Consider the following 57671-nt stretch of genomic DNA (forward strand, 5'->3'; position numbering starts at 1 on the left):
TCAGGTCTCCGCCCAGACGCTGGCCTTCGTCGCGCGCCGAGTTCTGGCGGAGCGGGTGGCGTTGGTGTTCGCGCTGCGTACGCCGACGCCTGCTGTGGCCGATGGTGTGTTCGAGGGGCTGCGCGAGATGGTGGTCCGGGGGTTGCGCGATGACGACGCGCGGGCGCTGCTGAAATCCGTGGTCCCGGGGCGGTTGGACGAAGGCGTCCGGGACCGGATCGTCGCCGAGACCCGCGGCAACCCGCTGGCTCTGCTGGAACTGACGCGAGGGTTGACCGCGGCAGAGCTCGCCGGCGGGTTCGGGCGGCCGGACGCGCGCCCGCTGGCGAGCCAGATCGAGGAGAGCTACTTGCGGCGCATCGGGGCGTTGCCGGCTGCGGCGCAACGGTTGCTTCTGGCGGCGGCGGCGGAGCCGGTGGGGGATGTGCCGTTGCTGAGGCGGGTGGCCGAACGGCTCGACATCGACGCGGACGCGGCGGGGGCGGTGGAGGCGGCCGGTCTCATCGAGTTCGGTACGAGGGTGCGGTTCCATCATCCGCTGGTGCGCTCGGCGGCCTATCGCGCCGCCGACCCGACAGTGCGCCGGGACGTGCACCGTGCGTTGGCCGAGGCGACCGATCCCGACTTCGACTCGGACCGTCAGGCGTGGCACCGGGCCCATGCGGCGCTCGAACCCGACGAGGCCCTGGCGGGTGAATTGGAGCGGTCGGCCGGCCGGGCCCAGGCCCGCGGCGGGATCGCGGCGGCGGCCGCGTTCCTGAGACGTGCGACCGAGTTGACGCCCGATTCGGCCCGCCGCGGAACGCGGGCCGTGGCCGCCGCGCAGGCAGCGTTCGATGCCGGGTCCCCCGAAGCGGCGCTCGAACTCCTCGCTGCTGCGCAGCTGAGCCCGCTGGACGAGGCGCAGCAGGCTCGACTGACCTGGCTCCGTGCCCAGATCGTATTCGCGCGCAGACGCGGCGGAGAAGCGCTGCCCCTGCTGCTAGACGCGGCCGGCCGACTGACGCGGGTCGACGAGGCACAGGCGCGTGAGGCCTACCTGGATGCCATCGGATCGGCAGTCTTCGCCGGGCGCATTCATGAACGTACAGGCGTGCGGGTGGTCGCCGAGGCCGCCCGCACGGCCCTGCTCGGGTCACAACCTGCGCGGCCGACGGATCTTCTTCTCGACGGTCTGGTGACCTGGTTCGCGGACGGCTGCGTCGAAGGAGCACCGCTGCTGAGGTCCGCGCTGCGGGCGTTCAGGCGAGCCGCGGGACGCGACGCGGGCGACGCCACGCGCTGGCTCTGGCTGACGTGGCTGGTCGCCGGCGACTTGTGGGACGACGAGACGTGGCACGAGCTGACCACGCACGCGGTCCGGTCGGCCCGCGAGACCGGTGCCCTCAACTTCCTTCCCCTGGCGCTCGGTTATCGCGCGGCCCTGTCCGTGCACGCCGGTGACTTCGACCTCGCCTCCACGCTCATCGACGAGGCCGCCACCATCACGGAGGTGACCGGCCACTCGCCGATGGCGTACCCCTCGCTGCTGCTCATGGCATGGCGTGGCGAGGATGCGCGGGCGGCGGAGGTGATGCGGAGCGCCGCTGCGGACGCGACCTCATGGGGCGAGGGACGGGCGATCGGCCTTGGGCACTACTTGCTCGCGGTCCTCTACAACGGCCTTGGCCAGTACCAGGACGCGCTGACCCACGCCGGACAGGCCGTTGAGCATGAGGACATGTCGGTCGTCGGGTTCGCCCTCGCCGAACTCGTCGAGGCGGCCGCTCGCAGCGGCGCCCCAGATGCGGCCGCGGCAGCCCTGTGCCGACTGGAGGAGCGAGCCGGCGCGAGTGGCACGGACTGGGCGCTTGGCGTCCTGGCCCGGTCAAGAGCGCTGCTGTGCGACGGCCCGGCGGCCGACCGGCTGTACCGCGAGGCCATCGAGCACCTCGGACGCAGCCGGATAGCCGTCCACCTCGCCCGCGCCCACCTGGTGTATGGCGAGTGGCTTCGCCGCGAGAACCGGCGCGTCGACGCGCGCGAGCACCTGCGCACGGCTCACGAGATGCTGCAGGGTTTCGGAGCGAGCGCCTTCGCCGAGCGCGCCCGACGCGAACTCCTGGCCACCGGCGAGACAGTGCGGCGCCGCCACGTCGAGGTGGACGACCTGCGCGAGGCCCTCACGGCTCAGGAAGGGCAGGTCGCCCGCCTTGCCGCCGACGGAATGACGAACTCCGAGATCGGCGCCGCATTGTTCATCAGTCCTCGCACGGTCGAATGGCACTTGGGCAAGGTGTTCACCAAGCTCGACGTCAAGTCGCGGAACAAGCTCCGCACCGCGCTGGCCGGCACCTGACGGTCGGGAGACCGACCACCTCCGGGGACACCCGGGGGTGGACCGGGGGTTCCCCGGGCGCCACGTAGAGGGCCGGACGGCAGTGTGTGCACCGCGGCATCGACTGGTGCCGTGCGTGAACGGAGCACCCTTGAGCGCCGGATCGGGTTCACGCGGGGAGCGACTGCCCCCTCAGGCTGTAGGCATCGGGCTGTGGGGACCGAAGGGAAGGGTCGGCCAGCTGATGACTCAGGAGCCGGTTCTGGGGCGAAGCCGTGAATGCGAGATGTTGGACGGACTGCTTGACGCCGTGCGTGTTGGTGAGAGCCGTGTGCTGGTGCTCCGTGGTGAAGCGGGAGTGGGGAAGACCAGGCTGCTCGAGTACGTGGTGGCCAGGGCTCGCGGATTCCGGGTGGCTCGCGTCACGAGTGTGCAGTCGGAGATGGAGCTCCCGTACGCCGGGCTGCATCAGCTCTGCGCACCCATGACGGATCGGCTCGACAGGCTCCCGCCCGGACAGCGCGATGCCGTCATCGGAGCTCTGGGGCTGGGTTCGACGCATGCTCCCAACGGCTTCTTGGTCTCCCTCGGTGCCCTGGGCCTGCTGTCCGAGGTCGCTCGGGACCAGCCCTTGTTGTGTGTCGTGGACGACGCGCAGTGGATGGACCGCGCGTCGATGCAGACTTTGGCGTTCATCGCGCGGCGCCTGCTCGCCGAGTCGGTGGCCCTCGTTTTCGCGACCCGTGTGCCGGAAGAGGACCCACTCGGTGGCACTGAACCCATCGGCCTCCCGGAGCTGCTGGTCAAGGGCCTGTCCGAGCGTGACGCGCGGACCTTGTTGCGCTCCGTGCTTCCCGGTCTGTGGGATGAGCGAGTGATCAGGCGGATCATCACCGAGTCACGGGGTAATCCGCTCGCGCTGCTGGAACTTCCGAACATGGCAGCGTCGGTCGACCTGGCCGGTGGGTTCGGCCTGCCGAGTGCCCAGCCCCTTGAGGATCGCATTCAGCGGGCCTATGTGCGCAGATTCGGCGGACTGCCGAACCGGGCCCGAAAGTTCCTGCTGGCCGCGGCGGTGGAACCCACTGGTGACCCGGCGTTGCTGTGGCGCGCCGTGGACCGCCTCGGCCTCGACACCGAAGCCGCGCGGGAGGCCGTGGCAGCCGGCCTCGTCAAGGTAGGTGACCGGGTCAGGTTCTTCCACCCGATGGTCCGCTCGGCCGTCTATTGGGCGGCCTCGCCCGAAGAACGGCGCAGTACGCACCGCGCGTTGGCGGACGTGACGGATCCCGCCACCGATCCCGACCGCCGCGCATGGCACGCCGCACACGGCGCGACCGGCCCTGACGAATCCGTCGCAGCCGAGCTCGAACGCTCGGCAGGGCGGGCGGAGGCACGAGGCGGGGTCGCCGCGACGGCCGCGCTCCTGGCCCGCGCGGTGGAGTTGACTCCTGACCCCGTCCGCCGCCAGGACCGGGCGCTGGCCGCCGCACGTGCGACTCACGAATCAGGCAACCCCGATCTCGCCCTGCGGCTGCTGGCCCTCGCCGAAGACGGCTCCCACGACGAACGCCGCCGCGGCGAAGTGGATCTGGCCCGCGCCCGGATCGCCTTCACGTCGGACCGGGGCAGTGAAGCTCCCGGTCTCCTGCTCAAAGCCGGCGGCCGACTGGCCGCGTACGACGTCGCGCTGGCCCGGGACACCTACCTGGAGGTGATCAACGCGGCGATCTTCGCAGGACCACAGGCGTACGACGACGGTCAGTACGAAGCGGCCAGGGCGGCCCGAGCGAACCCCGCACCGCAACCGCCTCGTCCCACAGACCTTCTGCTCGACGGCCTTGCGGTACGGATCATCGACGGCCACGCTGCCGCAGTGCCCGCCCTGCGGCGCGCACTGCGTGCCTTCGCCGAGCCGGACCTCTCCCCGGAGGAGGGACTGCGCTGGCTGTGGCTGATCTGCGTGACCGCCGTGGGGCTGTGGGACCACGACACGATGTCCTTGCTGGGCGCCCGTCACCTCAAGCTTGCACGGGATGCCGGGCAGGCGACAGCGCTGCCATTCGCGTTGACGATGCGGTGCGTGGTGCACGTCCTCGACGGTGAACTCGCCGAGGCCGCCTCGCTGGCGGAAGAGGTGCAGACCGTCGCCGAGGCCGTCGGCACGGCCGCCCCGATCTACGGCGCGCTCTTCGTCGCCGCTTGGCGAGGCCAGGAGACAGAGTGCATCGAGCTGAGCGAACGGGCCGACGAGGGACTGGAGCTCCGCGGCGAAGGCGTGGGACCAGTGGTCAGCCGGTGGGCGCGGGCTCTGCTCTACAACGGCCTCGGGCGGTTCAAGGAAGCGGCGCAGGCGGCCGACCTGGCCACACGTGAGTACAGCCAACTGGAGATGGGCATCCCGGTGTGGGCGCTCGCCGAGTACATCGAAGCCACCGCCCGGACCGGATTCCCCGGACAAGGGGCCGACGCGCTGGACCGCCTCACCGAGCTGACCCAAGTGAGTGGTACCGACTGGGCGTTGGGCATCGAAGCCCGTTCCCGTGCCCTTCTCGGCGAGGGAGCGCGGGCCGAACGCCACTATCAGCAGGCACTCGACGCGCTCAGCCGTACCCGCCTGCGCGGGGAGTCGGCCCGTGCCCACCTCGTCTACGGTGAATGGCTGAGCAGGAGCGGACGTACCCAGGACGCCAGGGGTCAACTGCGCATCGCTCACGATCTGTTCGACATCATGGACATGCAGGGCTTCGCGCAGCGCGCCGCGCTCGGCCTGACGGCCCTCGGGGAAAAGGTCACTAAGAACTCCGGCGGCACAAGGAGTGACCTGACCCCAAAAGAACTGCAGATCGTCAGGCTGGCACGTGAAGGGCTCACCAACCCCGAGATCGGCGCGCGGCTCTTCCTCAGTCCGCGCACCGTCGAGTGGCACCTACGGAAGATCTTCAGCAAGCTCGGCGTCACGTCCCGCAAGCACCTGTGAACAGGCCGGGCCGAGAAGCCGGTTGGTCCGGAACGCGGCACCGGCAACCTTTGCCATCCGGAAATCGGCAGTCAATGGACAGAACAATCGACGAGGCGGTTCCCATGGCAAGCGGAAGGCCCGGGGCGCACCTGCGCGGGCGCCAGGCCGAATGCGAGACGCTGGACCAGTTCGTGGCGACGGTACAGGCAGGTCACAGCTCGGTCCTGGTCGTGCGCGGCGAGGTGGGTATCGGGAAGACCGCGCTGCTCGACCACGTACGCGTCGGCGCGGACGGCTGCCGGATCGCCAGGGCGGCCGGCATCGAGTCGGAGATGGAGCTGGCTTTCGGAGGCCTGCACCAGCTGTGCGCCCCGTTCCTGGACCGGCTCGGCAGCCTCCCGGCTCCGCAACGCGACGCGCTGGGCACGGCGTTCGGTCTTACCGCGGGGACACCGCCGGACCGCTTCCTCGTCGGCCTTGCCGTGCTCAGCCTGCTCGCCGACGCCGCCGAGCAGGCACCGCTGATCTGCCTGGTCGATGACGCCCAGTGGCTGGACAAGGTCTCCGCGCAGACCCTGGCTTTCGTCGCACGGCGTCTGCTGGCCGAGAGGATCGGACTGGTTCTCGCCGTGCGCGAGCCCTCACTCGAATCCGAGTTCGCAGGGCTGCCACAGCTCGAGGTGGGGCGGTTGAGCGACAGTGATGCCCGCGCCCTGCTGAACTCCGTGATCCCGGGCCGGCTCGACGAACGAGTCCGCAATCGCATCGTCGCCGAAACACAGGGCAACCCACTGGCTCTGCTCGAGCTGCCGCGCGGGCTGACCCCCGCGGAGTTGGCGGGCGGCTTCGGACGCCCCGATGCGCGGCCACTGGCCAGCCAGATCGAGCAGAGCTTCCTGCGCCGGGTCCGAGCCCTGTCGCACGAGACGCAGCAACTCCTGCTCATCGCTGCGGCCGAGCCGGTAGGGGACGTGACCTTGCTGGCCAAAGCGGCCGCCCTGCTGGGAGTCGAGGAGTCCGCCGCATCGTCGGCCGAAGCGGCCGGACTGATCACCATCGGGACCCGGGTGCGGTTCCGGCACCCCGTGGTGCGCTCGGCGGCCTATCGCATCGCGACCGCCGAGGCTCGGCAGCAGGTGCACCGGGCCCTGGCCGACGCGACCGACCCGGACGTGGACCCCGACCGTCGGGCCTGGCATCTCGCCAACGCCGCCGCCAGGCCTGACGAGACGGTGGCCGCGGAGCTGGAACGCTCTGCCGGTCGCGCGCAGGCCCGAGGCGGGGTCGCGGCGGCGGCCGCGTTCTTGGAGCGCGCGGCCGAGCTCACCCCCGACCCGGCCGTACGCGGTGCCAGGGCACTGGCGGCAGCCCGCGCCAAATACCAGGCCGGCGGGTACGACACCGCGAGCGAGCTGCTGGACGCCGCGTCCCTCAGCCCCATCGATGAACACCAACTCGCCCAGGTGGAACTGCTGCGTGGTCAGATCGTGTTCGCCTCCAAGAGCGCCAGCAGTGCCCTGCCGATGCTCGTGAGGGCGGCCAAGCGGCTGGAGCCGCTCGACGCGGGACTGGCCCAGCAGACCTATCGCGACGCGCTGAACGCCGCGCTCATCATCGATCGACTGCCGAGCGGCGTGCAGCTGCAGGACATCGCCCGGGCTGCGCTCGCCGCACCGCCCGGGCCGCCGCCGCAACGCAACGACCTGCTCCTGCGGGGCCTCGCAGTGATGACGGTTGACGGATTCCGGGCGGGGGCGCCCATGGTGCTGCGGTCACTGGAAGCCCTGTGCACCGAACAGGTCTCCAGGGAGGACGGTCTCGGCTGGTTCCCGCTCGCTGCCCGCATGGCTTTCAACGTCTGGGACTTCGACAGCAACACGGTGTTCTCTACGCGACTGGTCGAGCTGGCCCGCGAGACGGGGGCGCTGTCGGTGCTCCCGTCGGCCCTCCTGCAGCTGGTGTCGAACCGCGTACTGGCCGGGGAACTCGACTACGCGGACACACTGATCGCGGAGGCGCAGGCGATCGGCGAGGCCACCGGAAGCCGCTACCTCGCCCACTATGTGTCCATGGTGACCGAGCCGTGGAAAGGCCGGGAAGCCGAGATGCTCAAGGCGATCGACGCCATGACCCGGGACGCGGATATCCACCAGGGAGGACCGGGCAACATGCTCAGTTCGAGCGAGTGGGCGAAGGCGGTGCTCTACAACGGACTCGGCCGCTACGAGGAAGCCTGTGCCGCGGCCGAGCGGGGGGCGCAGAACCTCCAGCAGCTGGGCCTCGCGATCAGGTCGATGGTCGAACTCGTCGAGGCCGCCGCTCGCAGCGGCAGGCCCGCCCGTGCCGCCGAAGCAGCACGCCAACTCGCCGACATGGCACAGGCCAGCGGTACCGACTGGGCCCTTGGCACCTCGGCCATGGTCGGTGCCCAGGTGAACGAGGGACCGGCCGCCGAGGCCCTCTACCGGGAGGCGATCGAACGCCTGGGCCGTACCGACGTTCAGATCACGTACGCCCGCTCGCACCTGCTCTACGGTGAATGGCTGCGCCGGGAGAACCGCCGCGTCGACGCCCGGGAGCAACTGGGCATCGCCTACGAGGCCCTGAGCCGGATCGGCGTCGAGGGATTCGCGGAGCGTGCCTGGCGCGAACTGCGTGCCACCGGCGCGACAGCGCCCAAGCGGACGGCCGAGTCGCGTACCGCGCTCACCGCTCAGGAGGCGCAGATCGCGCGACTGGCCGGTGGCGGGATGACGAATCCCGAGATCGGGGCCCAGTTGTTCATCAGCCCGCACACGGTGGAATGGCATCTGCGCAAGGTGTACGCGAAGCTCGGCGTCGCGTCCCGCAAGCAGCTCAGCGGCGCCTTTCGTGAAGGGACAGCCGTCACGGCTTGAGGCCTGATGCGAGCACCTACGGGATGCCCCCTGGTGCCCCGGGCGGGGCACCAGGGGGCAGACCATGCACTTCCCGGGGCGTCACGGCGGGGGTTCCGGCGGGAGCGTGTTCACAGAGGCATCGACGGATGCCGTGTGTGAATCGGAGCCGTGGTGACCGTGTCCCTGAACGTGTCGGAATCCCGTACAGATCCCCAGCCGTCTTCCGTGGAAAGCACTCTGGATGAGGCCGTGTCCGTCTTCGAGGGGCTGCGGCCACGCCTCTTCGGCATCGCGTACCGGATGCTTGGGAGCGTGGTGGAGGCCGAGGACGTGGTCCAGGATGTGTGGCTGCGCTGGCAGAGCACCGACCGCTCGGTAGTGGTCAGCCCCGTGGCCTTCCTGTCGCGCGCCACCACCCGGCTGGCCATCAACGTGGCCCAATCCGCCCGCTCCCGCCGACAGACCTACATCGGCCCCTGGCTGCCCGAACCCATCGACACCAGCAGCGACCCCGAGGCCGACGTGCAGCAGGCGGAAGAGCTGGAGCTCGCACTGCTCCTGGTCATGGAGAAGCTGACGCCCACGGAGCGAGCCGTGTACATCCTGCGCGAGGCCTTCGAATACACCTACGCTGACATCGGCGACATGCTGCACCTCAGCATCGTCAACGTCCGCAAGATCGCGAGTCGGGCCCGCAGGCATCTCGCGGACGAGCAGCGCAAGACCGCGGACGCGGTGGAGCACCGGCAACTGCTGGAAGTCTTCGTCACGGCCGCCAGGACCGGAGACGTCGCCTCCTTGGAATCGCTCCTGGCCCCGGAGCCGACGGGGACCACTTGGCGGCCGGACGTTGACGTGATGCGCCTTGCGGGTAACGGAGGGTAATCATCGTGTCAGGTTGCCTGGAGCGCATCGGTGCCTCCAGGCAACCGACTTCCGGCTCTAGAAGAACCCAAGTTTTTTGGGGCTGTATGAAGTCAGAATGTTTTTCGTCTGCTGGTAGTGCTCCAGCATCATCTTGTGCGTCTCGCGACCGATGCCAGACTGCTTGTAACCGCCGAACGCCGCGTGTGCCGGATACGCGTGGTAGCAGTTCGTCCACACACGGCCCGCCTGGATAGCACGGCCCGCCCGGTACGCGGTGTTGAGGTCCCGCGTCCAGACCCCGGCCCCCAGCCCGTACAGCGTGTCGTTCGCGATCTTGATGGCGTCATCGAAGTCGTTGAACGACGCGACCGAGACGACCGGGCCGAAGATCTCCTCCTGGAAGATCCGCATGCGGTTGTCGCCCTCGAAGATGGTCGGCTGGACGTAGTAGCCGCCCGCCAACTCCCCGTCGTACTCGATGCGCTGCCCACCTGTCAGGACCTTGGCGCCCTCCTGCTGACCGATGTCCAGGTAGGAAAGGATCTTCTCCAACTGGTCGTTGGAGGCCTGCGCGCCGATCATGGTGTCGGTGTCGAGCGGATGCCCCGCCTTGATCTGCTCGGTGCGGGCGATCGCCGCTTCGAGGAAATCGCTGTAGTGGCCGCGCTGCACCAGCGCCCGTGAGGGGCAGGTGCAGACCTCACCCTGATTGAGCGCGAACATCGTGAAGCCTTCGAGCGCCTTGTCGCGGAAGTCGTCGTTGGCGGCCCACACGTCGTCGAAGAAGATGTTCGGCGACTTGCCGCCCAACTCCAACGTCACCGGCTTGATGTTCTCCGAGGCGTACTGCATGATCAGCCGGCCCGTGGTGGTCTCCCCGGTGAACGCGACCTTCGCGACGCGCGGACTCGACGCCAACGGCTTGCCGGCCTCGACACCGAAACCATTGACGATGTTGACCACGCCGGGCGGCAGCAGGTCGGCGACCAGGCTCATCCAGTAGTGGATGGAGGCAGGCGTCTGCTCGGCGGGCTTCAGAACGACCGCGTTTCCGGCGGCCAGCGCCGGTGCCAGCTTCCATGTCGCCATGAGGATCGGGAAGTTCCACGGGATGATCTGCGCGACGACGCCGAGCGGCTCATGGAAGTGGTACGCGATGGTGTCCTCGTCGAGTTCGCTCAGCGACCCCTCCTGCGCGCGGATGACTCCGGCGAAGTAGCGGAAGTGGTCGATGGCGAGAGGAATGTCCGCCGCCAGCGTCTCGCGGATCGGCTTGCCGTTCTCCCAGCTCTCGGCCACCGCGAGCTGTTCGAGGTTGGCCTCCATCCGGTCGGCGATCTTCCGCAGGACGTCCGCCCGCTCGGCGACGGACGCCCGGCCCCAGGCGGGCGCGGCCGCGTGCGCCGCGTCGAGGGCACGCTCGACGTCCTCGGCGGTGCCCCGGGCGATCTCGGTGAAGGTCTGCCCGTTGACCGGGCTCGGGTTCTCGAAATACTGCCCACGCGCGGGAGCCACGTACTCGCCGCCGATGAAGTGGTCGTAGCGCGACTGGAAATCGACGATCGCGCCCTCGGTGCCAGGCGCTGCGTAACGGGTCATTTTGGCTGGCCTCCCGGGGAAGGCTGCCCACCGTCGGGCAGCTCTCACCCGGAGGCTAGGACCACGGACGTTGCATGTACGTTGCGGAAGCCTCCCGCAGCATGGTCGCGGAAGCCTCCCGCAGCACGGTCGCGGAAGCCTCCCGCAGCACGGTCGTGGGAGTTCCCCCCCGGGCACGGTCGCGGGAGTTCCCCCCGGGGTCGGTTGCCGGAGCCTGCCTCAGTACCGTTGCTCGGAGCCTTGCCCGGCCACGGCCAGCTCGCTGTCGAGTGCGCTCAGGCGCGCCAGAACGGGAGGCGTGGGGCGCAGCTCGGCCAGCGCCCGCCACACCACCAGGTCGTCCTCGCCCCAGGGGGCATGCGCCCAGTCCGCCAGCAGGTCGGCGTCGCCGCGATCGACCAGCGCCGCCCGCAACTGATCGGCGAGCCTATGGCGCAGTCGCGCCAGCGCGGGCGCCTGAGACTGCGGCAACAGCGGACCGGCGTACGCGGCGGCTGCCCCCGCCACCGCACCGGCCGTCAGCCGACGCTCGACCATGTCGACATCGCACTCGACAGGCGCCGCCAAGCGGTACGGACGCGACCGCAGCAACTCCGCCCCGAGCACACGCCTGAGCCGAGCCAACTCCGCCCGCAACGTCACCTGCGGCACCGACTCGTCCTCGTACAGCGCATACAGCAATTCGTCCCCGCTCAGCCCCTCCGGGTGACGGGCGAGCAACACGACGATCTCGCTGTGCCTACGACTGAGCCGCACCTTGCGTCCGCCCACCACAAGCAGCGCTTCGTCCCTGCCCAGCGCCGATATCTCCACTGTCTCCCCGCCCCCTGCCGGCGGCGCGAGCAACGCGAGCTGGGACTCCGCGGCCCTCGCCACCGCCTGGACGAAGGCGAGGCTGTGCGGGTGCGCGAGCCCATCCCCGCCCGTGATGTCGACCGCCCCGATGAGCCTCCCGGTACGCGGATCGTGCACCGGCGCCGCCGCACACGTCCACGGTTGTACGCCCCGCATGAAGTGCTCGGTGGCGAAGACCTGAACGGGCCGGTCCACGGCGACCGCCGTCCCCGGGGCGTTGGTCCCCACGGAGGACTCCGCCCACCGTGCACCCGGTACGAAGTTCATCAGCCCCGCGCGCTGTCGCGCCGTCGCGTGACCCTCGACCCACAACAGCCTGCCCTGCGCGTCACACACGGCGAGAAGGTGCTCCCCGTCTGTCGCGAAGGTGCCCATCAACTCCCGGAACAGGGGCATCACCCGCGCCAGTGGATGCTCCGCCCGGTACGCCCGCAGGTCGCCGTCGGCCAGCTCCACCGAAGCCCCGACGCCCTCCGGGCTGACGCGGGCCCTGGCCGATCTCCGCCATGAGTCGGCGACGACCGGACGCACCGGGCGCGACACCGTCCCGGCGGCGGTGAACCTCTCGTGCGCCCGGCGCAGTACCCGCACCCGCTCGGTGGGATCTGCTCCCGGCTCAAGAGCCACCCATGGATCGGTCAACTCGGCCTCCCGGTACGGCGGTGCGGTGGTGTCATCGTCGCGCCAGGAACGGTGACCGACAAGCGTGCCGCGACGGGCGAAAACCCCTGCCTTGGGCCGCTGCGGTTGTAGCCGTGTCTCAGGCGAAGTTGACGAGGCGTATGTAGCGCGACCAGTCCCAGTACGGGCCGGGGTCCGTATGGTCCGAGCCGGGGACCTGGTGGTGCCCGATGATGTGTTCACGGTCCATGGGGATGCCGTACTTCGAGCAGATCGCCGCTGTCAGCGCTGCGGACTGCTCGTACATCGCGTTGGTGAAGTACTGCGGCTTGTCGACCCACCCTTCGTGCTCGATGCCGATGCTGCGCGTGTTGTAGGTCCAATTCCCCGCGTGCCACCCGACGTTGCGGTCACGGACACACTGGGCGATGTGGCCGTCCCTGGAACGCACCACGTAGTGGGACGAGACCTTCCTCGCCGGGTTCTGGAAGATGGCGAGCGTGTCCGCGTAGGTCTCCTGGGTGACGTGGATGATCACGTAGTCGATGGGATAGGTGCTGGGACGGTTGGCGGCCGTGTAGTTGGAAGTGCTGGCCGGGATCCACTCGGCCAAGGGGTAGTCGACCGCCTGGGCCTGGGCGGCGGTCGCGCGGTTCGCGGTCACGAGCCCCGCCGGAACGGCGGCGGCGACCGCGCCTTGGAGCAGTCGGCGCCGACTCGGGAAACGTCTCGTTCCATCCATGGCTGACCTGCCTCTCGGTGGAGGGGAATGGCTGGACTGGCGCGCTGCATTGGGGAGGGCCGCAGCCCGATGACGCCTCGTGTGAATTACGTTACGGCGCCGCCTGGTTGGGGCGGAAGGGCGCGGCTCGGATCTGTGTACGGCGGCGTGATTGTGGAAATCTCGGTCACTCGAACGGGGGAGAGGAGGGGTTGAAAAGGCCTCACTTCGGCCCGCCCGGCGCGCCGGCCCTGCGGTATTCCGCCGGGCAACGCGGCACGCGGCTCGCGTGAACTCGCCGGTCTCGGCGTGGCGTCGCCCGCACCCGCCTACCCCGCCGCGCCGACTCCCACCGGATCATCCAGGACGGCCCGCACCACCGAGTGCGCCGCGCCCAGCAAGGGCCCGTCCGGCCCGAGCCCCGATACGGTGACCCCGCAGGCCCGGCCCCCAGTCCGGCCCGTCAACTCCCGCTCCAGCGACGGCAGCAGCCAGGGCGCCAGGCGGGACAGCGCCCCGCCGAGCACCACGGCCTCGGGATCCAGGAGATTGACGGCCCCGGTGAGCGCGATGCCCATGGCAGTGCCCGCGCCGCGCAGGGCCCGGCGTACCGCCTTGTCGCCCGCGGCAGCCCGCTCGGCAAGGAGTCCGAGCCGGTCCTCGCCGGGCTCCAGCCCCGCCGCTCGGAGGACCGCCACCTCTCCCGCGTACTGCTCGAGACAGCCACGGCCCCCGCAGGGACAGGGCGGCCCTTCGGCACGCACCGGTATGTGCCCCAGCTCTCCCGCGAAGCCCCGTGTCCCGCGCAGCAGTCGGCCGTCGACGACGAGCGCGGCGCCGATGCCGATCTCCGCCGAGACGTGGAGGAAGTCCTCCGGTATGCCGTCGCCGAGCCACAGCTCGGCGAGCGCGCCGAAGTTGGCCTCGTTGTCCACCGTCAGCGGCAGCCCGGAGAGGAGCAGCGGTTCGAGGTCGAGGTCGTGCCAGCCGAGGTTGGGCGCACGCACGAGCGTGCGGGTGCCCCTGGCTACGAGGCCCGGCACGGCCACCGCGAGACCTGCCGGGGTCATGCCCGCCCCACGGGCGTCATCGCAGACCCGCCGCACCAGGGCGGCGAGTTCCCGAAGCACCGGCTCGGGCGACCGCCCACGGTTGCCGACCCGGCGGACGGCACGCGCACGGGTCTCTCCTCGCAGGTCGACCGCGCAGACGGCGAGATGGTCGACGCCGATCTCGGCGCCGATGCCCACCGGGCCGCGCGCGCTGACCGCGAGGGCGGACCCGGGGCGCCCCACCCGTCCGGGGCGCTCCGGGCCGAGCTCGTCCAGAAGCCCGGAGCGGATCAATTCGTCCACGAGGGTGGAGACGGCGGCTCGTGTCAGCCCGATCCTGGAGGCCACCGCCGCACGGGACAGCGGGCCGTGCGCGGCGACGGCGTGCATCACCCGGGAGAGGTTGCGGCGGCGCATCCCGTGCTGGGTGTCGGGCAGCCGCGCACCCGATGTTCCCGGGCGCCTGTCGTGCAGCGGTGCGGTCATGCCTCGGTCAGCCCTCACTCCCCATGGGGCGCCCTGTCCATGAGCGGCGCCGCGTCGGAGAGTACCCCGGAGATCCGCGACAGCGTCGCCTCGTCCCTCTCCACCGGGTCGAGCACCGGCCCCTGGGCCGTGCCCCAGCGCCGTGCGATGGCGCTCGGGTCCTCGCCGGTCAGGATGCCCGCCGCCTGCGCGGCGGCACCGAGCGCGACCAGTTCCTGGGCCTGGGGCACCTGGACGGCGCGGCCGGAGAGACGACGTACGGTGTGCTGCCAGGCCGCGCCACGCGCTCCGCCCCCGATCAGCAGCAGCGGGGACGACCTGTCGGCGTCGGTGTCCAGGACGAGGTCGAGAGCGCCGAGCAGAGAGTGCACGGCCCCGTCGTACGCGGCCTGCAACAACTGTCCGGGCGTCGTGTCGTGCCGCAGGCCGTGCAGCATCCCGGTGGCGTGGGGGAGGTCCGGCGTCCGCTCGCCGTCCAGGTACGGCAGGAGCGTGACCGTGCCGCCCGGGGCCACTTCCTCACGGTCCAGGCGCAGGAGCGTCGCCACCCGGTCGACGGCCAGCGTGCAGTTGAGGGTGCACGCCAGCGGCAGCCATGCGCCTCGTGCGTCGGCGAAGCCCGCCACCGTGCCGGTCGGATCCGCGGGGCGGCGCTCCGAGACCGCGTACACCGTGCCCGAGGTGCCCAGGCTCAGCACCGGAGTGCCGGGGCGCAGCCCGAGCCCCATGGCGGCCGCCGCGTTGTCGCCGGTGCCCGGGGCGACCAGCGTGCCTTTGGAAAAGGGCAGTTCAGCGCCGCCTCGCACGGTGCCGACGACTTCGCCGGGGCGTGCCACGCGGGGCAGCAGCGCCGGGTCGAGGCCGACCATGCCGAGGATCTCCTCGTCGTACGTCTCCGATGCCGACGCCCACCATCCGGTCCCCGAGACGTCACCACGATCGGTCGTGCCGAGCCCCGTGAGGCGTTCCGTGAGGTAGTCGTGGGGCAGACGAACTGCGGCAGTCGCGCGCGCGGCGTCGGGCTCGTGCTCGGCGAGCCAGGCCCACTTCGTCACGGTGAAGGAGGGCCCCGGCACACTGCCGACCCGATCGGCCCACTCCTTGGGGCCTCCGAGCCTCTCCAGGAGGCTCCGGGCCTGCGGGGCGGAACGCACGTCGTTCCACAGGAGCGCCGGCCGCACCGGCTTGCCGTCCTTGCCCAGCGTGACCAGCCCGTGCTGCTGACCGCCCACTGACACCGCGGAGGCCTCCCGCGCGAGAGGACCGCACTGCCGCAGCGCCGCGCAGAGCGCTTCCCACCACTCCTGGGGGTCGCTCTCGCGTCCCTCGCCCGTGGTGACCCGATGCGGCGCCTGGCCGCTTGCCACGACCTGCCCGGTAGCCGCGTCGACGACCAAGGCCTTGGTGGACTGCGTGGAAGTGTCCACGCCGACGACAAGGGGTCCCTGGGCTGATGGCGCTGATGACATATGGGTCTCCGTTCCTGCGGCTCTCCCCGGGTGTGCCCCGGAGTTTCCTCCCCGACCTTCCCAGCGGCGCCCTCGGATACTAATTTGTAAAGCGCCATGACGAAATAGGTGAGGGAGTCGCACATGAACTACCAGCCCACCCCTGAGGACAAGTTCAGCTTCGGCCTGTGGACCGTAGGCTGGCAGGGCCGCGACCCGTTCGGCGACGCCACCCGAGGCGCACTCGACCCCGCAGACTCGGTACGTCACCTCGCCGAACTGGGTGCCTACGGAGTGACCTTCCACGACGACGACCTGATCCCCTTCGGGGCGTCCGACACGGAGCGCGAAGGCCACATCAAGCGGTTCCGGCAGGCGCTGGACGCGACAGGCCTGGTCGTACCGATGGCGACCACGAACCTCTTCACGCACCCCGTCTTCAAGGACGGCGCGTTCACCGCCAACGACCGCGACGTACGTCGCTACGCGCTGCGCAAGACGATCCGCAACATCGACCTGGCGGTGGAGTTGGGCGCGCGCACCTACGTGGCGTGGGGTGGCAGGGAGGGAGCGGAATCCGGTGCCGCGAAGGATGTGCGCGATGCGCTCGATCGGATGAAGGAGGCCTTTGACCTCCTAGCCGAGTACGTCACCTCCCAGGGCTACGACCTGCGGTTCGCGATCGAGCCGAAGCCGAACGAGCCGCGAGGCGACATCCTGCTGCCGACCGTTGGCCACGCCCTGGCCTTCATCGAGCGCCTGGAGAAGCCCGAGCTGTTCGGCGTCAATCCCGAAGTGGGCCACGAACAGATGGCGGGGCTGAACTTCCCGCATTCCATCGCGCAGGCGCTGTGGGCGGACAAGCTCTTCCACATCGACCTCAACGGCCAGACCGGCATCAAGTACGACCAGGACCTGCGGTTCGGCGCCGGTGACCTGCGCAGCGCCTTCTGGCTGGTCGACCTCCTGGAGAGGGGCGGTTACGAGGGCCCGCGGCACTTCGACTTCAAGCCGCCCCGCACGGAGGACTACGAGGGGGTGTGGGCATCGGCCGCCGGCTGCATGCGCAATTACCTGATCCTGCGGGAGCGGGCGGCCGCTTTCCGCGCCGACCCCGAGGTGCGCGAAGCGCTGAGCGCCTCGCGCCTCGACGAACTGGCGCTCCCCACGGCCGAGGACGGTCTCAACGGACTCCTCGCTGACCGGAGCGCCTACGACGCCTTCGACGTGGAGGCGGCCGCCGCGCGCGGCATGGCCTTCGAGCGCCTCGACCAGCTCGCCATGGACCATCTCCTGGGCGCGCGCGGCTGAGCGTTCTGCGGCCGGAACGGGCCGCCTCCCGGAGGCCGGGGGGCGGCCGCCGTCCACGCGGCCAGGAGGGGCCCTCAGGGCGACGCAGCGGGATGTTCGTGCTGCTCGCGGTCCGCGTGGCCGTCGGAGTCATCACACCCGTAGCAGGCCGAACCGCACCCACGGCCCCTCCGTGTGCGCTGCGTCAGCGCTTCCGGGGCAGCCGCACGTACGTCACGGTGGTCTCGACGCCGCTGTCCACCAGCCGCCCGTTCTTATCGAATGCTTCCGCCCCGTCCCTCATCCCGAAGTCGTTGTCATTGATGAGGGCCAGCGTGCGACCGTCGACTGCGGCGACGCCTTCGATCTTGTCGGGTATGCCGTTGACAGCGCCCAGGTCGACGACAAGACGCTTGGCGAGGACGGGCACCCCGGAGGCCGCGGGGTCGTCGAGCTGCTCCAAGGAGGGCCGTGTGGTGGCCTTGTCCCACTTGCTGCCGAGGATGTCGGCCCGGCGGTTCAGTGCGACGGCCTGAAGCCTGGCGGCCTTGTCGGTGCGCTCCTGTACGAGCAGCCGGTCGCCGCCGATGGCCACCACGGAGGAGATCTTCAACTCCGAGGTGTCGTCCTCTCCGGGATCGACGACGTCCACCGCGTCGAACCGGTAGGCGTACTCGGCGGTGACCGCCTGCTTCTTCGGCGAGAAGCGCAGCAATCGCGCCGTGCGCGACGCTTCGCCCGCGTCCTCGTCGGGCAAGGACAGGGGACTCTGCACGGCCATCACCAGTTCGCCCCCGGGAAGCTGGGCGAGCCCTTCGAAGCCGCGGTTCGCCTTGCGGTGCAGCAGAACGCCGGGCAGCGCCTCGACCACCGGATAGTCGGCACCACGCAGCTTCAGCCCCTGCGGGACGTAGCGCTTGAGTACCTTCCCGCGCGCGGAGACATGGATCAGGGAGGGCCCGTACTCATCGACCAGCCAGAAGCTGCCATCGGCGGCCCGCACGATGCCCTCGGTGTCCAGCCCGTTCGCGTCGTACGTGACCGGGGTTCTCGCGTCATAGGAGTACGGCGCCTCATCGCGTCCTTCCTGGTTGGGCAGGCCCGTGACGGGCCTCCCTGAGGACGTCGTGAGAGGCAGGGCGGAGACGACCTTCACCTTGTCCCCGGAGACCCGGATCTTGACGATGGCCGGGTCGAAACGGGGGACCGGGAAGGTGCGGCGCTTCTTGCCGTCCACCTTGATCTGGCCGTTGGGCCCCCGGTCCGTGACCGTCCAGAACTCGCCCTTGCGGTGGGCCGGGTAGAGGTCACTGCCGATGCCGCCGAGATCCACTCCCCGGTCGTTGCGCACCGTCCCCGGCAGCAGGGCGTTGCTGAAAACGCCGAGAGGGATGTCTCCCAGGGCGGCCGCTGCGGTGATACGCGCCTGTTTGTGGCTCCCGCTCGCCTGACTGCCGGTCGCGGTGCCGGCAACCGCCAGCCCGGCCACGACGGCGAGCGGAATGCCGATGGCTACGGAGCGGCGGACGCGACGCCTGCGGGCGGCGTGCGGGGACATCGGGGCCTTCTGGGGCACGAGTTCGGTCACAGCGGCCAGACTTCGCCGCTGCCGAGAACAGGAAGAAGCTGTCAGATGAACGACATGAGACGCGCCGACGGCGCCTCCTGCGAGATGCAGGAGGCGCTGCCGGTGTGGCCGGCGCACGGGCGTCCGGCGCGAACATGCCGGTGAGCGGCGCATGCTCTCCAAGAACACCGCACGCCGCTGCCGGTGTGCCCGGCGCACGGGCGTCCGGCGCGAACATGCCGGTGAGCGGCGCATGCTCTCCAAGAACACCGCACGCCGCCCGCGCGGTCGAGCGAACCGCCTAGCCCGTCACCCGCAGACCGAGCACGCCCTTGTCACTCGCTGCCTCTCGCCATGGCCAGAGCCGTCGCCGGGTCATGGGCGGCCGGTCCCGCCGGGGTCCAGCGGCCGCGCTCCTTGCGGTAGGGCCACCAACGGCCGTCCCGCCCGTGGCGCAGCTGAGCGTCCGAGCCGACGACGGTCCACCGATTGCGAGCCGCCCGCAGTTGTGGGCGCTCACCCTCTTCCCAGGCCGCTTCCAGCGTGGCACGCGCGCGTGCCAGCGAGTCGTCTTTGGGTGTCCACTCCTCTTCGAGTACACGTAGCGCGGCTCGCCCCCCGTACCGCCAGGCCTGTACGGCGAGAGCGAGACCGTCGCGGCCGCGCTCCGACGCCGTCGCGAGCCGGGCCTGGACGGCGGGCCCCGGATCGGCGGCGGCCAGGCGTACGGCGTCCTCGCTCGCGGTCAACTCCTCCTCGATCGCATGCTGTTCATGACCAGGAGTGAGCGCGTCGGCCAACAGACGGTGCGCCTCGGCGGCCGCCTGCGCCGCCAGGAACTCCACGGCGGCCACGTCGAGCCCCTGCGCGGGCTCGGCCTCCGTGTCGAGCGTCGGCGGCAGTCCCGGCTCGGGTGGCAACGCGGGCAGGACGGGCAGCGGCGGCAGGATGGCGCCGTCCGCGTACGCCTGCGCGGCGCTGACGCCCTCTGGAGCGCCGTCCTCGGCCCCCTCACCGGGCTCCTGTGCCTCGGCCCGCGCAACGCTGCGCTCGTGCAGCTCGTCGAGGAGTTCACGCTCCCAGCGGCCCCGCATCAGCAGGAGCACGAAGGGGTCCTGATCGAGCAGCCGCGCCACCTGGTAGCAGAGCGCGGTCGTGTGCCCGCAGTGGTCCCACGCCTCACAGTCGCACTCGGGCTCCAGATCGCCGATGCCCGGCAGGAGCTCGATGCCTGCCGCCGCGGAGTCCTCCACCAGGTGCGGCGGCATGTCGCGGTCGAGGAGCGCCGCGATGTGCCCGGCCCGCTCAATGGCCATCGTCAAGAAGCGGTCCCACTCCTCTGGGCTCAGCTGCTGCAACAGCACATCGGAGCGGTGCGGGGTACCGTCGCGGTCCTTGACGACCGCGGTTATCCGGCCGGGCCGCACAGAGACCGCCCCCACCGCACCCGCGCGCGCGAGCCGACGGCCGGCCTTGAGCTGACCGTTGTCCAGGGCCGTGTCCTCCAGCGCCTTCAGCCAGGCCTGGCCCCACCAGGTCTGCGCGAAGCCCCGCCCGTGCGGAGGCGGCAGTGCCTCGAAAGTACGCTCGTCCGTAGCCCCCTCGGCGTGCTTGCGGCCGTCCTCGGCCTCATACACCTCGTCATGGATGTCACTCATCGCGTGCCCCCTCGCAGCTCCACCAGGTCCGACAGTTCAGCGTCGGTCAGCTCGGTGAGACCGCTCTCACCCGAACCGAGGACGGCGTCGGCCAACTCCCGCTTGCGCAACAGCATGTCCGCGATTCGATCCTCGATCGTGCCCTCGGCGATCAGCCGGTGCACCTGCACCGGCTGCGTCTGCCCGATGCGGTACGCACGGTCGGTGGCCTGTGCCTCGACGGCGGGGTTCCACCAGCGGTCGTAGTGCACGACATGCTCGGCACGAGTCAGGTTCAAGCCCGTTCCCGCCGCCTTCAAGGAGAGCAGGAAGACCGGCACCTCACCGTCCTGGAAGCGCTGCACCATCGCTTCGCGCTCCGCGACGGGTGTGCCGCCGTGCAGGAACTGCGAGGGGATACCGCGGTCCGCCAAGTGCCGCTCGATGAGCCGTGCCATCTGCACGTACTGCGTGAAGACCAGCACGCTCGCCTCCTCGGCGAGGATGGTGTCGAGCAACTCGTCGAGCAGCTCCAGCTTTCCGGAGCGGCCCGGAATCCGGGGCTTGTCCTCCTTGAGGTACTGCGCGGGGTGGTTGCAGATCTGCTTGAGACCGGTCAGGAGCTTGACGATCAGCCCGCGCCGCGCGAAACCGTCGGCTCCGGAGATCTCGGCGAGGGTCTCTCGGACCACTGCTTCGTAGAGGCCCGCCTGCTCCGCGCTGAGCGAGACGGCACGGTCGGTCTCCGTCTTCGGCGGCAGCTCGGGCGCGATCCCCGGGTCCGACTTGCGTCGGCGTAGCAGGAACGGACGTACGAGCTGCCCCAGCCGCTCGGCGGCGCCGGGATCCGCGCCGCCCTCCACCGCCTTGGCGTAGCGGGTGCGGAAGGCACCGAGTTTGCCGAGCAGGCCGGGGGTGGTCCAGTCGAGGATGGCCCACAACTCGGAAAGGTTGTTCTCCACGGGGGTGCCGGTGAGCGCCACGCGCGCGCGTGCCCCGATGGCGCGCAGCTGCTTCGCGGTCGCCGAGTACGGGTTCTTGACATGCTGCGCCTCATCGGCGACGACCATGCCCCAGGAGGTCTGGCGCAGCCGCTCGGTGTCGAGCCGCATCGTGCCGTAGGTCGTGAGCACGAACTCGCCGTCCGCCAGATCCTCCAGATTGCGCTGGGCCCCGTGGAATCGTCGTACGCGCGTGCCGGGTGCGAACTTCTCGATCTCTCGCTGCCAGTTCCCCATCAGCGACGTCGGACAGACCACCAGGGTGGGGCCAGCGGTGTCCTTCTGCGTCTGGCGGTGCAGGTGCAGCGAGATCAGCGTGATCGTCTTGCCGAGACCCATGTCGTCGGCGAGGCAGCCGCCGAGGCCGAGCGAGGTCATCCGCGCCAGCCAGTTGAGGCCGCGCAGCTGATAGTCGCGGAGCTCCGCGGCGAGGGCCTCGGGCTGGCCGACGGGCTCCATGCCCTCGGGGTCGGCGAGCCGCTCACGCAGAGTGGCGAGCCACCCCGTGGGCTCTACCTCGACGGGTCGCCCCCCGACCTCGGTGGTGCCCGTCAGGGCGGCGCTGAGGGCGTCGATCGGGGTGACCTTGCGGTCCTGCTGGTCGCGGGCGCGGCGGACCTCCTCGGGGTCGATCAGCACCCACTGGTCGCGCAGGCGCACCACGGGGCGGTTCGACTCGGCGAGGCGGTCCAGTTCGTCGCGCGTCAGCTGCTGGTCGCCCAGCGCGAAGCGCCAGTTGAAGGCGAGCAGGGCATCGGCGGAGAGAAACGACGGCGTGTCGGAGGACAGCTTGTCCGGCGTCTTCTCGTCGCCCTGCCGCTCGTCGTCCGGCGGGCCGATGACGGCGCGCGCGGTGAGACTGCGTGCCAGTTCCTTCGGCCAGTGCACGTCGACGCCTGCGGCCGCGAGCATCCGGGCTCCTTCGCCGAGGAGTTCGGTGACTTCCTCGTCGGCGAGTTCGATCGCGTCGGGCACGGTCGCCGAGAGCAGCGGGGCGAGCGGAGGCCACGCGCGCGTGGCGCGACGCAGCGCCAGGAGGGCATCCATACGAGAGCGCGACCCGAAGGCCTGCGCGGTCGAGCCGCTCCCTGCCCACACCTCGGCTGCGTCCGCGACCAGTGAGGGATCGCTGACGCTGTGCAGTTGCAGAACGGCACGGAAGGGAAGCCGCGTACCGTCCTCGGTGACCGAGACGAGGCTGGGGATCTCCACGCGCAGCGAGATCCGAACTCCGGCGTCGTGCCCCGCCGCCACGTCCGCGGCCCATGCCCGCTGCTCGGGGACGTGCTGTGGCTCCGGTGACGCGAAGACCGGCCCGCCCGCGGCCAGCACGGCGGCGGGGGAGCGGGGCAGGGTGTCGGCCACGGCATCGAGGAACTGTCGCAGCAGTCGCTCCGGCTCGGGCAGCCGCAGCGGTGTGCCGTCGTCCAGCGGCAGGGCGTGGGCGGCCGGTGGCATCGCCGCGGCGAGCTCACGCAGCCTCTGAAGATCCTGTGCCCCCAAGGGGCCGGCGCGCCAGGAGTCGTGATCAGCGGCCGATAGTCCCGGCAACAGCAGGCCGCGGGCGGCGAACTGTAGCGCGAGCACCCCCGCCGTCCCCCAGAAGGCAGCCGCCGGGTGGGTTCCCGATGCGGCACGCGCGCGCGTGAGGACCGGCAACGCGGCCCGAACCGGCAGCAGTACCGCGGACACGGCACTCAGTTCGACGTCGTCATCCCCCAAGAGGGCGACGGACAGCTCCTCGAAGGTGCCGTCGACGACCGCAGGCGGCTGCGTGCCATCCGGGCGCCAGAAGGCGACCCGGCCGCCGCGTGCAGGGTCGGCGGGCACGAAGAGAACAGAACAGCGCGACAGTTCAGAAATCTCGTCGGGGGAGACGACAGGGAGTTTGTGCACAGCGATGGCGCATTCCTCAAATTTGACTACTGAGACCGGAGCGGCCGAGAGTACATCATGTGCAAGGCTTTCCGGGTGACCGCGCGCGGTGATCCCGGTCACGTCTCGCGGAGGGGGTGTAGCCAACCCCCCTCCTCCGAAGGCGCTGTCCCCCGGTGGAACACGGGGGGTGCCGCCATGGTCGCCGCAGGTGACCGATCCGTACGTTGTGACAGGTCAAGCCCGTCGTCGCGGATACCGGAGACCCACCCATGCCCCAGGTCGCAGCAGCAGTCGCGGAACGGCCCCCAGCCACAGTCGGCAAGCAGCCCGCCGGAAGCGATTTCGCGCCCCTTCTGCGCACCGTCAAAGAGCAGGGGCTCTTGGACCGCCGAATCGGCTGGTACACACGCTCCATCGCGATCAACGCCCTGGCGCTGGTCGCCGTGGGCACCGGAATGTTTTTCGTCGGAGCTTCGTGGTGGGTGCTGCTGCTCGCCCCTGTCCTGTCCGTCCTGTGTGCCCGAACCGCCTTCATCGGCCATGACGCGGGCCATTCGCAGATCACCGGCAACCGGTCCGTCAGTCGGGTCCTCGGCCTCGTACACGGCAACCTGCTGCTCGGGATGAGCTCGGCCTGGTGGAACGACAAGCACAACCGGCATCACGCCAACCCCAACCACATCGAAAAGGACCCCGACGTCGTCGCGGACGTCCTCGTCTGGACCAGCAAGCAGGCGAAGGTCCGGGTGGGCTTTCGGCGTTGGCTCACCCGCAACCAGGCGTGGTTGTTCTTCCCGCTGACGCTCCTCCAAGGCATAGCCATGAAGATCTACGGCTTCCAGGATCTGCGCCGGCAGTCGCCGCGCGAACGCGTGGCGGAGGGGACGCTTCTTGTGGCCCACCTGGTGGGGTACGTGACACTGCTGCTCGCCACCATGCCCCTCGGTCACGCGATCGTTTTCGCCGTCATCCATCAGGCGCTGTTCGGCCTGCACCTCGGACTCGCGTTCGCCCCCAACCACAAGGGCATGGAAATGCCCGATCCGGACGGCGAGCGCTGGGGCCATCTGAGCCGTCAGGTGCTCACGTCCCGCAACATACGCGGCGGCCTGCTCACCGACTGGTTCCTCGGCGGGCTCAACTACCAGATCGAGCATCACCTCTTTCCCAGCATGCCCCGCCCTCACCTGCGGCTCGCCCAGCCGGTCGTGCGCGCCCACTGCGCCGCGCTGGGCATGTCGTACACGGAGGCTGAATTCGTCGACTCCTACCGTCAGGTGCTGCGGCACATGTACGAAGTCGGCGAGCCCCTGCGGATCGAGTAGGCCGCGGGCGGCGGCGGGCAGTTCACGTGCGACGAGCCGCCGGGTGAAGGCCAATGGCTCGGAAGTCGAGATCCAGTAGGGGACGACTCAGGGGTCTCTCAGGGTCGCGATCAGGAACCGTCTGAAGCCCGATGCCGTTTTCCCAGACAGAGAGCGGCGCCAGCCGCGAAGGAGGCGACACATGTCGAGGAACGCGAAGATCGCCGCAGGAGGTGTGGCAGCCGGGCTCATCATGCTGATCTGGCTGCCCTGGTGGGCCGCACTGCTGATCGTCCTCGGGGTCCCGGCGGCGGCCTATCTGACACTCGACCCCGGGCAGCGGCGCAGGCTGCGCCGCGTCACGCGCAAGGAGCTCGGCCGCTGAGGTCGCTGTGCGGCTTCGGTGCTCCGGTTCGCTCGCGGCCCGACAGACGTCGGTCCCGCGAGTGAACCGAACAGTACGTCGTGCCACCGAGCGTGTTCCTGCGGCCATTTCAGGTGGGGCGGACCGCCATCTTGTCGAGGGCCTCCAGGAGCGCCGGAAGCTCGGGGCCGCGACCCACCGGCAGCACTTCGCCGGGCTCCTCGTCCAGGAGTATGAACGCGATGTCGTCGGTCCGGGCGACCATGGACCAGCCGGGGCCGTCGACCCGCAGTGTGCGGGCATCACCCGTGGCGAAGGAGGACCGCACCCGGCCCAGGGGCGGAGGAGTACCGAGATAGGCACGCGCCTCGGCAAGGACGCGCCGGACGTCGGTCAGCGGCGCCTCCTCGGAGCCCGCCGGGGCCGCCTCCTGGGAGCTCTCCGGCGCGAAGTCGGCGTCATCTATCTGCTCCCGCCAGGCCGCCCACTGCAGCGCTATCTCGTCGGCGCCGAGGCGCCGTTGAGCCGGGCCCCAGGTGTCCGACCGCGGCGGTGCGAGAGGTTTCCGGTTCCCGTCCTCGGGATCCGGCTCCGGATCGTGTGGAGCGGGCACGCCGGGGGCCGCGACCGCGACGGCCAAGGGCCAGCCGGGCAGTGCGGCGACAACCGTGCGCTCGTCGGGGGACAGGTCGTACTCCATGCCGCAGTCCCACGAGGCGATCGCCACGGCCACGAGCGACACGTCGTCGACGACGACCGTCCATCGCGCGCCGTCGCCGTCCTGTCCGAGTACCAGCCCGTACCCGGCGGCAAGGGGCGCGAGGCCCAGCGCCGCACACGCCTGCGGATAGTCGTCGCCCAGCACGCTGGGGAACTTCGCGGGCGTGAGGAGAACCGCCGTCAGCACGTACAGCGCGTCGTCATCGGCGGCGACAGCGTCGTCCGTCCCGGCCATGCGAGCCTCCCATCGCTTCCTCTGTCGGCGCACCCTAACCAGTCGTCCCAGAGATCGTCGAGAGGTGGATGACCAGGAAAATCACCGAGGTCCCGCCACCGATCCGGCTTGCCCGGGGCAGACCACGGCTCAAGCGGCGGGCAGCCCCAGCAGCGCTCGAGCCACGTCCCGAGGTGACTCGTCACGTTCCCGCGCGAGGGCGATGACGGCCCGGCAGGCCAGTTCACTGACGCCGAAGGACAGCGCCTCTGGGGAGACCCAGCCCGTGGCTTCCGCCATCTCGTCCTGATCGTCCTCGGCGCAGGCCGCCACGTAGACAGCGGCCGCTTCGAAGAGATTGTGGGGGCGCTTGCGCTTCGCGGGGCCCTGCGCGCGCTCACCGTCGTCACGCCTGCCGGCACGCCATAACGTACGAAGCCTGTCAAACATGTGGTCGACCTTCCCCCGGGGTGTGGTTTACACCGCTGAGTGCTCATCTGCCGTTGCCCAAAGTAGAGTTAGCGCTTCGGTCACAGAAGGGGGAGCGCGCGGTGAAGCGTTTCGAACGGCTTGAGCAGATCAGGCGTCTTGACCCGGAGAAGGACTTCCTCGAGATCTACCGGCTCACCGCGACGTTCGAATTTCCGTGGGACTACACGCGCGCACTTGAACTCGCCCTCTACCGCACCTACGCAGTGCCCAGCATCGGCCGACTGCTCGCCGAGACGGCGGAGCTGACGGACCGTACGCAGAAGAGGTACGACGACACGGCGCTGCTCCTCGACACGATCGTCGAGCACGGATTCGAAAGCGACGAGGGCCGCACCGCCATCCGCCGCATCAACCAGATGCATCGCAGTTACGACATCAGCAATGACGACATGCGCTACGTCCTGTGCACGTTCGTCGTGGTGCCCAAACGATGGATCGACTCCTACGGCTGGCGCAGACTCTCGCGTCACGAGACGGTCGCCGCCGCCACCTATTACCGCACCCTCGGGCAGCACATGGGCATCAAGGAGATCCCGGGCTCCTACGAAGAGTTCGAGCGCTGCCTCGACGACTACGAAGAGGCCAACTTCGGCTGGAACCAAGGCGCGCGCGAGGTGTCCGACGCGACGCTCGACCTGATGGCCTCCTGGTACTCGCGCCCCCTGGCTCCCCTGCTGCGTTCCGCGACCCTCGCCCTGCTGGACGAGCCCTTGCTGCGCGCGTTCCACTACGAACCGCCGGGCGCCGTCACACGGTCGCTGGTGAGAGGCGCGGTGCGGCTGCGCGGGCGCGCCGTCCGCCTGCTGCCGCCACGCAGGGTGCCGCACTATGCGCGGCAGAACTGGGAAATCAAGGGATACCCGGACGGCTACGAGATCGCGGAACTCGGCACCTTCCCGGTGCCCGGCGCCCGCGGTTGCCCGGTGCCGCACAAGGCCAGGTCAGCGGCCGCTCCCACCGAGTGACGCCAACGTCTCGCGCAGCCAGGCCAATTCGGCCTGGCTGGTCGCGCGGGCGATCGTGAGGATGCCATGCCGGAAGGGGTCGTCGAGCTCCTCCGCGCGCAGCGGCCGCTCGCCCTCGTAGAAGAAGCTCGCCGGCTCCTCCAGGAAGGTCAGCCGCCTGCGCAGCACCGCGGCCTGGGCCGCCTCGTCGTCCAGGTGACGGAGGAACGCGAGCAACGTGAACCAGCGGTTCTCGTCGGTGATGTCGCCTCGCGCCGGTTCCGCGAGCCGCTCGCGCAGTTCCCGCTTGCCCTCCGGTGTGAGGGTCAGGACGTGGCGTGGCGCCGCGACGGCCCCCGGCTGCGTCTCACGGGCCAGCAGTCCCGCCTTCTCCAGCCGCTTGATGGCCGGGTACAGCGTGCTCTCGGCGACGGGCCGCACGTGCCCGGTCAGTGCGGTGATGCGCTTGCGCAGTTCGTAGCCGTGCAGCGGGGCGTCATAGAGGAAACCGAGGATGGCCAGTTCGAGCATGGTCCGCATTCTGCCGCACCCCTCACCGCTCCCGTTGTACCTCACGCTCGGCATACATCGGCCACGATGTATGGTGCGGGCAGTGCTCAGGAGGCCTGGCGAGCGGCGTCGCGGCGCCCGACATGACGACGAGAGGCGGGGGAAACGGCCATGAGAGAAGCACGATTCGACGCGCGCGGGAACCGCGTGCGGTGGACGGAGACCGGCGGGGACGAGCCGGCGAGGGTGTACGTGCACGGCCTCGGCGCGGCGTCGACCGTCTACCATGCGCATATCGCGGCCACACCGGAACTGGCGGGACGCCGCGCACTGTTCGTGGACCTCCCGGGGCACGGCATCAGCGACCGGCCGGCCGATTTCGGCTACACGCTCGAAGATCACGCACGGGCATTGGCCGCAGCTCTGGACGAGGCTCAGGTCGCCGACGCGGAGATCATCGGGCACAGCATGGGCGGCTCAGTCGCCATCGTGCTCGCGTACCGGCGGCCCGACCTGGTGTCGCGGCTGGTCGTCTCGGAAGCCAACCTGGACCCGAACCCTCCGCTGACGGCGGGTAGCAGCGGTATCGCCAGCTACGAGGAGGAAGACTTCGTCAAGGGCGGCGGCCACGCGCGCGTGCTGGAGAAAGTGGGCCCTACATGGGCGGCCACCATGCGGCTCACCGACCCAAGGGCCTTGCATCGAAGCGCGGTCGGTCTCATGGCGGGGACGCGGCCCACGATGCGCCGCATGCTGATGGAACTGTCCGTGGACCGCGTCTACTTGCAGGGCGCTTCGAGTGGTGAACTCCCGGGACGGGACGTGCTGAGTGCCTCCGGGGTGCGGGTGGTGACCGTGCCGGAAGCGGAACACAACGTCATGTTCGACAACGCCGACGCGTTCGCCGCCGAAGTCGCGAGGCGGCATTGAGCGTCGGCCCGAAGGCGGGGCTCGCTCAGTTCTCGCGTACGGCCAGAGCGAGGAAGCGGGCGTCCTCGTCGACGTATGACGTCATGTGCCAGCCGGAACCGGCGAGGAGCGGGCCGAGGTTGGCCTCCGCCCGCAGATCGTCCGACGTGATCCGGCGTCCCTGACGGGCCGCGAGCGCCGCCCGGCCGATCGGGTGGAAGAGGGCGAGCAGCCCACCGGGGCGCACCACTCGCCGCAGCTCCCGCAAGTTCTCCGCGGGATCCGGCAGATGCGCGATGAGTCCGGCACCGAAGACCGCGTCGAGCGACTCGGCGAGCAGCGGCAGCCGTGCCACGTCGGCGAGGAGGAGCTGACCGTCGCGATCCCTGCCCGCTTCTCTCGCGGCCTCCAGCATGGCGGGCGTCAGATCTGCGCCGAGTACGATCCCTGATGCCCCCACGGCGTCCCTGAGGGCGGGGAGGGCGCGTCCGGTGCCGCAGCCCGCGTCGAGTACCCGGGAGCCGGGGCGCAGCCGGAGCTCGGCCACGGCTGCCCGGTACGCGGGCCCGTCGGCAGGGAATCGGGAGTCCCAGTCGGCCGCGCGGGCCGTGAAGAATTCCTGGACCTTTGTGTGGTCGTCGCTCATGGGCCCCATGTTCCCGCAAGAACCGCACGCACGTTGGAGGTACTCGTTCGAGCGTGACGCGATCGTTCACGACCCTCTCTCTGTCATAGTCCGTCAGCTTTCAAAACGCGTGTACCGGTATCGCCATGGACTTCGAAGGAGGTGCTAACAGGTCTGGTCGAATACGCCGGGCGGGCGTACACCGCCCGGCCGCTCGACTCGGTGTGCTGACTCTCAGTCGGAGACAGCGGCGTACGCGAGCACCTTGTCGATCTTCACGCGGACCAGGAGTTCGCCGGGCACGCCGTTACGCTTGCCGAACTCCTCGGCTCGTTCCTCGCCCATATAACGGGCGCCGAGCCGGGCGGCCCAGTGCCGGACCTGGTCGATCTCCTCGATCAGTTCAGCGTGGCCCTGCAGGACGACGAAGGCGAACGGCGGCTGATCGTCGTCCACGCACAGCGCCACACGCCCGTCGCGTGCGAGGTTCCGTCCCTTCACCGTTTCCCTGCCGGTGTTGAACACGAGGTCGTCCCCGTCCAGCAGGAACCAGATCGGTGCGATGTGTGGGCTGCCGTCCGCCCGGACGGTCGAGAGCTTGCCGGTCCGTGTGCCGTGCGAGATGAAGGCCCGCCATTGGTCATCGGTCATCTTCTGTGCCATGTCCTCATCATGCTTGCCGGGGCGCCGGTCGTGGGGAAGGCTGGCAGGTCAGATCCTCCAGCCAGGGGGAGCGGACGCGGGGAGACGGGACCATGGGGCAGAGCACGGGGCTGGGCTGGCTGCTGGACGACCTGACGCAGCGGATGGAACACGTACGGCATGCGCTGGTGCTCTCCAACGACGGGCTGGTGACGGCTGCGAGTTCGGACCTGAAGCGTGAGGACGCGGAGCATCTCGCCGCGGTCTCGTCGGGACTTCACAGCCTTGCCAGGGGATCAGGACGCCACTTCCACGCCGGCAATGTGCGGCAGACGATGATCGAGTTCGACGACGCCGTCCTCTTCGTCACAGCGGCGGGCGACGGCAGTTGCCTCTGTGTCCTGAGCTCCGCGGAAGCCGACATCGGTCAGGTCGCCTACGAGATGACGCTGCTCGTGAACCGTGTCGGCGAGCACCTGGGCGTCGGAGCCCGGCAACCGGAACGCACGCCTGTCGTGGACCTCTGACCTGCGCTGACGCTGTCACGACAAGAGTTATCCACAGGCCCAGCGAGGATCGCGGTGGTCGGGCTACGGTTTTTCCCGAGAGCAATCACGTCTCACGGGGGAGAACCACCATGACAAGTGACACCATCACGCAGGCGGCCGATGCGGCTGCCGTCCGACCGCCGATCACGCCGAGCGGTGCCGCGAGGGAACTGGGTCTGAAGCGCGGCGAGTTCGACCTCGCGGTGATGTTGGGGCGCATCCGCACCGTCGGGGACACCCGGAGCGGTCAGCGTCGCGTGTCACGTGAGGAGATCGACCGCGTACGCGGAAGCGAAGGCTTTCCCGAGTCGTTGCGCAAGGACATCAGAGCCGTGGGTACCACGGAGGGCGCGAAGGTCATGGGCATCAGCCCGGCCCGCTTCACCCGGCTCGCCCGAGTCGGTGCGCTGACGCCGGTCAAATTCTACTTGAACCGGTACCGAGCGGTCGTCTGGCTCTATCTCGCCGAAGAGCTGCGCCAGTTCGCCGAGATCGCGGCCAACGCCGGCCTCCTCACGGGACGCACGCCGGCAGCGTTGCGCGCACGACTGGAAGAAGGCCAGGACCTGAGGGCGCGCAACTGGCGGGGCCGCTACGCGGATTGCCTGCTGCGCCAGGCCGAGGACCCTTGGGAGCGCGCCGCCGCCATGGCCTCGCTGCTCGACCCGGTGCAGATCGCGCAGATCATCAGGGATCCGTACGAACGCGCCTACCTCAACCGTCTCAAGCCCGTGCCGCGCACCCACGGAGCACCGGACTCGCCCGTGGCTCGCATCGTCGAACGGATCACCACCGCTGACGACCCGGACGAGGTGCGCTGGCTGCGCTCCAGTCTGCTGATCGGCCTCGTTCAGGCCCGCGCACAGCGCCCGGCGCCCCGACCCGCACAGCGCCCGGCGCCTCAGCCGATGCCCGAACGGGCAAGTCTTGCAGCGGAGCACGCCCTCCCGAGAGAGGTGGTGCTCGACGCCTCGGCACAGGAGCCGCGAGGTCTGCGGAGATGGCTGCGCCGCAGGCGGGCGTAGTCCGGTGGGCGCACGCCATCCATATCGGCGCTGCTACATCGTCGCGTGGAGGTCCTTGGCGTACTCCTCGATGGCAGGACGGTAGCCCGCAATCTCCGGATCTCTGCTCGTGGCGGCAAGCAGCGTCAGGAGCAACTCCATCGCGTCGTGGGTCCGGCCTGTGTTGTACAGCGCCATGGCCAGGAACGTCTTGAGCGCGCCGTCGTCGGGGAACTCGGCCGCCGCGTCGCCAAGCGTGGTGACGGCTTCCTCGTAGCGGCCAAGGCTCCTGTAGGTGCTGCCCAGGCCCAGGAGCGCTCCCCGGCGGTCGTCATCGGAAAGCCCTTCTCCGGCGAGCGCGCGCTCGTAGTAGGGAACGGCTTCGGCCTCCAGGCCCAGCGTGTCGTGGACCCACGCGGTCTGGTACGCCACCTCGGCGTCCTGCGGCCACCGCGCCGAGAGAGCGACCAGCCGCTCTCGGGCTTCCTCCCTTCGACCTGCCTCGCGCAGCCCGACCGCCTCGGCAAGGAGCCCATCCCTGTTCTCGGCACTCTCGGCGCTCCCCGCCGTGTTCTCGCTCAACTGCCCGCCCCCTCGTCGCGTTGCCCTCATCATCCCGGGTCCATCCGGGATCCGTCCCGGGCCCACTTCTGATCCACCCATGAATCCGATCTGAACGGAAGCGCAGATGCCCGACCTGACCCGCTCCAAGCCTGCTACCCCGGGTGCTTCAACCGGCCAGCTCCTCTTCGAGCCACGTGCGGCCACGCGTGCGCGCGGTGAGTCGCACCCCGCCCAGGCGCGCGGCGAGACGCTCTGCCTCACCCCGCACAGCGCTCTGCGCGTCGCTCCCGACGTCTTCCAGGAACCTGCACACGATCTCACCTCGGCTGTCCTGAGCCCACCCCCCGACGATGCGGCCGTTCCACCACAGAGACGGGCCGATGTTGCCGTTTCTGTCGAACAGACGGGGGCCGTGGTCGCCGAGGAACCAACCACGGTTCTGCCAGCCCATCGGAGTCGAGTCGAGCGCCGGGAGCAGGGCGGCCCACGGCTCAGGTGGAGGAGGCTCCTCCATGTCGTCGGGAAGCAGCAGACCGGTCACTCCGTCCAGGTCGACCTCGACAGGGCTCAGCTCCGTCAGCGCACGCTTCGTCTGGGTCTTGGTCCACCCGGTCCACCAGCGCAAATCATCCGCCGCGGCCGGACCGAACGCTCGGAGCCACCGCCGGGCGAGTTCGAGCTGGGCTTCCTGGGTGTCCCAGTCGGCGAGCCCGCCAGGGAACCAATCCGTCAGCGGGGCCCAGCGGTACTGGTGAGAGGTCCACGTGCCGCGGGGGCGTCCACGTACGACATGGCCCTCGGCGGCGAGCAGGAGAAGGAGCCTGCTGGCCAGTTTCTGCCGGCCCTCGTAGCTCTTGCCACGCGCCATCACGAGCTCCGTGCTCAGGCGTGGGTCGTCGCTCGCCAGCTCGGCCGCCGTTGCCTCGCCCCGCTCCTTGAGGGCCCGCAGAGCCGCCTCCTCGGCCTCCGCCAGCCACGCGGCGATTCCGGCCGGGTCCGCGGCGACGCCGGTCTCCGTGAGCATGCCGAGGAGGAGGCGGCGCTCCCGGGCGGCGACCGCGCGGGAACACGCGGCTCGCAGCACGGGAGCTACATCAAGGGACGTCACGAAGACCGTGCGGCGCATTCCCATCAACCGGATCACCGACCGGTCCTCGTAGAGCGCCCGCTCCACGTCCGCTACACGCCCGTCCCGCATACGGGCCCAGGCGCCCACGTACACCGACGACGGATCAGTGCCGTGCAGCGCCAGCAGAGACCGTGCCACCTCGGCCGGATCGTCCGCCCTGGTGTCGGCTGTCAGCCGATGCCGAAGTGCGAGTCGCGCCCGACGCTCGGCCACGCTTATTCGTCGCACCATGCCTCCCGCAAGGATCCTCTGCCGCTCAGGCGCCTGGCGCCGGGCTGTCCATGTGGCGCTCCCCGTATGGGCGGAACAGCCCTTCCTGGACGACCGACACCAGGAGCCGGCCGTCGGTGTCGTAGATACGGCCCCGGGCGAGGCCGCGGCCCCCCGTCACGATGGGGGACTCCTGGTCGTACAGGAACCACTCGTCCGCCCGGAAGGGGCGGTGGAACCACATGGCGTGGTCGAGCGAGGCCATGTCGAAGCCACGCGGGCCCCACAGGGGCTCCACCGGGATGCGCACGGCGTCGAGGAGCGTCATGTCGCTCGCGTAGGTGAGCGCGCAGGTGTGCACGAGCGGGTCGTCGCCCAGCGGGCCGACGGCGCGCATCCACACCGCGCTGCGCGGCTCCGCGTCCTTGATCTCCTCGGCGGTCCAGCGCAGCCGGTCCACATAACGGATGTCGAAGGGCTGGCGCCGCGCCATGCGCTCCAGCTGCTCAGGGAGCGCACCGAGGTGCTCCTTGATCTCGTCGACGACCGTCGGAAGCGACTCGGGGGCGGGAGCCTTGAGGCGCGGCGGCAGCTGGTGTTCGAACGCGCCCTGCTCGGGCTGATGGAAGGAGGCGGTGAGATTGAAGATCGTGCGGCCCTGTTGGACGGCGGTGACGCGGCGCGTGGTGAAGGAGCGCCCGTCCCTGACCCGCTCGACCTGGTACACGATGGGCACGCCCGGGCGGCCCGGACGGAGGAAGTACGCGTGCAGGGAGTGCACCGGGCGGTCGCCCTCGGTGGTGCGGCCCGCTGCCACCAAGGCCTGTCCGGCGACCTGTCCGCCGAACACCCGCTGGAGGGATTCCTGCGGGCTGCGGCCCCGGAAGATGTTGACCTCGATCTGCTCCAGGTCCAGCAGATCGACCAGCCGGTCGGCGGGATTACTCATGACAGTTCCTCGACTCCTGTCCGGGACGCGTGCTTCCTCCGGGCGGTCAGAGCTGGCCGACGTCCGTGACCCGGACGATGGCGCGGCCCTCCTCGTCGGAGGCCGCGAGATCGATCTCCGCGCTGATGCCCCAGTCATGGTCGCCGTTCGGGTCGGCGAACGTCTGCCGGACGCGCCACAGACCGTGCTCCGGATCCTCCTCGATGCGCAACAGCTTGGGGCCGCGCGCGTCGGGGCCGGTCCCGAGATCTTCGTACTCGTCCCAGTACTTGTCCATGGCCTCGCCCCAGGCGTCCGCGTCCCAGCCGGATTCGCCGTCCAGTTCGCCGAGCTCCTCGACGTGATCGAGAGCGGCGAGCTCGACCCTGCGGAACAGCGCGTTGCGCACGAGGACGCGGAAGGCGCGGGCATTCGCCGTCACCGGCTTGACCTGGTCGGCCTTCTCCTGGGCCTCCTCGGCCGTCATGACCTCGGGGTTGGCAAGCTGCTCCCACTCGTCGAGGAGGCTGGAATCGACCTGACGGACCATCTCACCGAGCCAGGCGATCAGATCCTCCAGATCCTCCGACTTCAGGTCGTCCGGGATGGTGTGCTCCAGCGCCTTGTACGCGCTCGCGAGGTAGCGCAGCACGATGCCCTCGGTGCGGGCGAGCTCGTAGAAGGAGGTGAACTCAGTGAAGGAGAGCGCCCGTTCGTACATGTCACGGATGACCGACTTCGGGGAGAGCGGATGGTCGCCGACCCACGGGTGGCTCGTGCGGTACGTGTTGTACGCGTGGAAGAGCAGCTCCTCCAGGGGCTTCGGGTACGTGATGTCCTGGAGCCGCTCCATCCGCTCCTCGTACTCGACACCGTCGGCCTTCATCAGCGCGACGGCCTCACCGCGCGCCTTGTTCTGCTGGGCCGCGAGGATCTGGCGCGGGTCGTCGAGAGTGGACTCGACGACGGACACCATGTCGAGGGCGTACGACGGGGACTCGGGATCGAGCACTTCGAAGGCGGCGAGGGCGAACGTGGACAGCGGCTGGTTGAGCGCGAAGTCCTGCTGAAGGTCGACGGTCAGCCGCACGATGCGGCCGGTGGCATCCGGCTCGGCGAGCTTCTCCACGACGCCGCCGGCGAGGAGCGAGCGGTAGATCGCGATAGCGCGGCGAATGTGCCGGAGCTGCTGCTTGCGCGGCTCGTGGTTGTCCTCGAGGAGGTGACGCATCGCCTCGAAGGCGTTGCCGGGACGGGCGATCACGGAGAGCAACATCGTGTGCGTGACCCGGAAGCGGGACGTCAGCGGTTCCGGCTCGGACGCGATGAGCTTTTCGAAGGTGTTCTCGGTCCAGCCGACGAAGCCCTCGGGAGCCTTCTTGCGAACCACCTTGCGACGCTTCTTCGCGTCGTCGCCCGCCTTGGCGAGCGCCTTCTCGTTCTCGATGACGTGCTCGGGTGCCTGGGCGACCACGAGGCCCGCGGTGTCGAAGCCCGCGCGCCCGGCCCGCCCGGCGATCTGGTGAAACTCCCGCGCGCGCAGCGTGCGGACGCGGCTGCCGTCGTACTTGGTGAGTGCGGTGAAGAGCACCGTGCGGATCGGGACATTGACGCCGACCCCGAGGGTGTCCGTGCCACAGATGACCTTGAGGAGACCCGCCTGCGCGAGCTTCTCCACCAGGCGGCGGTACTTCGGCAGCATGCCGGCGTGGTGTACGCCGATGCCGTGGCGCACGTAGCGCGAGAGGTTGCGGCCGAACTTGGTGGTGAAGCGGAAATTGCCGATCAGATCGGCGATCTTGTCCTTCTCCTCGCGCGTGCACATGTTGATGCTCATCAGCGACTGTGCTCGCTCGACGGCCTGCGCCTGCGTGAAGTGAACGATGTAGACCGGCGCCTGCTTGGTCTCGAGCAGCTCCGTGAGTGTCTCGGTGATCGGCGTCAGACGGTACTCGTAGGAGAGCGGGACGGGACGCGTCGCGGACCGCACCACCGAGGTGGGCCGACCTGTGCGGCGGGTCAGGTCCTTTTCGAACATGCTGACGTCGCCGAGCGTCGCCGACATGAGGATGAACTGCGCCTGAGGCAGTTCCAGCAGGGGGATCTGCCACGCCCAGCCGCGGTCCGGCTCGGCGTAGAAGTGGAACTCGTCCATCACGACCTGGCCGATGTCGGCGTACTTGCCGTCCCGCAGCGCGATCGAGGCGAGGACCTCGGCCGTGCAGCAGATGACGGGGGCGTCGGCGTTGACCGACGCGTCGCCGGTGAGCATGCCGACGTTCTCGGTGCCGAAGAGCTTGCAGAGGTCGAAGAACTTCTCCGAGACCAGTGCCTTGATGGGCGCCGTGTAGAAGGTCACCTTGTCCTGGGCGAGGGCCGTGAAGTGAGCGCCCGCCGCCACCAGGCTCTTGCCCGAGCCGGTCGGCGTGGACAAGATCACGTTCGCTCCGGAGACCACCTCGATCAGCGCCTCCTCCTGGGCCGGGTAGAGAGTGATCCCCTGATCCTCGGCCCACGACGAGAAGGCTTCGAAGAGGGCATCGGGGTCGGCATCCGGCGGCAGCTGATCAATAAGGGTCACACCCCCATCTTGCCTTCCTTCTCACCCGATCAGGGAACCGGAGGTCCCGACGAAGATCACGACCGCTACGCTGTGTCGCCAACGGGGCGTCAGAACAATCGAAATGGGGCGGGCGACAGCAATGATGGGACCGGCACACTCACTGTCGGGGGCGGCGGCCTGGCTCGGAGTCGGCGCGGCTGCCGCGGCCGCGGGGCACACGATGCCCTGGCCGGTCCTCCTCGTAGGAGCCCTGATCTGTGCCGGGGCGGCGCTCGCGCCCGACCTCGACCACAAGTCGGCCACCATCTCGCGCGCCTTCGGGCCGCTGTCACGCGGGCTGTGCGAGATCGTCGACAAGCTCTCCTACTCCGTCTACAAGGCGACGCGCAAGCAGGGGGACCCGCGCCGCTCGGGCGGGCACCGCACGCTGACGCACACCTGGCTGTGGGCGGTGCTGATCGGCGCGGGGGCCTCGGCCCTGGCGATATCCGGCGGGCGCTGGGCGGTCCTCGCGATCCTCTTCGTCCACATGGTGCTCGCCATCGAAGGCCTGTTGTGGCGGGCCGCACGCGGATCGAGCAGCGACGTGCTGGTGTGGCTGCTCGCCGCGACGAGCGCCTGGATCCTCGCCGGGATCCTCGACAAGCCCGGCAATGGCTCGGACTGGCTGTTCACCGCGCCGGGCCAGGAGTATCTGTGGCTCGGGCTCCCGATCGTCCTCGGAGCGCTGGTCCACGACCTCGGGGACGCCCTGACGGTCTCCGGATGCCCGGTCCTCTGGCCCATTCCCATCGGACGCAAGCGCTGGTACCCGATCGGGCCCCCGAAGGCGTTGCGTTTCCGGGCCGGCAGCTGGATCGAGCTGAAGGTGTTGATGCCGGTGTTCATGCTGCTCGGGGGAGTGGGCGGCGCCGCCGCGCTCAACGTCATCTGAGGGCCGACCCTCGCACGAGACTGGCCTGCGCCACCGGGCGGTGCGCTTCCGACCCACCGATTACCGCTGAGCCCGTGGTCGGCGCCGCGATGCCTGCGACAGGGCGGATCGGAACGGTCTCGGATGCGTCGGTGAGGCCGACGATGATCAATCCGGGCGCGGCCGCCCCCGCTCACGCGCGAATGGCCGCCCCCGCCCATGCAAGGGCCGTGGGCCCACTCACCTCGGAGCCGCTGCGCCCGCCCCCTCCTGAGCAGCCGCTATCCGTGCCAGGACCGCCACAGCGCCGCGTACGCGCCGTCGGCGGACACCAGGTCGTCGTGGCTGCCGAGCTCGCTGATCCGGCCGTTCTCCACTACCGCGATGACGTCCGCGTCGTGCGCGGTGTGCAGGCGGTGGGCGATCGCCACCACCGTGCGGCCGTCCAGGACGCGGGCGAGCGAGCGCTCCAGATGCCGCGCGGCCCGGGGGTCGAGCAGCGAGGTCGCCTCGTCCAGGACCAGTGTGTGCGGATCGGCGAGAACGAGACGTGCCAGTGCGATCTGCTGTGCCTGCGCGGGCGTGAGCGGGAACCCGCCGGAGCCGACCTCGGTGTCCAGCCCCTCGTCGAGGCCACGCGCCCAGTCGGCCGCGTCGACCGCGCCGAGTGCCGCCCACAGTTCGGCGTCCCGCGCTCCGGTCCGCGCGAGGAGGAGGTTGTCACGCAGGGAGCCGACGAACACGTGGTGCTCCTGGTTGACCAACGCCACATGGGAGCGGACCTCCTCCGCCGGCATCGCCGACAGGGCGGCGCCGCCCAGTGTGACCTGGCCAGTGCGGGGTCCGTAGATGCCGGCAAGCAGTCGGCCGAGCGTCGACTTCCCCGCGCCCGACGGTCCGACCAGGGCGACACGCGAGCCGGGCTCGACGGCGAGGGACACCTCGCGCAGCACGTCGACGCCCGCGCGGTACCCGAAGTGCACGTCGTCCGCGAGGACGTGACGCCCCTCCGGGACGACGGAGGTGTCACCCGCGTCCGGCTCGATGTCACGCACGCCGACGAGCCGGGCAAGCGACACCTGGGCCACCTGAAGCTCGTCGTACCAGCGCAGGATGATCCCCAGCGGGTCGACGAGCATCTGGGAGATGAGCACTCCAGCGGTCAGCTGCCCCACGCCGATCCAGCCCTGGAGGACGAAGACTCCGCCGATCATCAGTGTCGAACAGAGCACCGTGGTGTGGGTGAGGGTGATCGCGGGGAAGAGCACCGACCTCAAGTAGAGGGTGTAGCGCTCCCAGGCGGTCCACTCCTTGATGCGGCGTTCCGAGAGCTCGATGCGGCGTTCGCCGAGCCGGTGCGCCTCGATGGTGCGCCCCGCGTCGACGGTCTCGGCGAGCGCGGCGGCCACGGCGGCGTACCCGGCCGCCTCGGAGCGGTAGGCGGAGGGCGCCCGCTTGAAGTACCAGCGGCAGCCCACGACCAGGAGCGGCACGGCGACGAGGACCGCCGGTGCCAGCGGCGGCGCGGTCACGACGAGCCCGCCGAGCAGCAGCACCACCCACACCACACCGATCGCCAGTTGCGGCACGGCCTCACGCATGGCGTTGGCCAGGCGGTCGATGTCCGTGGTGATCCGGGAGAGCAGATCGCCGGTCCCGGCCCGTTCCAGAACACCGGGCGGCAGCCCGACGGACCGTACGAGGAAGTCCTCCCGCAGGTCGGCCAGCATCCGCTCGCCGAGCATCGCACCGCGCAGCCGCACCTCCCGTACGAAGAACGCCTGCACGGTGAGTGCGAGCGCGAACAGCCCGATGGTGCGCTCCAGATGCAGGTCCCGGGCGTCGGCCGAGACCTTCTCGACGAGGTCGCCGAGGAGGTAGGGACCGGCCATCGAGGCGACCACGGCGAGCGTGTTCACCGCGATGAGCAGGGCGAAGGCCTTGCGGTGGCGCCGGAACAGCTCGCGTACGTAGGCGCGGACGGTCGAGCTCGCGCCGACGGGCAGGGTTTCCGCGGTCGTGGGGGCCGCCGGGTCGTACTCCGGGGGCACCAGGCCGATCATGCCGTCTCCTCGATGTCGAAATTCGTAGGGGCGCCCACACTGGCGCGCTCGTCGTCGGTCTCGCGGGTCACGACCGCGCGGTACCGCGGTTCGCTGTGCATCAGTTCGCGGTGCGTGCCCACGGCCGAGACCTCGCCGTCGGCCAGGAAGACGACGTGTTCGGCACGGTCCAGGAGCAGCGGTGACGAGGTGAGCACCACGGTGGTCCGCCCGGTCCGCAGCCTGCGGATTCCGTCGCCGACCCGGGCCTCGGTGTGCGAGTCGACGGCGGACGTCGGCTCGTCGAGCACCAGGGCTTCGGGGTCGGTGACCAGGGAGCGGGCCAGGGCGAGGCGTTGGCGTTGCCCGCCGGAGAGGGAGCGGCCGCGTTCCGTGAGGTGGGCGGCCATCGGGTCGTCGTCCACCGAGGCCTGGGCCAGCGCGTCCAGGACGTCCGCGCACTGCGCCGCCGCGAGCGCTTCTTCGGCGGTGACGGCTCCGGAGGCCGGTACGTCGAGGAGCGCGCGGAGCGTCCCGGAGAGAAGGACGGGGTCCTTGTCCTGGACCAGGACCGCGGCCCGGGCCTCGGACAGGGGCAGGTCATCGAGCGCCATGGCGCCAAGGCGTACGGACGGCAGGCCCGCGGCGTCCTCGATTGCCGGGTGGCCGCCGAGACGTTCGGCGAGTCGCCCTGCCTCGTCCGGGTCGCCGCAGACCACGGCGGTCAGGCGTCCGGCCGGGGCGAGAAGCCCTGTCACGGGGTCGTACAGGTCACCGGTGAGACGAGCACCGCCCGCCCACGTCTGCCCGTCCGCCCGTGTCTGTCCGTCCGGCCGCGTCTGCCCGTCCGGCCACGCCTGTCCGGTAGTGCCCGCAGCCGCGCCCACCGAGCCTTCGGCCCCGACCTGCGGCACGGAGGCGGTGAGGCCGGGCTGCTTCTCGGTCTGTCCTGCCGTGCGCGGGCCCGGGGTCTCGGGCCGCGGCCCAGTTGTGGGCTCCGCCGTCCGCTCCAGCGAGAGGACCCGTGCGGCCCGCTTCGCGGAGGGACGTGAGAAGGAGTACGCCATGGCGATCTCCTCGAAGTGCCGCAGTGGATAGTTGAGCATCATCACCGCGCTGTAGACGGTGACCAGTTCGCCGACGGTGATCCGGCCCTCACTGGCCAGGTGCACGCCGTGCCAGACGACCGCGATGAGCAGCAGACCCGGCATCAGGACCTGGATCGCCGAGATCGCGGCCCACATCCGGGCGCTGCGTACTGCCGCCGTACGGACCTCCTGCGAGGCGCGGCGGTAGCGATCGAGGAAGAGTTCCTCGCCGCCGATGCCGCGCAGCACGCGGAGCCCGGCGACGGTGTCCGACGCCAGTTCGGTGGCCCGTCCCGCCTTCTCGCGCTGGAAGTCGGCCCGACTCGTCGCGCGGGGCAGCAGGGGAAGCACGGCGAGCGCGAGCACCGGAATGCCCACGGCGACGACGACACCGAGCGCTGGCTGGTAGGCGACGAGCCCGACGCAGACCAGGAGGACCGTGAACGCCGCCGCCGCGAACCGGGAGAGCGCCTCCACGAACCAACCGATCTTCTCGACGTCACCGGTGGAGACGGCGACGACCTCACCGGCCGCCACGCGCCGGGTGAGCGCGGAGCCGAGCATGGCGGTCTTGCGTGCGAGGAGCTGCTGCACCCGGGCCGCTGCCGTCACCCAGTTGGTGACCGCGGTGCGGTGCAGCATCGTGTCGCCCAGGGCGATGGCCACGCCCAGCAGGCCGATCAGCGCGCCCGCGAGGGCGAGCCGACTGCCGGACCGGTCGAGCACGGCCTCGACGGCGATGCCGACCATGTACGGCAGGCCCGCGATGGAGCCGAAGTGCAGCAGGCCCCAGGCGAGGGACTTGAGCTGTCCCCCGAGCTGGTTCCGTCCCAGCCAGAGAAGGAAGCGCGGCCCTGACCGGGCATCGGGGAGGCCGGGGTCGGAATACGGAAGATCGCGAATCTGCATGACGTCCCAGGACTCGGAGCGGCGGCCGTCGGCTCCGCGGATGGTCAGGAGAGGCGGCGGCGGTAACAAACCGTGAAAGGTTCACCTCGGATCGTGGTCCGAAGCAAACGGTTTTCCGTCCGGGGGTAAAGAATCGGCCCTGTCTTCCAAGGGGCCGCAGGGCTGGACAAGGGAAGTGCGGGCCGGGTGCGACCATGGACGAATGCGTATAGCCGGTGCGGTGCGAGTGGTGGTCGCGGCAGCGGCCTGCGGTGTCCTTCTCACGTCCTGCGGCAGCGGGGACGGGAGTTCGGCCAAGGGGGGCGGTGCCGACGCGGGGCACGGCAAGGGTGCGGGCGGCGCGGGGAGCGACCGCGGACGTGCCGCCGACCTCAAGCGCATCCCCGATGTGGGCGATCGGCTCCAGTCGAGGATTCCGAAGGACTCGCGGCAGGTCCTCGCGGTCTACGGCGAAGGTGAGGACTCGGCGGAGTCGAAGGTCGTGCTTTACACGAAGTCGAGTGAGACGGACACCACCTGGGAGCAGAACCGCAGCTGGCCCGCGCACAACGGCAAGAAGGGCTGGACCACCGACCACCACGAGAACGACAAGCGCAGCCCCGTCGGGGTGTTCACGCTCACCGACGCGGGCGGTGTCCTCGCGGATCCGGATGCCAAGCTCCCGTACACGGAATCGGACTCCATGCAGGCGCCGCACTACTGGCCCAAGACGCACTGGCACGACTTCGACTACGTCATCGCCATCGACTACAACCGGGCCAAGGGCACCCCGCCGAACGACCCGACGCGCCCCCAGGGCCAGGCCAAGGGCGGCAGCATCTGGCTGCACATGGACCACGGCAGCGGCACGTCGGGCTGTGTGAGCCTTTCCAAGTCGGGCATGGAGCATCTGCTGCGCACGCTGGATCCGAAGCAGCACCCGGTCGTGGTGATGGGGGACAGGGCGAACCTCAAGGCGTAGACGCAGCGTCCCCCCTCGCCGCCTCGCCGCCTCGCCGCCTCGCCGCCTCGCCCCCCTCTCCCCTCGCTGCCCTGAAGAGAGCCCATTGCGGTGATCCGCGAGGGGCCATAGAAATCCCCCATGAGAAGACACGTCATGTCCATGCTCGTGGGGGCGGCTCTCGTCGCGAGCACGCTCGTCGGCGCGGGCCAGGCCACGGCCGCCACGGCCATGCCCCGCCCCGCATCCGCGACTACGCCCCCGCCCGAGTTCGGCACCGACTGGCACGACCCGGTGACCGCCGAGCCCCCGATCGCCAAGCCGCGCACCAAGTCCTGCGAAGTGACGATCGCCGAGGCGCGGTTCAAGGACTTCACGCCGTACGAGGGTGACTACACGCCGCCCCGCGGCTGTGGCGACCGCTGGGGCAAGGTGGTGCTGCGGCTGGACGGCAAGGTGAAGGGGCGGCAGTACGACCGTCTCGGCTACCTGCGCGTCGGCGGCGTAGAAGTGTTCCGCACGTCCACCCCGCAGCCGTCCCCCGACGGCATCACCTGGTCCGTGGAGAAGGACGTCACCCGCTACCGCGAGACGCTGAGCCACGAACAGCGCGTCGAGATGCTCATCGGCAACGTCGTCAACGACACGTACACCGGCATCATCGACGTCAAGGCCACGCTGACGTTCTTCGCGCGGGAGAAAGGCGCCGACGCGCGAGCCGAGAGCGCTTCGGGGCGGGTGACACCCGACCGTGTCCTTCCGCTCGGTGACGGCACCACGCTCACCACCCCGCGCAACAGCGAACGCATCGTCGCCGAGGTCTACGCGACCGGCTCCGGGGGCGGCTGCGAGGAGTACTGGTACATGACGGTTCCCGACGCCGTGCCCTACTCCTGCGAGGCGGACAACGGCCCCTACCGTGAGGTGCAGGTCAGAGTGGACGGCCAACTGGCCGGGGTCGCCGCGCCGTTCCCGACCGTGTGGACCGGCGGCTGGTCCAACCCCTTTCTGTGGTACGTGATCCCGGGCCCCCGGGCTTTCGATGTCAAGCCCATCGAGTACGACCTGACGCCCTTCGCGGGGATCCTCAACGACGGCCGCCCACATGAGGTGGAGGTCTCCGTCGTCGGCGTCCCGAAGGCGCAGACGGGGTGGAGCACCCCGGTCAACGTCCTGGTATGGCAGGACGAGAAGAGCGAGCGCGTCACGGGCCGGCTGACCCGGCACATGGAGAACCCCCTCACGAACAAGTCGACTTACACGCCCGGTTCGGGAGAGGCCGCTCACCGGCTCGACACCAAGGGCGGCCACCGCTTGAGCGTCTCCGGGCATGTGAACACCTCGCATGGCCGTGTGACCACGACAGTGACGCGCACCCTCGCCAACACCTCCGTGCACCGATGGACCGAGGGCGAGGCGGTGGACGCGCTCAAGGCCACCTGGACCGACCGCGAGACGGTCACGACGGGCGGCCGGTCGGTGCGCACCGACCGGATGTACACGATGGACGGCACCACGACGCTCGGGGCCGGTGACCGACTCCGTACGGAGATCTCCCTCGGGGACCGCGCCGAGAGCGTCACGACGCACGGCGGCCGACGGGTCGGACGGACGGTGATCGACGACCGGTACGACGGCGACGCCTCCTACCTCACCAACGTCCCGCGCGAGGAACGGCAGGCCGTGGGCACCTCGCGTGAGCGCTACCGGCAGTTCGGCGACAGCGGCTGTCATGACCGCACCCTGGCCACCGTGCAGGGGACTCTGACGGAGGACCGGCTGCGCTGCTGAGGCGCGGACGCAGGGACAGCTTGGAGCAGGAATTGGAGCAGGAACAGGAAGGGGACGGGCCCGGCGGTGACATGAACACCGTGACATGAACACCGCGCCCGAACCCGCCCCCGAACCCGCCCCCGCGCCCCTGCTGACCGCTACGCCAGCGCCTGCGCCTGCACCTACGCCAGCGCCTGCGCCTGCACCTACGCCTTCAGCTGCGGCTTCGGTGAATCCATCCCCGGGCGCGCCTTCCGCCACAGTCCCCGAGTGAAGTCGGGGATGGCCTGCGGCGCGCCCTTCGCCTTGATCGAGAGGTGGCTCAGCGGCACGGGCGCCGTCCACGTCGCGGCGTCGTACACGTCGAAGTCCGGGACGAGACCGAGCTGCATGGTCTGCATCAGGCGGTAGATCATGATGTAGTCCATGCCGCCGTGGCCGCCCGGCGGGTTGGCGTGCTCCTTCCACAGCCAGTGGTCGAAGTCGGCGTACTTGTCGAAGTCGGCCCACTCGTCGTCCGTGTGGTCCGGCTCGATGTAGATGCGCGCGGGGTAGTCCTCGAAGACGCCCTTCGTGCCGCCGAGGCTGTTGATGCGGCTGTACGGGTGGGGGGTCGAGACGTCATGCTCCAAACGGATCACCCGCCCCTTCGCCGTCTGCACGAGGCTGATCGTGCGGTCGCTTCCGATGTACGTCTCCTTCCAGCTCGGGTCGCCCGGCGGCATGTGCGCCTTGCGGTACTCGGCGAGGCCGAGAGCGGGCGTGCCGAAGCTGGATATGTGCGTGACGCGGTCGCCGCGGTTGACGTCCATGTAGTTGGCGACCGGGCCGAAGCCGTGGTTGGGGTAGAGATCACCGCGCAGCCGCGTATGCCACAGTCGGCGCCACGGGCCCTCGTAGTAGTCGGGGTCGAACATCAGGCCACGCAGATCGTGGTTGTAGGCGCCCGCGCCGTGCAGCAGGTCGCCGAACTTGCCCGCGTGTGCCATCCGCAGGACACGCATCTCGTTCTTGCCGTAGCAGCAGTTCTCCAGCTGCATGCAGTGCCTGCGGGTCCGCTCCGAGAGGTCCACCAGCTCCCACAGCTCGTCCAGACGCATGGCGAGGGGACACTCCACGCCGACGTGCTTGCCGTTCAGCATCGCCGACTTGCAGATGGCGAAGTGGGAGTCCCAGGGCGTCGCCACGTACACGAAGTCGATGTCCCCGCGCTTGCACAGGTTCTCGTAGTCGTCCTCGCCCTTCGTGTACGTCGCCGGGGCCGGCTGGCCCGCGGTGGTGACCTTCTTCGCGGCCGCCGCGGTCTTCTCCTTGACCGGGTCGCAGAGTGCCACGACGCGCACGCCGGGGATCGCGAGGAACAGGTCGATCATGGAGCCGCCGCGATTGCCGAGGCCGACGATCCCGACCCGCACCGTGGAGCGCCGTTGGAACGGCACACCGATCATCGTCTTGCCCTTGCGGGCGGGCGCCTGGGCAGCCGTGTCCGCGGCCTCGGCGGGGAGGGCGTCCGGGGCGTCGGCGTGGGCCGTGCCGCCCGCGAAGGCGCCGAGTCCGAGCCCGGCCCCGGCGAGCCCCGCCGTGCGCAGCACCGTACGGCGCGAACGGCCGTCTCCCGGCGTGCCGGCGGTGCCTGCGTCGGGGGTGGCGCCGTCTGGGGTCGGTGTCGCGTTCTCGTCGTGCATCGGACCTCCGTAGCTGTATGTCGGGTGGTCTCTACCACTGGGGCGGAAGCCACCCTGATGGGGCTACGGCGGGGACGCAAGAGGCTGAAGTGGTCGGGAAGTTGGACTTCCTTGCGCCAGGCGTCGGTCACAACAGTGGCGGACGGTGATGAACGGAGGGTCGTCAGCGGCCGCGCGGCGCCGGCGCCGGCCCCGGCGGGCGCGTCGCGCGTTCCAGTTCGAGGAGGGCGGAGTAGTAAGCGCGGCCCGTCGCATGGTCCATGCCGACCTCGCACATGCGGTTCGCGGAGAGGTGGGCGTCATAGGGGCGGGCGGTGACCTCCGCCGCCTCCTTGCGGGTCGCCGACTCGGTCAGCTCCTTGTGGAGCATCCCGCGGTCTCCGGCGAACGCACAGCACCCTGCGTCGTCCGGCACGACCACCTCGTCCGCGCAGGCCTCCGCCACGGCACGCAACTGCGCTTCGTCGCCGAGATGCCGCATGGAACACGTGGGGTGCAGCACGGCGGAGCCGACCGTCCGGCGCACCGTCAGGTGGGGGAGCAGCTCGTCGGCGGCCCAGACGATCGAGTCGACGACCGCCAGCTCCCGGTGCAGCGTGCGGTTGTCGGCCGTCAGATACGGCACCACCTCGTGCGCGATGCCGAGCGTGCAGGAGGACGCGTCGACGACCAGCGGCAGCCGGCCGCCCGCGGTCCAGCCCCAGGCCGCCTCGACGATGCGGTTGGCCATGAGGGTGTTCCCCGCGTCGTACCCCTTGGAGTGCCAGATCGTCGCGCAGCACGTCCCCGCGACGTCGTCCGGAATCCAGACAGGCTTGCCCGCGCGCGTGGACACGGCGACGACGGCCTCGGCCAGGGAGCGGTCGCCGGGGCCGCCGAAAATGCGGTTCACACACGCCGGGTAGTAGACGGCCGAGGCTCCCGCGCGCGCGGTGCGCGGCAGCCGGCGGGCCGCGGCGCCTGGGATCTGCGGCAGCCACTCCGGTACGAGGTCGGGCCGCACGGCCTTGCGCGCCGTACGCGTCACCGTGGAAAGCAGCCGGTCGCTGATCCTGTCGGCGGCGGCCACCGCGAGTCGCGCGGACGCCTCGACGGCCTTGAAGTGCTTGGCGGCGCGCGCGGCCGTCCGTTCCTCGCGGGGCGAGTGCCGCGCGTGCCGGAAGCCCTTCATCAGGGCGCCCGTGTCGATGCCGACCGGACACGCCAGTTTGCAGGTCGAGTCGCCCGCGCAGGTGTCCACTGCGTCGTAGCCGTACGCCTCGACGAGGCCGTCCTCGACCGGGGAGCCCGGAGTCTGGCGCATCATCTCGCGGCGCAGCACGATGCGCTGGCGCGGTGTCGTGGTCAAGTCCTCGCTGGGGCAGGTCGGTTCGCAGAAGCCGCACTCGATGCACGGGTCCGCGATCAGCTCCACCTTGGGGATGGTCTTCAGGCCACGCAGATGGGCCCTTGGGTCCCGGTCGAGGACGACGCGCGGGGCAAGGACCCCGTCCGGATCGATGACCTGCTTGGTGCGCCACATCAACTCGGTGGCCCTGGGTCCCCATTCCAGCTCCAGGAAGGGCGCGATGTTGCGGCCCGTGGCGTGCTCGGCCTTCAGGGAGCCGTCGAACCGCTCCACGGTCAGCCGGCAGAACTCGTCCATGAACGCGGCGTACCGATCCACGTCCGAGAGGCGCGCCGCGTCGAAGGCGAGCAGGAAGTGCAGATTGCCGTGCGCCGCGTGGCCCGCGACGGCGGCGTCGAAGCCGTGCCGCGTCTGGAGCTCCAGCAGGGCCTCACAGGCCTCGGCCAGCCGGCCCGGAGGCACCGCGAAGTCCTCGGTGATCAGTGTCGTTCCCGAGGGGCGGGAGCCGCCGACGGCCGTGACGAACGCCTTGCGCGCCTTCCAGTAGCCGCCGATGGTCTTCGCGTCGCGCGTGAAGATGTTCGTCACCGAGGGAACCGGGGTGACCAGCTCCAGCCCGGCCAGGACCTCGGCGGCGGCGGTCTCGTACGCCTCCTGGGTGGCCCGGTCCGGCGCGCGGAACTCCACCAGGAGCGCGGTCGTCGACTTCGGGAGCCCGGCCCAGTCGGCGGGCACCCCTTGCACGCTGACCGAGGCGCGCAGGGTGTTGCCGTCCATCAGTTCGACGGCGAGCGCGCCGGCGGCGTTGAAGAGCGGGACCGCGGCGGCGGCCGCGGTCAGCGAAGGGAAGAAGAGCAGGGCCGTACTGGTGTGCCGGTCCAGCGGCAGCGTGTCGAAGACGACCTCCGAGATGAAGCCGAACGTGCCCTCGGAGCCGACCATCAGGCCGCGCAGGATCTCCACGGGCGTCACGCCGTCGAGGAAGGAGTCGAGGCGGTAGCCGTTGGTGTTCTTGATCTGGTACTTGGCGCGGATCCGGGCCACGAGACCGGCGTCCGCCTCGATCTCCCGCTTGATCGCCAGGAGCCCCTCGCACAGGGCGGGTTCCGTCTCCGCCAGCCGCTCGTCGGCGTCCGGCTCGGCGGTGTCCACGACCGTGCCCGAGGGCAGGACGAAGGTCAGCGAGGCGAGCGTGCGGTAGGAGTTGCGGGTCGTACCCGCCGTCATGCCCGAGGCGTTGTTCGCGACGACGCCGCCGAGGGTGCAGGCGATGGCGCTCGCCGGGTCGGGCCCGAGCACGCGGCCGAACCGGGCGAGCGTGGCGTTGGCGCGCACGACCGTGGTGCCGGGGCCGATGCGCGCCCGCTCGCCCTGGCCGAGCACCTCGACGCCCGCCCAGTGCTTGCGCACGTCCACCAGGATGTCCTCGCCCTGGGCCTGGCCGTTCAGTGAGGTGCCCGCGGCGCGGAAGACGACCTCGCGGCCCCTGCCGTGAGCGTACGACAGGACGGCCGAGACGTCGTCGATGTCCTCGGGGACGACCACCACCTGCGGCAGGAAACGGTAGGGGCTCGCGTCCGAGGCGTACCGCACCAGGTCGGAGACCTTGGTCAGGACCTTGTCCGCCCCGAGCAGCGCGGTCAGCTCGGACCGCAGCGGCTCCGGGGTGCCCGTGGCCCGGCCGTCCGGGACGCGGTCGGGGGCGGGTCCTTCCGTGCGTGAGGTGGGGCGCAGGGCGTCCGGCTCGGGCTCCAACAGCGGCATGGGCTCTCCTCGGCGGTGGCGGCGTACGCGCGAGGGGGCCCGCGGTGCGCCTGGGCTTCAGCAGCGGCGGTGGCCGTCCCGCGCGTCCCGCACATCGAACAGGGCGTTCAGCAGACCGCCCAGCTGCGCGCGCTGTTCGGCGTCCAACGGGGCCAGGATGTCCTCCGCGGCGGCCCGCCGCGCGCCGCGCAGCTCGCCGAGGGCCTTCAGCCCCGCGTCGGTGAGCTCGATGCGGATCACCCGGCGGTTGGTCGGGTCGGGCGCACGGCGTACGAGATCACCGGCCTCCAGGGCGTCGACCAGCGTCGTCACGGCGCGCGGGACCACTTCGAGGCGGTCGGCGAGGTCGGCCATGCGGGGCGGGGTCTCGCAGTGCGCGAGGGTGCGCAGCAGGCGGGATTGGGCGGGGGTGATGCCGATCGGCACCAGGTGGCGCTTCTGGATCCGCTGCAACCTGCGGGTCAGCCGCAGCAACTGTTCGGCGAGCAGGCCGTCGGGGTCCGGGGTGTTCATGCGGGAACATTATCAGGACCTTGTGCATTGTGAGTATAGGTAACAGTGAGCTATGCTCCCTGAGTCATCGTCGCCAAAGATCCCGGACGTCTCAGGACCCCGCAGTCGATGCGCAACCGACCTCACAGACCCAGATCCCACGGACCCCACTGATGACCCCGCAGACCCCGCAAATGCCGTAGGAGCCCATGCGTCACGATGAACCCACCTGGACACCGCCCGCCCTGGCGCCGGGCGAGGAGCCGCAGCCGCGCCAGATGCGCCGCATCCTGCGCCTCTTCCGCCCCTACCGAGGCCGCCTCGCGCTCGTGGGCCTGCTGGTCTGCGCCGCGTCCCTGGTCTCGGTCGCGACCCCCTTCCTGCTGAAGGAGATTCTCGACACCGCGATCCCGCAGGGGCGCACGGGCCTGTTGAGCCTGCTCGCGCTCGGCATGATCCTCAGCGCGGTGGTCACGAGCGTCTTCGGTGTCCTCCAGACCCTGATCAGCACCTCCGTGGGGCAGCGCGTCATGCACGACCTGCGCACGGCCGTCTACGGCCGGTTGCAGAGCATGTCCCTGGCCTTCTTCACCCGCACCCGCACGGGCGAGGTCCAGTCCCGCATCGCCAACGACATCGGCGGCATGCAGGCGACCGTCACCTCCACCGCGACATCCCTCGTCTCGAACCTCACGAGCGTGATCGCGACCGTCGTCGCCATGCTCGCTCTGGACTGGCGCCTGACCGTCGTCTCCTTGCTCCTGCTCCCGGTGTTCGTGTGGATCAGCCGCCGGGTCGGCCGCGAGCGCAAGAAGATCGCCACGCAGCGCCAGAAGCAGATGGCGGTGATGGCCGCGACCGTCACCGAATCCCTCTCCGTGAGCGGCATCGTCCTCGGCCGCACGATGGGCCGCGCCGACTCCCTCACCGCATCCTTCGCCGACGAGTCCGAGCGACTGGTCGACCTGGAGATCCGGTCGAACATGGCGGGTCGCTGGCGGATGGCCGTCATCTCGATCGTGATGGCCGCCATGCCCGCCGTCATCTACTGGAGCGCGGGCCTCGCCTTCCAGATGGGCGGCCCCACCGTCTCCATCGGCACGCTCGTCGCCTTCGTCTCGCTCCAGCAGGGCCTCTTCCGGCCGACCGTGAGCCTGCTCTCCACCGGCGTGCAGATCCAGACCTCGCTCGCACTCTTCCAGCGCATCTTCGAATACCTCGATCTGACCGTCGACATCACCGAGCCCCAGAAGCCGGTGCGCCTCGAGGCGATCAAGGGAGAGGTCCGCTTCGAGGACGTCGAGTTCCGCTACGACGAGAAGTCGGGACCGACGCTCCAGGGCATCGACATCGCGATACCTGCCGGCGGCAGTCTGGCCGTCGTCGGATCCACCGGTTCCGGCAAGTCGACCCTGAGCCACCTCGTCCCCCGGCTGTACGACGTCACGGGCGGCCGCGTCACCCTCGACGGCGTCGACGTGCGCGACCTCGACTTCGACACCCTCGCCCGCGCCGTCGGCGTCGTCTCCCAGGAGACGTACCTCTTCCACGCCTCGGTCGCCGACAACCTCCGCTTCGCCAAGCCCGACGCCACCGACGAGGAGCTCGTGGCCGCGGCCCGTACCGCCCAGATCCACGACCACATCGCTTCCCTGCCCGACGGGTACGACACCGTGGTCGGCGAGCGCGGCCACCGCTTCTCCGGAGGCGAGAAGCAGCGCCTGGCCATCGCCCGCACCATCTTGCGCGATCCGCCGGTCCTCATCCTCGACGAGGCGACCAGCGCCCTGGACACCCGCACCGAGCGGGCCGTGCAGGAAGCCATCGACGCCCTGTCCGCCGACCGGACCACCCTCACCATCGCCCACCGGCTCTCCACCGTCCGCGGCGCCGACCAGATCGTGGTCTTGGACGGCGGGCACATCGCCGAGCGCGGCACGCACGAGGAGCTCATGGCGCGCGACGGGCGTTACGCCGCCCTGGTCCGCAGAGACGCCCAACTGGAGCCGACGCCATGAAGATATGCCGGAAATAACCTTATTTACGGGTTAACGTGCCCCCATGCAGACCAAGATTCCGCGACGGGGCACGATTCGACTGACGCGGCGGGGCCGGATCGCCCTGATCGCGACCGGAGCCCTCGCGGCGGCCACCGCCGTGACGGTGCCGCTGCTGCTTCCGGACGACAATGCGCGGCCAGAGTCCTTGACGATCCCCGAGGGCTGGCGCTCGAGCCAGGTGTACGCGGCCGTGGACAAGGCCCTGAAGGTGCCGACGGGCACCACGAAGAAGGCTCTGCCCAAGGCTGACCTGAAGCTTCCCGGTGACGCCGGGGGCAACCCCGAGGGCTATCTCTTCCCGGCGACATATCCGATCAGTTCCCAGTCGACCCCGGCATCGGTCCTGTCGTACATGGTGGACACGGCGAACAAGAAGTTCAGCGGCAGCCATGTGACGGCGGGTGCCGACCGCAACGCCGTAAACGTCTACCAGACCGTCACCATCGCCAGCATGATCGAGGCGGAGGCCGGCTCCAAGGCGGAGATGGGCAAGGTGGCCCGGGTCATCTACAACCGCCTCGACAAGGGCATGCCGCTACAGATGGACTCGACCATCAACTACGCCCTCAACCGCTCCACGCTCGCCACCAGCGACCGTGACACGAAGATCGACAGCCCTTACAACACCTATGCGCGCATGGGCCTGCCGCCCACACCGATCGGCAATCCGGGCGAAGCGGCGATGCGGGCGGCGACCAGCCCGACTCCAGGGGACTGGCTGTACTTCGTGACGGTGAAGCCGGGTGACACACGCTTCACGGCGAACTTCGAAGAGCACCAGAGGAACGTCGCGGAGTTCGACAAGAACACCCGGCACAGCCAGCGGTCCTGACCGCCGCTCGGGGCGTCGGATCACACCGTGGCCGACGCCCCCGCCAGCAGCCTGCGGATGTCGCGCACGGCGGCGCGGCCCGCGCGATTGGCCCCGATCGTGCTGGCCGAAGGCCCGTACCCCACCAGGTGGACGCGGGGGTCGGCGGCCGCCCCGGTGCCCTCCATACGGATGCCGCCGCCCGGCTCGCGCAGCCGCAGCGGAGCCAGGTGGTCGATCGCGGCTCGAAAGCCCGTGGCCCACAGGATGATGTCGGCGTCGACGCGCCGCCCGTCGTCCCACTCGACGCCGGACGGCGTGATCCGGTCGAACATCGGCAGCCGGTCGAGGACCCCGTCCGCCCGTGCCCGGCGGATCGCGTCGTTCATGGGCAGGCCGGTCACCGACACCACGCTGCGCGGCGGCAGCCCCTGGCGTACGCGCTCCTCGACCATGGCGACCGCGGAGCGCCCCCAGTTCTCGTCGAACGGCCCCTCGCGGAACACCGGCGGGCGACGGGTGACCCAGGTGGTCTCCGCCGCGTAGGGAGCGATCTCCATGAGGTGCTGCGTGCCTGACGCGCCACCGCCGACGACGATCACCCGCTGCCCCGCGAAAGCCTCGGGGCCGGGGTAGATCGCCGTGTGCAGCTGCCGTCCACGGAACGTCTCCTGGCCCGGGTAGCGCGGCCAGAACGGCCGGTCCCACGTGCCCGTAGCGTTGACCAGCGCCCGTGTCGACCAAGTACCCGCCGAGGTCTCCACGAGCAGCCGCCCGCCCTCGCCCTCACGCACCTTGTGTACGTCGACGGGGCGCCGCACCCGCAGGTCGAAGCGGTCCTCGTACGCCGTGAAGTACTCCCCGATGACCTCCGACGAGGGACGCGCGGGGTCGGCGCCCGTCAGCTCCATGCCGGGGAGAGCGTGCATGCCGTGCACCTTGCCGTACGTCAGCGATGGCCAGCGGAACTGCCAGGCACCGCCGGGCCGGGGCGCGTGATCGAGGACCACGAAGTCCCGGCCCGGTTCGAAACCGGCCCGCCGCAGGTGGTAGGCGCTGGAGAGGCCCGCCTGGCCCGCGCCGATGACCACCACGTCCACGTCGTGCGCCTCTGCGGCGGCTCCGTCCCGTACCCCGATGTAGTTCACGGTTCCACTAACCGCGTCAGGGGGTGAAATCTTCCCGGCGGGCCCACGGGGCTCAGCGTCCGCCCGCCACCAGCAGCGGAGCACCGCCCGGAGCCGACGCCGGACGGCCGTTCGCCGCCGGCACCCCGGCGAGCGGTGACGCGGGGACGCGCGGCAGCAGCCCGCGCCGTGCCAGGTCCGGGATGACGCCCTCGCCGAACCAGTACGCCTCTTCGAGGTGGGGATAGCCGGACAGCACGAAGTGCTCGACACCGAGCGCGTGGTACTCCTCGATCCGGTCGGCGACGTCCGCGTGACTGCCGACGAGCGCCGTGCCCGCGCCGCCGCGCACGAGGCCGACCCCGGCCCAGAGGTTCGGCGCGATCTCCAGCTTGTCGCGGGAGCCGCCGTGCAGCGCGAGCATCCGCTGCTGACCGACCGACTCACTGCGGCCGAGCGCCTCCTGGGCCGCGGCGATCGTGTCCGGGTCGAGGTCGTCGAGCAGACGGTGCGCGGTGGCCCAGGCCTCGGCCGACGAGTCACGGGAGATGGTGTGCAGCCGGATGCCGAAGCGGACCGTACGCCCCTCCCGTTCGGCCAGCCCCCGGATCCAGTCGATCTTCTGTTTGACCTGCTCCGGCGGCTCGCCCCACGTCAGATACACGTCCGTGTGCCGCGCCGCGACCGGACCGGCCGCCGCCGAGGAACCCCCGAAGAAGATCTCCGGCAGCGGATCGGGCGGCAGCGCGGTCAGCCCGCCCTCGATTTGGTAGTGCTCACCGTCGAAGTCGTACGGACGGCCGCTCCACACCCCCCGTACGACCGAGAGGAACTCATCGGTACGGGCGTAGCGGCGATCGTGGCCCAAGTGGTCGCCGAACCGTCGCTGTTCGGTCGCGTCGCCGCCCGTGACCACGTTGAGCAGCAGCCGTCCGCGCGTGATGCGCTGGTACGTGGCCGCCATCTGCGCGGCGAGCACGGGGGAGAGGACGCCGGGCCGGAAGGCGACGAGGAACTTGAGCCGCTCCGTGTGCTGCGCGAGCGCGACCGTCGTCAGCCAGGCGTCCTCGCACCAGGTGCCGGTCGGCGTGAGCACCGCCTCGAACCCCAGCTGCTCGGCGGCCTTGGCGATCTGCGCCAGATACTCGATGTCGGGCGCGCGGATGCCGCTCACCGGGGTGACACGGGAGCGCGTGATGCCGCCGTCGGTGTACGCGTGCCGGTCGACGAGGGTGCGGCCGTCGCCGCCGGTCGGCAGGAACCAGTGCAGGTGGACGGTCATGGTCAGGACTCCTCGCCGTTCGTGTGCGCGCGGTACGTACGCGGCTTGGTGGTGGAGGGCGGCAGGCCGCCGTTGAAACGGGTGTCGACGAAATCGCCGAAGTCGATGCGGCGCGGGATCAGCTTCAGCGCGGTGAAGGTGTCCGCGATCTCCTGCTCGGAGGTCACGACGTTCTTGTCCACGGCCACTGGAATCCGCGTGCCGTTGGTGCGCTTGACCGCGTCGAGAGCCACCTCGTAGGGCAGGCCGGTGTCCTTCGCCCAGACCTTCGCCCATGCCTGAGGATGGTCGTGGACCCAGTCCTGCGCCCTGCGCAGGCGCTTGAGGTAGTCGGCGACGGCCGCGGACTTCTTCTTGTCCTTCAGCGCGCCGGGCGCCGCGACCTGGAAGTTGAGGCCGTTCACGACACCGTCACCGTCGGTCAGGACGCGGCCCGTCTTCGCCCGCAGCACTTGTGAGGTGTACGGGTCCCAGACTGCCCAGGCGTCCACCTTGCCGCTGGTGAACGCGGCGAGCGCATCAGCCGGTTGCAGGTACTTGACCTTGATGTCCTTGAAGCCGAGGCCCGCCTTCTCAAGGGAGGCGATCAGCTGGAAGTGCGCGGACGAACCCTGTGCCACGGCGACGGAGCGGCCCTTGAGGTCTCGCGGCTTCTTCAAGGGCGAGCCGTTCGGGACGAGGATCGCCTCGCCCGCCGCCGTGCCATGGCTCGCGGCGATCACGGAGATCTTCGAGCCCGCGCCCGCCGCGAACACCGGCGGGGTATTGCCCACCGCGCCGATGTCGACGGCCTTGGCGTTGACGGCCTCCAGGAGGGGCGGCCCGGAGGTGAAGGTCGACCAGCGGATCTTGTATGTGAGGTCGTCGAGCTCCCCGGCCGCGCGCAGCACGGCTTCGGAACCGCCGCGTTGGTCACCGACGTTGAGGGTGAGCGACCCTCTGCCGTCGGTACCGCCAACCGCGCCGCCGACCGAGGTGCCGGCCGACGAGGTGCCGGAGCAGGCGGCGAGGAGCAGGGCCAGGGGGAGGAGCAGGGTGGCCGGGGCGGGGTGTGGTGGTCGTCGCATGGGGTTTCCGTTCGATCGGTGCGTGAAGGGTGGGGGAGCCGACTGGGAGGGGGCGGGGTCAGGCGGTGGCGCTCTCGGCGGGCGCCTCCACGCCGAGGCGGCGGAGCAGCTCCTCGCGGAGTTCGGCGAAGCGCGGGTCGGAGATGCCGCGCGGCCGCTCCAGGTCGATCCGCCTCTCGTACGCGATGACGCCGGCGTCCATCACGAGGACACGGTCGGCGAGGAGCACCGCCTCCTCCACGTCATGCGTGACGAGCAGTACCGCGCAGCCGCGCCGCTGCCACAGCTCGTCGACGAGCCGCTGTGCCTTGATGCGGGTGAGGGCGTCGAGCGCGCCGAACGGCTCGTCCAGCAGGAGCAGGTCGGGCTCCCGTACCAGCGCGCGGGCCAGGGAGGCGCGCTGGGCCTCACCGCCGGAGAGCGTCTTGGGCCAGGCGCCGGTGCGGTGCTTCAGGCCCACCTCCGCCAACGCCTGCTCGGCGACGTCCCGCCCCGGCTTGCCCGGCAGCCCGAGCAGCACATTGCGCCACACCCGCTTCCACGGCATGAGACGGGGTGCCTGGAAGGCCACGGCCTTGCGGCGCGGGACGAGCACGGTGCCCTTGATGTCGCGGTCGAGCCCCGCGAGGATGCGCAGCAGTGTCGACTTGCCGCAGCCGCTGCGTCCGAGGAGCGCCACGAACTCGCCCGGCCGGACGTCGAGGTGGAGGTCGTCGATGACGGCGCGCCCGTCGAAGGAGCGGGTGAGCCCGTCGACACGTACGGCGGACGCGGGGGCCGAGGTGGCGGCGTCGGCGGGCGCGGGGATCGGAGCGGTGGCGTCGGCGGAGGTCATCGGCCGGTGAACGTCGGTCGCCATTGCAGCAGGAGCCTTTCGAGGGTGCGGACGACGAGGTCGGCGACGAGGCCGAGGAAGGCATAGACGATCAGGCAGACCACGATCACGTCGGTCCGCAGGAAATCGCGGGCCTGGACCATGAGGAACCCGATGCCGGAATCGGCGTTGACCTGCTCGGCGAAGACGAGCGCGAGCCAGGCGATCCCCAGCGAATAGCGCAGCCCGGTCATGGCCCCCGGCAGCGCGCCGGGCAGGACGACATGTCGCACGAGCCCCCACCGCGACAGGCCGAGGGACTCCCCGGCCTCGATCAACCGCGCGTCCACGCCCCGGATCCCGGCGTACACGTTGAGGTAGAGCGGGAAGGAGACGCCGAGCCCGATGATGGCGATCTTGGGCGTCTCGCCGATGCCGAACCAGATGATGAACAGCGGGATGAGCCCGACGAACGGCACGGTGCGCAGCATCTGCACCCCGGCGTCCACGAGGTCCTCGCCGACCCGGGAGAGCCCCGAGACGAGGGCGAGTGCCGTACCGGCGGCGATGCCGAACAGCAGTCCGACGGCGACGCGTTGCAGAGAGACCCCCATGGCGGAGGGCAGCGAGCCGTCCCGGATCAGATCACCGGCGACACGGGCGATGGTTCCTGGCGAGGCCAAGACGTCACTGTTCAACACCCCTG

43 protein-coding genes (2 of these 43 only partly in view) are annotated in these 57671 nt (G+C 70.3%); 16 read left to right on the forward strand and 27 right to left on the reverse strand.

Annotated elements, in window-relative coordinates; translation table 11 throughout:
• From ACF062_RS18245 to ACF062_RS18260, 4 genes are all read left to right on the forward strand, one after another.
• On the forward strand, positions 1–2338 hold the 3' portion of the coding sequence (locus tag ACF062_RS18245) for an AAA family ATPase (protein ID WP_392139257.1). 434 nt of this gene lie to the left of the window's left edge; 2338 of the gene's 2772 nt are visible here — the last part of the coding sequence; its start codon lies off the left edge, out of view; its stop codon occupies positions 2336–2338.
• A 37-nt stretch (positions 2339–2375) separates the two neighbouring features.
• A complete protein-coding gene (locus tag ACF062_RS18250) occupies positions 2376–5297 on the forward strand; it encodes an AAA family ATPase (protein WP_392139259.1) in 2922 nt (973 codons plus the stop codon).
• Positions 5298–5401: 104 nt separating this feature from the next.
• Positions 5402–8176 carry an AAA family ATPase gene (locus ACF062_RS18255; protein ID WP_392139261.1) on the forward strand — a complete coding sequence of 925 codons (2775 nt, stop codon included), beginning with the start codon at positions 5402–5404 and terminating at the stop codon, positions 8174–8176.
• A 207-nt stretch (positions 8177–8383) separates the two neighbouring features.
• A complete protein-coding gene (locus tag ACF062_RS18260) occupies positions 8384–9043 on the forward strand; it encodes a sigma-70 family RNA polymerase sigma factor (protein ID WP_392139263.1) in 660 nt (219 codons plus the stop codon).
• 57 nt (positions 9044–9100) lie between these two features.
• Here ACF062_RS18260 and ACF062_RS18265 read toward each other — a convergent pair whose 3' ends face one another.
• The 5 genes from ACF062_RS18265 to xylB all read right to left on the reverse strand — a co-directional run bounded on the left by ACF062_RS18265 (position 9101) and on the right by xylB (position 15828).
• The gene (locus ACF062_RS18265) at positions 9101–10624 is read right to left on the reverse strand and encodes an aldehyde dehydrogenase family protein (RefSeq protein WP_392139265.1); all 1524 of its coding nucleotides are present in this window, start codon (positions 10622–10624) and stop codon (positions 9101–9103) included.
• Positions 10625–10843: 219 nt separating this feature from the next.
• The gene (locus ACF062_RS18270) at positions 10844–12121 is read right to left on the reverse strand and encodes a GAF domain-containing protein (RefSeq protein ID WP_392139267.1); all 1278 of its coding nucleotides are present in this window, start codon (positions 12119–12121) and stop codon (positions 10844–10846) included.
• Between the two features lie 118 nt (positions 12122–12239).
• Positions 12240–12842 carry an N-acetylmuramoyl-L-alanine amidase gene (locus ACF062_RS18275; RefSeq protein WP_392139269.1) on the reverse strand — a complete coding sequence of 201 codons (603 nt, stop codon included), beginning with the start codon at positions 12840–12842 and terminating at the stop codon, positions 12240–12242.
• A gap of 308 nt (positions 12843–13150) precedes the next feature.
• Positions 13151–14359, reverse strand: a complete 1209-nt coding sequence (locus tag ACF062_RS18280; protein ID WP_392139271.1) for an ROK family protein — start codon at positions 14357–14359, stop codon at positions 13151–13153.
• A gap of 14 nt (positions 14360–14373) precedes the next feature.
• Positions 14374–15828: a xylulokinase gene (gene xylB, locus ACF062_RS18285; protein ID WP_392139273.1), complete on the reverse strand. Its 1455-nt coding sequence runs from the start codon at positions 15826–15828 to the stop codon at positions 14374–14376.
• Positions 15829–15951: 123 nt separating this feature from the next.
• On the opposite strand from xylB, the gene xylA reads away from it, so the two are divergent.
• A complete protein-coding gene (gene xylA, locus ACF062_RS18290; RefSeq protein WP_392139274.1) occupies positions 15952–17118 on the forward strand; it encodes a xylose isomerase in 1167 nt (388 codons plus the stop codon).
• Positions 17119–17302: 184 nt separating this feature from the next.
• Here xylA and ACF062_RS18295 read toward each other — a convergent pair whose 3' ends face one another.
• The 3 genes from ACF062_RS18295 to ACF062_RS18305 all read right to left on the reverse strand — a co-directional run bounded on the left by ACF062_RS18295 (position 17303) and on the right by ACF062_RS18305 (position 23198).
• A complete protein-coding gene (locus ACF062_RS18295) occupies positions 17303–18655 on the reverse strand; it encodes an esterase-like activity of phytase family protein (protein WP_392140231.1) in 1353 nt (450 codons plus the stop codon).
• Positions 18656–18999: 344 nt separating this feature from the next.
• On the reverse strand, positions 19000–20322 hold the full coding sequence (locus tag ACF062_RS18300) for an SWF or SNF family helicase (protein WP_392139276.1): 1323 nt from the start codon (positions 20320–20322) through the stop codon (positions 19000–19002).
• On the reverse strand, positions 20319–23198 hold the full coding sequence (locus tag ACF062_RS18305; protein ID WP_392139278.1) for a DEAD/DEAH box helicase: 2880 nt from the start codon (positions 23196–23198) through the stop codon (positions 20319–20321). Before ACF062_RS18305 ends, ACF062_RS18300 begins: the two co-directional genes overlap by 4 nt.
• A 251-nt stretch (positions 23199–23449) precedes the next feature.
• Between ACF062_RS18305 and ACF062_RS18310 the strand changes: the two genes are divergently transcribed.
• Together ACF062_RS18310 and ACF062_RS18315 are read left to right on the forward strand one after the other, a co-directional pair.
• Complete coding sequence (locus ACF062_RS18310) at positions 23450–24505, forward strand: fatty acid desaturase family protein (protein WP_392139280.1); 1056 nt, start codon at positions 23450–23452, stop codon at positions 24503–24505.
• Between the two features lie 181 nt (positions 24506–24686).
• Complete coding sequence (locus tag ACF062_RS18315) at positions 24687–24869, forward strand: hypothetical protein (RefSeq protein WP_392139282.1); 183 nt, start codon at positions 24687–24689, stop codon at positions 24867–24869.
• 109 nt (positions 24870–24978) lie between these two features.
• On the opposite strand, the gene ACF062_RS18320 is transcribed toward ACF062_RS18315, so the two are convergent.
• On the reverse strand, positions 24979–25803 hold the full coding sequence (locus ACF062_RS18320) for a hypothetical protein (RefSeq protein WP_392139283.1): 825 nt from the start codon (positions 25801–25803) through the stop codon (positions 24979–24981).
• Positions 25804–25932: 129 nt separating this feature from the next.
• The gene (locus ACF062_RS18325) at positions 25933–26232 is read right to left on the reverse strand and encodes a hypothetical protein (protein ID WP_392139285.1); all 300 of its coding nucleotides are present in this window, start codon (positions 26230–26232) and stop codon (positions 25933–25935) included.
• Between the two features lie 101 nt (positions 26233–26333).
• On the opposite strand from ACF062_RS18325, the gene ACF062_RS18330 reads away from it, so the two are divergent.
• Complete coding sequence (locus ACF062_RS18330; protein WP_392139287.1) at positions 26334–27239, forward strand: oxygenase MpaB family protein; 906 nt, start codon at positions 26334–26336, stop codon at positions 27237–27239.
• Here the strand turns inward: ACF062_RS18330 and ACF062_RS18335 are convergent.
• Positions 27216–27749, reverse strand: coding sequence for a PadR family transcriptional regulator (locus ACF062_RS18335; protein WP_392139288.1), 534 nt, complete (start codon positions 27747–27749; stop codon positions 27216–27218). The two genes, ACF062_RS18330 and ACF062_RS18335, sit on opposite strands and share 24 nt — an antisense overlap.
• A gap of 150 nt (positions 27750–27899) precedes the next feature.
• Between ACF062_RS18335 and ACF062_RS18340 the strand changes: the two genes are divergently transcribed.
• Entirely contained in the window at positions 27900–28658 is a 759-nt protein-coding gene (locus ACF062_RS18340; RefSeq protein ID WP_392139290.1) for an alpha/beta fold hydrolase, read from the forward strand.
• A gap of 25 nt (positions 28659–28683) precedes the next feature.
• Here ACF062_RS18340 and ACF062_RS18345 read toward each other — a convergent pair whose 3' ends face one another.
• Positions 28684–29283: a class I SAM-dependent methyltransferase gene (locus ACF062_RS18345; protein ID WP_392139291.1), complete on the reverse strand. Its 600-nt coding sequence runs from the start codon at positions 29281–29283 to the stop codon at positions 28684–28686.
• Positions 29284–29496: 213 nt separating this feature from the next.
• Complete coding sequence (locus tag ACF062_RS18350) at positions 29497–29925, reverse strand: PPOX class F420-dependent oxidoreductase (protein WP_392139293.1); 429 nt, start codon at positions 29923–29925, stop codon at positions 29497–29499.
• A 92-nt stretch (positions 29926–30017) separates the two neighbouring features.
• On the opposite strand from ACF062_RS18350, the gene ACF062_RS18355 reads away from it, so the two are divergent.
• Together ACF062_RS18355 and ACF062_RS18360 are read left to right on the forward strand one after the other, a co-directional pair.
• Positions 30018–30431 carry a roadblock/LC7 domain-containing protein gene (locus tag ACF062_RS18355; RefSeq protein WP_392139295.1) on the forward strand — a complete coding sequence of 138 codons (414 nt, stop codon included), beginning with the start codon at positions 30018–30020 and terminating at the stop codon, positions 30429–30431.
• Positions 30432–30541: 110 nt separating this feature from the next.
• Entirely contained in the window at positions 30542–31477 is a 936-nt protein-coding gene (locus ACF062_RS18360) for a DUF6397 family protein (RefSeq protein ID WP_392139297.1), read from the forward strand.
• 33 nt (positions 31478–31510) lie between these two features.
• Here ACF062_RS18360 and ACF062_RS18365 read toward each other — a convergent pair whose 3' ends face one another.
• From ACF062_RS18365 to ACF062_RS18380, 4 genes are all read right to left on the reverse strand, one after another.
• Positions 31511–32068, reverse strand: a complete 558-nt coding sequence (locus ACF062_RS18365; protein WP_392140233.1) for a tetratricopeptide repeat protein — start codon at positions 32066–32068, stop codon at positions 31511–31513.
• A gap of 118 nt (positions 32069–32186) precedes the next feature.
• Entirely contained in the window at positions 32187–33380 is a 1194-nt protein-coding gene (locus tag ACF062_RS18370; protein WP_392139299.1) for a winged helix DNA-binding domain-containing protein, read from the reverse strand.
• A 25-nt stretch (positions 33381–33405) separates the two neighbouring features.
• The gene (locus ACF062_RS18375) at positions 33406–34308 is read right to left on the reverse strand and encodes an acyl-CoA thioesterase II (protein WP_320591785.1); all 903 of its coding nucleotides are present in this window, start codon (positions 34306–34308) and stop codon (positions 33406–33408) included.
• 46 nt (positions 34309–34354) lie between these two features.
• Positions 34355–36868, reverse strand: coding sequence for a DEAD/DEAH box helicase (locus ACF062_RS18380; RefSeq protein WP_392139301.1), 2514 nt, complete (start codon positions 36866–36868; stop codon positions 34355–34357).
• 121 nt (positions 36869–36989) lie between these two features.
• On the opposite strand from ACF062_RS18380, the gene ACF062_RS18385 reads away from it, so the two are divergent.
• Positions 36990–37784 carry a metal-dependent hydrolase gene (locus ACF062_RS18385; RefSeq protein WP_223772982.1) on the forward strand — a complete coding sequence of 265 codons (795 nt, stop codon included), beginning with the start codon at positions 36990–36992 and terminating at the stop codon, positions 37782–37784.
• Positions 37785–38044: 260 nt separating this feature from the next.
• Here the strand turns inward: ACF062_RS18385 and ACF062_RS18390 are convergent, their stop codons facing one another.
• Entirely contained in the window at positions 38045–39826 is a 1782-nt protein-coding gene (locus ACF062_RS18390) for an ABC transporter ATP-binding protein (RefSeq protein WP_392139303.1), read from the reverse strand.
• Positions 39823–41802: an ABC transporter transmembrane domain-containing protein gene (locus tag ACF062_RS18395; protein WP_392139305.1), complete on the reverse strand. Its 1980-nt coding sequence runs from the start codon at positions 41800–41802 to the stop codon at positions 39823–39825. The genes ACF062_RS18390 and ACF062_RS18395 overlap by 4 nt, the downstream gene beginning before the upstream one ends.
• A 202-nt stretch (positions 41803–42004) precedes the next feature.
• Between ACF062_RS18395 and ACF062_RS18400 the strand changes: the two genes are divergently transcribed.
• Positions 42005–42763, forward strand: a complete 759-nt coding sequence (locus ACF062_RS18400) for a L,D-transpeptidase family protein (RefSeq protein WP_392139307.1) — start codon at positions 42005–42007, stop codon at positions 42761–42763.
• A 120-nt stretch (positions 42764–42883) separates the two neighbouring features.
• A complete protein-coding gene (locus tag ACF062_RS18405) occupies positions 42884–44533 on the forward strand; it encodes a peptide-N4-asparagine amidase (protein ID WP_392139309.1) in 1650 nt (549 codons plus the stop codon).
• 188 nt (positions 44534–44721) lie between these two features.
• Here the strand turns inward: ACF062_RS18405 and ACF062_RS18410 are convergent, their stop codons facing one another.
• The 3 genes from ACF062_RS18410 to ACF062_RS18420 all read right to left on the reverse strand — a co-directional run bounded on the left by ACF062_RS18410 (position 44722) and on the right by ACF062_RS18420 (position 49825).
• On the reverse strand, positions 44722–46200 hold the full coding sequence (locus ACF062_RS18410; protein WP_392139311.1) for a Gfo/Idh/MocA family protein: 1479 nt from the start codon (positions 46198–46200) through the stop codon (positions 44722–44724).
• 163 nt (positions 46201–46363) lie between these two features.
• Positions 46364–49312: an FAD-binding and (Fe-S)-binding domain-containing protein gene (locus tag ACF062_RS18415; protein ID WP_392139313.1), complete on the reverse strand. Its 2949-nt coding sequence runs from the start codon at positions 49310–49312 to the stop codon at positions 46364–46366.
• A 57-nt stretch (positions 49313–49369) separates the two neighbouring features.
• Positions 49370–49825, reverse strand: a complete 456-nt coding sequence (locus ACF062_RS18420; RefSeq protein ID WP_392139315.1) for a MarR family winged helix-turn-helix transcriptional regulator — start codon at positions 49823–49825, stop codon at positions 49370–49372.
• Positions 49826–50013: 188 nt separating this feature from the next.
• Here ACF062_RS18420 and ACF062_RS18425 point away from each other — a divergent pair, with 188 nt between their 5' ends.
• On the forward strand, positions 50014–51822 hold the full coding sequence (locus ACF062_RS18425) for an ABC transporter ATP-binding protein (RefSeq protein ID WP_392139317.1): 1809 nt from the start codon (positions 50014–50016) through the stop codon (positions 51820–51822).
• A 43-nt stretch (positions 51823–51865) separates the two neighbouring features.
• The gene (mltG, locus tag ACF062_RS18430; RefSeq protein WP_392139319.1) at positions 51866–52696 is read left to right on the forward strand and encodes an endolytic transglycosylase MltG; all 831 of its coding nucleotides are present in this window, start codon (positions 51866–51868) and stop codon (positions 52694–52696) included.
• Between the two features lie 20 nt (positions 52697–52716).
• Here the strand turns inward: mltG and ACF062_RS18435 are convergent, their stop codons facing one another.
• The 5 genes in view from ACF062_RS18435 to ACF062_RS18455 are tightly spaced (at most 58 nt apart) and all read right to left on the reverse strand, a layout consistent with a single transcriptional unit that may run on beyond the window.
• Positions 52717–53823 (reverse strand): FAD-dependent oxidoreductase, encoded by a 1107-nt coding sequence (locus tag ACF062_RS18435; RefSeq protein ID WP_392139321.1) that lies wholly within the window; start codon positions 53821–53823, stop codon positions 52717–52719.
• 52 nt (positions 53824–53875) lie between these two features.
• A complete protein-coding gene (locus ACF062_RS18440) occupies positions 53876–55084 on the reverse strand; it encodes an LLM class flavin-dependent oxidoreductase (RefSeq protein WP_392139323.1) in 1209 nt (402 codons plus the stop codon).
• 2 nt (positions 55085–55086) lie between these two features.
• Positions 55087–56151, reverse strand: coding sequence for an ABC transporter substrate-binding protein (locus ACF062_RS18445; RefSeq protein WP_392139324.1), 1065 nt, complete (start codon positions 56149–56151; stop codon positions 55087–55089).
• Positions 56152–56209: 58 nt separating this feature from the next.
• The gene (locus tag ACF062_RS18450) at positions 56210–57010 is read right to left on the reverse strand and encodes an ABC transporter ATP-binding protein (protein ID WP_392139326.1); all 801 of its coding nucleotides are present in this window, start codon (positions 57008–57010) and stop codon (positions 56210–56212) included.
• Positions 56983–57671: the 3' portion of an ABC transporter permease gene (locus tag ACF062_RS18455; RefSeq protein WP_392139328.1), read on the reverse strand. Its footprint extends 223 nt past the window's final position; the window shows 689 of its 912 coding nt (coding positions 224–912); its start codon lies beyond the right edge, outside the window — the gene reads right to left on this strand; the stop codon is at positions 56983–56985. The genes ACF062_RS18450 and ACF062_RS18455 overlap by 28 nt, the downstream gene beginning before the upstream one ends.

Origin of the sequence: Streptomyces sp. NPDC015345, assembly GCF_043078805.1 — a bacterium.
Classification (GTDB): Bacteria; Actinomycetota; Actinomycetes; order Streptomycetales; family Streptomycetaceae; genus Streptomyces.

Bases quoted from the DNA above. Each gene is read 5' to 3' on its own strand.
- ACF062_RS18450 (WP_392139326.1), bottom strand. From the start codon at position 57,010: ATGGCGACCGACGTTCACCGGCCGATGACCTCCGCCGACGCCACCGCT.
- ACF062_RS18445 (WP_392139324.1), bottom strand. From the start codon at position 56,151: ATGCGACGACCACCACACCCCGCCCCGGCCACCCTGCTCCTCCCCCTG.
- ACF062_RS18390 (WP_392139303.1), bottom strand. From the start codon at position 39,826: ATGATCGGCCTGGTGCCCCCGGAGTACGACCCGGCGGCCCCCACGACC.
- ACF062_RS18320 (WP_392139283.1), bottom strand. From the start codon at position 25,803: ATGGCCGGGACGGACGACGCTGTCGCCGCCGATGACGACGCGCTGTAC.
- ACF062_RS18350 (WP_392139293.1), bottom strand. From the start codon at position 29,925: ATGGCACAGAAGATGACCGATGACCAATGGCGGGCCTTCATCTCGCAC.
- ACF062_RS18255 (WP_392139261.1), top strand. From the start codon at position 5,402: ATGGCAAGCGGAAGGCCCGGGGCGCACCTGCGCGGGCGCCAGGCCGAA.
- ACF062_RS18365 (WP_392140233.1), bottom strand. From the start codon at position 32,068: ATGAGGGCAACGCGACGAGGGGGCGGGCAGTTGAGCGAGAACACGGCG.
- xylB (WP_392139273.1), bottom strand. From the start codon at position 15,828: ATGTCATCAGCGCCATCAGCCCAGGGACCCCTTGTCGTCGGCGTGGAC.
- xylA (WP_392139274.1), top strand. From the start codon at position 15,952: ATGAACTACCAGCCCACCCCTGAGGACAAGTTCAGCTTCGGCCTGTGG.
- ACF062_RS18335 (WP_392139288.1), bottom strand. From the start codon at position 27,749: ATGCTCGAACTGGCCATCCTCGGTTTCCTCTATGACGCCCCGCTGCAC.
- ACF062_RS18275 (WP_392139269.1), bottom strand. From the start codon at position 12,842: ATGGATGGAACGAGACGTTTCCCGAGTCGGCGCCGACTGCTCCAAGGC.
- ACF062_RS18410 (WP_392139311.1), bottom strand. From the start codon at position 46,200: ATGCACGACGAGAACGCGACACCGACCCCAGACGGCGCCACCCCCGAC.
- ACF062_RS18395 (WP_392139305.1), bottom strand. From the start codon at position 41,802: ATGCAGATTCGCGATCTTCCGTATTCCGACCCCGGCCTCCCCGATGCC.
- ACF062_RS18265 (WP_392139265.1), bottom strand. From the start codon at position 10,624: ATGACCCGTTACGCAGCGCCTGGCACCGAGGGCGCGATCGTCGATTTC.
- ACF062_RS18400 (WP_392139307.1), top strand. From the start codon at position 42,005: ATGCGTATAGCCGGTGCGGTGCGAGTGGTGGTCGCGGCAGCGGCCTGC.
- ACF062_RS18360 (WP_392139297.1), top strand. From the start codon at position 30,542: ATGACAAGTGACACCATCACGCAGGCGGCCGATGCGGCTGCCGTCCGA.
- ACF062_RS18370 (WP_392139299.1), bottom strand. From the start codon at position 33,380: ATGGTGCGACGAATAAGCGTGGCCGAGCGTCGGGCGCGACTCGCACTT.
- ACF062_RS18300 (WP_392139276.1), bottom strand. From the start codon at position 20,322: ATGAGTGACATCCATGACGAGGTGTATGAGGCCGAGGACGGCCGCAAG.
- mltG (WP_392139319.1), top strand. From the start codon at position 51,866: ATGCAGACCAAGATTCCGCGACGGGGCACGATTCGACTGACGCGGCGG.
- ACF062_RS18415 (WP_392139313.1), bottom strand. From the start codon at position 49,312: ATGCCGCTGTTGGAGCCCGAGCCGGACGCCCTGCGCCCCACCTCACGC.
- ACF062_RS18315 (WP_392139282.1), top strand. From the start codon at position 24,687: ATGTCGAGGAACGCGAAGATCGCCGCAGGAGGTGTGGCAGCCGGGCTC.
- ACF062_RS18310 (WP_392139280.1), top strand. From the start codon at position 23,450: ATGCCCCAGGTCGCAGCAGCAGTCGCGGAACGGCCCCCAGCCACAGTC.
- ACF062_RS18420 (WP_392139315.1), bottom strand. From the start codon at position 49,825: ATGAACACCCCGGACCCCGACGGCCTGCTCGCCGAACAGTTGCTGCGG.
- ACF062_RS18440 (WP_392139323.1), bottom strand. From the start codon at position 55,084: ATGACCGTCCACCTGCACTGGTTCCTGCCGACCGGCGGCGACGGCCGC.
- ACF062_RS18280 (WP_392139271.1), bottom strand. From the start codon at position 14,359: ATGACCGCACCGCTGCACGACAGGCGCCCGGGAACATCGGGTGCGCGG.
- ACF062_RS18375 (WP_320591785.1), bottom strand. From the start codon at position 34,308: ATGAGTAATCCCGCCGACCGGCTGGTCGATCTGCTGGACCTGGAGCAG.
- ACF062_RS18405 (WP_392139309.1), top strand. From the start codon at position 42,884: ATGAGAAGACACGTCATGTCCATGCTCGTGGGGGCGGCTCTCGTCGCG.
- ACF062_RS18425 (WP_392139317.1), top strand. From the start codon at position 50,014: ATGCGTCACGATGAACCCACCTGGACACCGCCCGCCCTGGCGCCGGGC.
- ACF062_RS18340 (WP_392139290.1), top strand. From the start codon at position 27,900: ATGAGAGAAGCACGATTCGACGCGCGCGGGAACCGCGTGCGGTGGACG.
- ACF062_RS18385 (WP_223772982.1), top strand. From the start codon at position 36,990: ATGATGGGACCGGCACACTCACTGTCGGGGGCGGCGGCCTGGCTCGGA.
- ACF062_RS18345 (WP_392139291.1), bottom strand. From the start codon at position 29,283: ATGAGCGACGACCACACAAAGGTCCAGGAATTCTTCACGGCCCGCGCG.
- ACF062_RS18355 (WP_392139295.1), top strand. From the start codon at position 30,018: ATGGGGCAGAGCACGGGGCTGGGCTGGCTGCTGGACGACCTGACGCAG.
- ACF062_RS18295 (WP_392140231.1), bottom strand. From the start codon at position 18,655: ATGTCCCCGCACGCCGCCCGCAGGCGTCGCGTCCGCCGCTCCGTAGCC.
- ACF062_RS18325 (WP_392139285.1), bottom strand. From the start codon at position 26,232: ATGTTTGACAGGCTTCGTACGTTATGGCGTGCCGGCAGGCGTGACGAC.